Consider the following 44,906-nt stretch of genomic DNA (forward strand, 5'->3'; position numbering starts at 1 on the left):
CTGCAGGGGGGACCCTGTGGGAGAGTAGGACGCCGCCGAACTCCTTTTGATAGTTAAGCCCCGTGCCCTTGTGGCACGGGGCTTTTCTGCGTTCCCGAGCCGTTCCTGCCGGAGCCGTTCCTGGGCGAAAGTGTTTGCGCGGGGGTGGACGGCAGGTCAGGATCAGGGCATGGACTACGTGATACGCCCGGTGCGTGCCGATGAGTGGCAGTCGACGAAGGAGATCAGGCTGGCCGCGTTGCAGGATCCGGTTGCGCCTGTTGCGTTCCTCGAGACGTACGAGGAGGGCTTGGAACGGAGCGACGACTTCTACCGGGAGCGGGCGGCGGGTGCGTCGGAGGACGGCGACGGCCGGGTCCGGCAGTTCATCGCCGAGGCACCCGCCGGGGGCTGGGCCGGCACGGTGACGGTACTGGTCGAGCGCCCGGACGACGAGGTGCGCTTCGGTGAGGCGGCCACGGTGAACCAGGCCCATGTGGTCGGGGTGTTCGTCCGGCCCGAGGCGCGTGGGGGCGGCGTGGCCGAGGCGCTGTTCCGGGCCGCAACCGAGTGGGCGTGGTCGCTGGGCGAGCCGCGCATCGAGCGCGTACGGCTGTACGTGCACGAGAACAACCCTCGGGCGGCCGCTTTCTATCGCCGGATCGGGTTCACGCCCACTGGGAAGACCGCCCCGGTGCCGGGCGATCCGTCGGCAGTCGAGGTGGAGTACGCGGTGCCGCGGCCGTAAAGGACCGAAGGGCCGAGCGAGCCCGAGGCCGAACCCGGCCCGAACCGGTCGGGAGTGCTCTCAGAGAGTGGTCTTGGCGAGTGCTCTCAGGGACTGCTCTCAGGGAGTGCTCGGTGTGCGGAGCTGCTGCGTCCAGCGGGCGCGGCCCTGTTCGGGGGAGCGGAGCAGGGCGACCGTGGGCAGGCCCTGCTCCTGGCCGGCTGCCAGTAGTTCCGGCAGACGGGGGAGCGGCGCCACGGCTGCGACGTCGTCCAGAACAAGGGTCATTGGTGGGTCGAGCCGACCGCCGGATGACCGTGCGGCCATGCGGCGGCCGTGCTCGACCACGTCTGAGGCGAGCGCCGTGAGCAGCGGCATCGCTCCGGGGCCGGACCGGGGGTTCTCGATGGGTTCACCAACCACATAAAGCGTTCCCCCCTCGTTCGCAAAAGAATCCAGCGCGAGCGCATCGGCCCGGTTGGGGGTGCAGGCGTCACGGATGTGGACCGAGGCCAGCGCACCGAAGGCCCGAACGGTCAGTTCCTGTGCCATCTCACGGCTTTCGGGGTGGGCGGTGAGCGCGGACTCCAGCAGTCCTGCGAGTCCGGACGCGGCCTTGGGGTGGGTGCGGAGCAGCCGAACCGGTTCGTGGGCGCTGCCGCCCAGGGCCCAGCGGTGGACCTGGCGGAAGGGGCGGCCGTCGACTGCGGCGGCGTGCAGCCAGCACTGCAGGAGGGTTTCGGCGGTGTCGGCCGTCGCCGCGTCGATACGGGCCTGCGGCCGGACCGGGGCGAGGAGGGCGGCGGAGCGGGCAGCCGCCAGGTCGGGCTGTTCGCAGCCCGCGGTGGGCGACCAGTGGAGCCGTGCCGGGGTGTCGCAGAGGTGGCCGGGGTCGTAGACGAGCACGGGGCCGAGCTTGGCGCGGGCGTCCTTGGTCTCGGACCAGACACTGGGGTCGGAGGTGACGACGAGCACCGGCCCCTCGGCCTCACGGATGGCCTGGACGACGGTGGGCCTGCGGGAGGCGGCGGTGCCGTAGACGACGAGCGGGGTACGGGGGGAGGGGAGGACGGCCGGGGCCTGGACGCCGGTGAAGTCCGTGATCGGGGACAACGGCTCGGTTACCTGCTCCACAGCGGTGGCGGGCTCCTGCGGGGCTGCGCGGACCGAGGGGGGCGGGGGGCTCGGTGTGACCGCCGCCGGTGGGGTGGGTGCCGGTGCCGGTGCCCGTGCCGGTGCCGGTCCTGGTGCGGGGGACGGGGACGAGGACGGGGCCTCGTGTACGTACTCCTGCCGTTCCGGTTCGGCCGGTCGCTCCAGCCGCTCCAGCCGTTCGGCGTGCTGGCGGGTCCGTACCCCTCGCCAGCGGGCGACCACGCCCATCACGAAGATCGTCAGTACCACCAGCACCATCAGCTCGCCGATGAACAGACCCCAGAACAGTCCGTACCCGGAGAGCTCTCCCGCCGGTGTCGTCGGCCAGGCGGCCGGCAGGTCGTGCGGGGCTTCCACGAGGCGGCGCATGGCGAGCGGGGTCTCCGCGAGGGTGACGCCGTCCGGCCAGCCTCCGTGCGCGAGGAGTCCGGACAGGCCGGTGGCCGTCCACGCCAGCAGCGTCAGCCCGAGCAGGAAGGCCAGGAGGCCGATCAGGAGCCCGTCGGGGATGCCGCCGGTGCCTTCCCCGTTGCCACCGCGCCGTGCCGTGCCGCGCCCTGCCATGTCATGCCACCGTTGACTCGGACGACTCGTTGAGCCGCTGCTGGTTCTCGATTCGTGCCGCGCGTTGCTCCGCCTCCAGCTCGGCGGCGCGTACGTCCTCCGGGAGCAGGTCGGTCGCGGAGGACTCGGTCATGGCGCGGTCGGTGAAGACGAGGGGGCGTTCGGCCTCGGTGATCAGGTGTTTGACGACCTGGACGTTGCCGTTGACGTCCCAGACGGCGATGCCCGGGGTGAGCGTGGGAATGATCTCGACCGCCCATCGGGGCAGCCCGAGCACCCGGCCGGTGGCTCTCGCCTCGTCGGCCTTCTGCGCGTAGATCGTGCGGGTGGAGGCCATCTTGAGGATTGCCGCCGCTTCCCGGGCGGCGGCTCCGTCCACTACGTCGCTGAGGTGGTGGACGACGGCGACGAAGGACAGCCCGAGCCGGCGTCCGAACTTCAGCAGACGCTGGAAGAGCTGCGCCACGAACGGGGAGTTGATGATGTGCCAGGCCTCTTCCACCAGGAAGATGCGCTTCTTCCGGTCGGGCCTGATCCAGGTGTGTTCCAGCCAGACGCCGACGATCGCCATCAGGATCGGCATGGCGATCGAGTTGCGGTCGATGTGCGAGAGGTCGAAGACGATCAGTGGGGCGTCCAGGTCGATGTCGGCGGAGGTCGGTCCGTCGAACATGCCGCGCAGGTCGCCGTCGACGAGCCGGTCCAGGACGAGAGCGACGTCCAGTCCCCAGGCCCGTACGTCGTCTATGTCGACGTTCATCGCCGCGGCGGACTCGGGCTCCGGGTGGCGCAGCTGGTCGACGATGTCCATCAGGACGGGCTGGCGGTCGGTCGTCGTCTCGTTCACGAAGGCGTGCGCGACCTTGAGCGCGAAGCCGGACCGCTCGTCCAGGCCGTGGCCCATGGCGACTTCGATGATGGTGCGGAGCAGCGCGAGCTGTCCGGTGGTGGTGATGGCGGGGTCGAGCGGGTTGAGCCGGATGCCGCCGTTGAGCGCGGAGGTGGGGTCGAGGCGGATGGGGGTCAGGCCCAGTTCCTGGGCGATGAGGTTCCATTCGCCGACGCCGTCCTCGCCCTGGGCGTCCAGGACGACGACCTGGCGGTCCCGGAAGCGGAGCTGGCGCAGCACGTACGTCTTCTCCAGCGCGGACTTGCCGTTCCCGGACTCGCCGAGCACCAGCCAGTGCGGGGCGGGGAGCTGTTGCCCGTACAGCTGGAAGGGGTCGTAGATGTAGCCCTTGCCGGAGTACACCTCGCGGCCGATGATCACGCCGGAGTCGCCGAGGCCGGGGGCGGCGGTGGGCAGGTAGACCGCCTGCGCCTGTCCGGTCGAGGTGCGGACGGGCAGCCGGGTCGTCTCCACCTTCCCGAAGAGGAAGGCGGTGAAGGCGTCCGACAACGCGGACAGCGGATCTCGCATGGCGTGACCGACCTCCCTTTCGTCTCTCTCGGTTCTCTCGGTCGTGTGCGGCTAGCGGCGGATGCCGGTGGCGAACGGCAGGGTGTTCACGAACGCGCGGTGGTGCTCGCGGTCGCACCACTCCAGCTTCAGATACGACTTGCCGGCGGAGGCCCGGATCGTCCGCTTGTCACGGGCGAGGGACTCGGGCGAACGCGACGACACGGTGATGTACCCCACGAGGTTCACCCCGGCCGCGCCGCTCGCGAGATCTTCACCCCGCTGGTCGAGCCGGCCGTGGGCGGCGATGTCGCGGGGGTCGACGGTGCGGTTCATCTTGGCCTGGCGGCTGGCCTCGGCCTCGTCGTTGGTCTTCTCGGTGAGCATCCGCTCGATGGCGATCTCGGTGGGCTCCAGGTCCATGCAGACCGCGACCGTACGGATCACATCGGGTGTGTGGACGAGGAGCGGGGCGAGGAAGTTGACGCCGACGGGCGTCATCGGCCACTCCTTCACCCAGGCCGTGGAGTGGCACCAGGGGGCGCGGGTGGAGGACTCGCGGGTCTTGGCCTGGAGGAACGTCGGCTCGACCGCGTCCAGTTCGGCCGGCCAGGCGTTGCGCTTCGTCATGGCCTGGATGTGGTCGATGGGGTGGTCCGGGTCGTACATCGAGTGGACGAGGGAGGCCAGGCGGCTCTGGCCGAGCGGCTGGCGCACCCGGATGTCGGCCTCGGCGAGGCGGGCGCAGATGTCGGTGAGCTCGCGTGCCATGACGACCGCGAGTCCGGCGTCCCGGTCGAGCTTGCGGCCGCCGTGGGGGCGGGCCGCGCGGGCCATGGCGTTGGCCTCGGCGGCGAGCTCGCGGTCGAACTCCATGCAGGCGACGAGGTAGGCGCGGTGCTGCTCGCTGGAGGTGGAGACCATCGACTGGAGCTGGTCGTAGGACTCCTGGAGCCAGCCGGGGGCGGCCCTGTCGCCGCGCTGGGCGACGTCCTTGGCGTGTGCGTCGGGGTCGGCAGGCAGGGTGCGGGCCAGCATCTGGATGCGGGTCACGAAGCCGTCGCCGTTGGCGACGTGCTTGAGGAGTGTGCCGAAGCGGTCGACGAGTGCTTCCTGGTCCTCGCTGTCGCGCAGACCGACGCCGGGGCCCTCGATCTCGATCGCGGCGGTGACGGTGCGGCGGTCGGCGTGCAGGAGTACGGCGATCTCGTCCGGCCCGAAGGGTGCGGCCAGCCAGCTGATCCGGCCGATTCCGGGCGGTGGCCCGATCTCGACCTCGCGCCCGTCGGTGCTGATGCCCGCTTCCATGGCGCCGGACTGGTAGGTCGCACCGCGGCGCAGGGAGCGTTTGTAGCTGCGGTTGATCTCGAACCACTTGTAGAAGGTCCGGTGCTTGTACGGGACGTAGACGATGGCCAGGGCGAGCAGCGGGAAGCCGGTGAGCAGCACGATCCGCATGGACAGGACGGGCACGAGCAGGCCGCTCATCATGCCGAGGAAGGCCCCGCCGATGATCAGGGCGATCTCGCCGGTCTCGCGGTTCTTGCCGACCATCGCGTTGGGCCGGGCCCGGCCGATGAGATACGTACGGCGGGGCGCGATCGGATGGGACTGGGTGCTCAACGCCCGCCACCTCCTGTGCTGTTGTTACCGGAACTTCCTGATCCGCGTCGTGTGCCGCGGCTGCTGTGCGGGGTACCGGAGGTGGGACCCGATCCGCTGCGGGGCGGAGGTGCGGCGGAGGGGACAGATCCGCCGCCGACCCCGCTCCCGGAGTTGCGGGAGCTGTGGGCGGCGACACCGCCGCTGACCGGATTGGCGGGGCGTCCGCCACCGCTGTTGTTGCCGCCGCCGTCCTGGCCGCCGCCGCGGCTGCTGTGGGTCTTGATGCCTTGGGAGACGAGAGCGGCGGGCGAGCTGATCATCGCGGCGGCCTGGGAGCCGTCGGTGGCCTGCTTGCGGTTGGTGCGGGCGCCCTGGATCTCGTCGCCGAAGCCGGGAACGAAGCGGTAGATCATGCCGGAGGCGAAGATCGCCAACAGGATGATGGACAGGCCGGACACCACGGCGGAGAAGGCGTCGGGTCCGTCGTCCGAGGAGAGCGCGCCGGCCAGTCCGAGCACGACGACGATGACCGGCTTCACCATGATCACCGCGATCATGATGCCCGCCCAGCGTCGTACGTGTCCCCACATGTTCTTGTCGACGAGACCGGCGTACACGGCGGTTCCGAGCAGGGCGCCCACGTAGAGCAGGGCGGCCCGGATCACGAGTTCCAGCCAGAGGATTCCTGCGGCGAGGATGGACACGAGCGAGACGACGATCAGCATGATCGGTCCGCCGCCGATGTCGGAGTCCTTCTTGAGGGCCTCGGCGAACGACCCGAAGAACACGTCGGTCTGCCCGCCGGACGACGAGGCGATGACCTCGGTGACGCCGTCGGTCGCGGAGACGATCGTGTACAGGATCAGGGGCGTGAACGCGGAGGCGAGGACCGTCAGCCACAGGAACCCGATGGCCTCGGAGATCGCGGTGGTGAGCGGCACCCCGCGGATGGCCCGCTTGGCGACGGCGAGCAGCCACAGGACGAGCGTGAGCACGGTGGAGGCGGCGAAGACGATCGCGTACTGCTGGAGGAAGCGGGTGTTCGTGAAGTCGACGTTCGCGGTGCTCTTGACGGCGTCGCTGAGCTTGCCGACGATCCACGCGGCGGCGTCGGCACAACCGCGGCCGAGGGAGGTCAGGGGGTCCAGGGCGGGGTCGGTGCTGTTGGGGGCCTTGGAGGTGGGGGAGGCGTCGCCTTCGCAGTAGTCCTTGGCGAGCCCGACGATGAGATCACATGCCTCATTGCCCTTCTTACTGGGCGATGGCGATGGCGACGGAGAAGGCGCCGCTGCGGCTTGCGAAGCCAGCAGGATCACGGTGGCCGGAAGGATGCTGAGGATCGACAGGGAGCGGCCGCCCCGCCGGCGGTTATCGGGCATAAGTGAAGCCTCCATATCCCTCTACCGCGCCGGCGATCTCATCGGCCGTCGATGCCCGGTTGTCGCCGCCGACAGGGGTGGGCCCCTCTGCCTGACTCGACGACTCGATCTTCCAGTCTTTTCCGACCCACTTGAGCTTCTCGGAGATCGTGACCCATGTCTCGGTCACCGGCTTCGTGGACCCTTGTCCGGCCATGCCGACAAGACCTGTGCACCAGACCTCGACAGTGGCGCGGTCACCACTGTGCTCGACAACCTTCGTGCCCACGGGGACCGTCCGAGAGACGAAGGTCAGACCGTTGGGAGTGCTGCCGTCATCGTTCAGGCCGACGCTCTTGAGGAACTCCGGGGAGTAGGCCTTGTCCAGGTCGGAGACGAGACCGTCGACGATTGCCGGATCATGGGTGGCTTGGACGATGGCCTGACGAGAGGCGGAGTTGAACATGTCGGCCGAGCCGAGCGCCACCGCGAAGTTGGACGCCGCGCTCTGCGCCCCCTGCTCGTCATGCGCGTACCCCGAGGGAATCGAACCGTTCTTCCCCGTCACCGGCTTCGTCCCCGTGGCCGCCGTCGGCGCCGCGCCGGCCTTCTTGCCGTTGCTGCCCGACGCACCGTCGCCGCCACCGTCGCCGCCGCCCATGTTCGCGAAGGCGATCGCTCCCAGCAGCAGCACGATCACGCCGACGACCGTGAAGAGCGAGCGGGACTTGCGGGGTGGGCGGCGGGGGCCGTAGCCGTCGCCGCCTTGGCCGTCGGGGAGGCGGGTGCGGGTCTGGCGCGTACCGCCGAGGGTGCTGTAGCCGTCGTTCGAACGCCCGGAGTCGTTGCCGTAGCCGTCCTCGTCGCCGAGACTCATGCCGCGTACGCCCCCTCAACCGTTGCCTGAACCGCGTAGTACGACGGTAGCCGTGCTGGTTTCCGCGCGGGCGCGGTGTGGTGACTCGACATCAGGGAGACGCAACCTCAGCCGGTGGGCACGACGGACGGATGGGGGTGGGGCGGCCGGAGCTGCCCCTGGCGGGCTGACGGCCGGTTAGACGGCCATCCCGTAGACGATGGTGAACAGGGTTCCGAGCGATCCGATGATGAACACACCGGTCAGTCCGGCCACGATGAGCCCCTTGCCCTGCTCCGCGCTGAAGGTGTCGCGCAGGGCCGTCGCGCCGATCCGCTGCTTCGCCGCTCCCCAGATCGCGATGCCGAGGCAGAGCAGGATGGCGATCGCCATCACCACCTCGATCATTACGCGGGCCTCGTTGCCCAAGGTCCCGAACGGCCCCCAGTTCGGGGCGATTCCGCCGATGATGGTGGTGATGTCGCCCTTTTCAGCTGCCAGGATCATGTAAGTCACCGCCCCTGTTGGGTAGTTCAGTGCCCGTACCGCACGGCACGAGTCACCCTCTATCTTCGCTGATGAAACTGCCTTCGTACGACGACTTGACGGCTCTCTTTACCCGGATCTCGCACATTTGACCGGTCTGACCACCCTGACCTGCGGATCGAATCGGTGTGTGAGCGAATTACGTATCGTTACTCTGTGTATCACGGAGGGTGACGCCGGGCAATGATTGCCATCACGCCACCCTGGCCTGGACCGGCATCGAGGGGTCGAACCGCACCCATCAGGGCATATGTGGCGAGGTGGGGAGCGCATCGTTCACAGGAGCGAGCGGCGGGGGTTCAGCGGGCGGGGCGGGGTCGTCCAGCTCGACGGCGGCCGAAAATCGCACCAGGAGCCGTCGAAGGGAAACGTTCCGGCCTCGGCGAGCCGTGCCACCGTGTCGCCCTCGGTCCGGATGGCGACCGCTTCTTCGGCGGTCCAGTAGGCGGGGTGGCCGGTCTTCTCGGCGAAGGACTGCTCGTCCTTCCACTGCCAGGTGCGGTCCGGTGCCACGTTGAGGTCGAGTTCGTGGTCGGTGATGTCGATGTCGTCGCCGTAGTGGACCCGCCGCTCCAGATTGACGTACCAGCCGCGGAAGTTCCGTCTGCGTCCGAAGAGCCAGAGGACGGAGTGCGCGGCGCCGGCCGGCTGGTAGAAGAGGGCGCTGCCCATCGGCCACCGGTCGGCGACCAGGGGGTAGCCCTCGGCGGGGCGCTCGTGCGGGGCGATGTCCCGCAGATGGGTGGCGCCGCGCGGGAGGGCGGTCCGCCACATCGGCGTGCCGGTCTCCATCCACACCAGCTGGCCTGCGGCCGTGCGTTCGACCAGGCGTACGGGTACGGAGGCGCTCAGGTGGCCGCCTATGAAGAAGTTCCAGTGCAGAATCCGCCCCGGCTTGTCCCTCGCGCCTTCACCCATGCCGTCGTTCATGCCGATGATCATGCCCGCGGCGGGGCCCCGGGACACGTGGCCCGCACATCTGCCGCCCAGCATCTGCCGCCCAGCATCTGCCGCCCAGCATCTGCCACCCAGCCCCGGTGACCCCGGCGGTGGTCCTGTGGACGGTGGGGCGGCGGCAGGGCTCGGAGGTGGGGCGGTTCGGGTGTCGCCGACCATGCGGAGGAGCGGTTCGGGTGTTGCCGGTCCTGCGGTGGAGGGCTTCGGGTGTTGCCGGTCCTGCGGTGGAGGGCTTCGGGTGTCGCCGGTCCTGCGGTGGAGCGGGTCGTGTGCTGCCGCTCCTGCGTGGAACATCGGCCGTGCCGGCGCACACTTCCGGCCACCTTCGGCGGTTCCGCGCCGCGCTTTTCCGTGGTCAGCCCCTGGTGCGAGGGGTGACCTCGGCCGTGACGCGCGGGCGATCCCGCGCGGAGCCTTGCGTGTTGAGTGATTCCGTCTAATGGTGATGGTTCTTGTTGTCTTCCGTTCGGAGTCGCTTCATGAGCGCATACCGTCCGAGCCGCCGTTCCGTCCTTTCGACCGGCGCAGCCCTCGCGGGCTGGGCCGTCTTCGCCGCGCAGAGACAGGCTTTCGCCGCGGACGAACCCGCCCCCGAGTGGGACGGGCAGCCGCGGGTGTTCCAGGTCGGCAGGGAGGCGGCGCGGGCCCGGCTCGTGCCGTACGCGAGCGGCTCCGACGCGCTGCGCGGGAACATCGAGAAGTCGCCGTACTTCCGTTCCCTGAACGGGACCTGGCGCTTCAAGTGGTCCAGGAACCCGGACGCCCGGCCGGTCGGCTTCGAGGCGCCCGACTACGACGACGGCGGCTGGGACAACATCCCCGTACCGTCGAACTGGGAGATCGAGGGCTACCCCGAGCCCATCTATCTCAACATCCGCTACCCGTGGGTCGGCTACGAGGACCCCGAGCCGCCGGCCGTTCCGCACGACTTCAACCCGGTGGGCTCCTACCGGCGGACCTTCACCGTGCCGCGCGACTGGTCGGGCCGGCGCACCCTGATCTCCTTCCAGGGCGTGAAGTCGGCGTTCTTCCTCTGGGTCAACGGCAAGCGGGTCGGCTACAGCGAGGACAGCTACACGCCCGCCGAGTTCGACATCACCGACCATGTGCGGCCGGGCGACAACACCCTGGCAGTCGAGGTCTACCGCTGGTCCGACGGTAGTTGGCTGGAGGACCAGGACATGATCGATCTGTCCGGGATCTTCCGTGACGTCTACCTGTACGCGATCGCGCCGGTCCATGTGCAGGACCTGTTCGTACGGACCACGCTGGACGACGCGTACCGCGACGCGGTCCTCACGGTCACCGCGACCGTACGCAACCGGGGCTCCGCCGACGCGGGCAGGCACCGGATCGAGGCGGTGCTGTACGACGGCCGGGGGCGACGGGTCGGCCGTCCCCTCACCGCAGACGTGGACCGGCAGGGCTCGGGGGACGCCGAGGTGACGTTGAAGGCGGACGTCTCGGCGCCCGCGCTCTGGTCGGCCGAGGATCCGAACCTGTACACCCTGGTCGTCACGCTCACCGACGGCTCCGGGCGGACGGTCGACGTCCAGCGGGTCCGTACCGGGTTCCGTGAAGTCGAGTACGGCCCCGGGAAGTTCACCGTGAACGGCAAGTCCGTGATGTTCCGCGGAACCAACCGTCACGAGTCCGACCCCGACCACGGCCAGGCGGTCCGTGAGCCGCGGATGGTCCAGGACATCCGGCTGATGAAGCAGCACAACATCAACGCCGTACGCACCTCGCACTACCCGAACAACCCGCGCTGGCTCGAGCTGTGCGACGAGTACGGCCTCTACGTCGTCGACGAGACCAACCTGGAGACCCACGGCGTCCGCGACACCGTGCCGGCCTCCCTGCCCGAGTGGACCGACGCCTGTGTCGACCGGCTGCGGTCGATGGTCGAGCGCGACAAGAACCACCCGAGCATCGTCGTCTGGTCGCTGGGCAACGAGGCCGGCGGCGGGTCGAACTTCCAGGCCATGGCCGACTGGGTGCACGACCGAGACGCCTCCCGGCCCGTGCACTACGAGGGCATGAACGAGGTCGCCGACCTGCACAGCGAGATGTACACCAAGCCGGCGGACGTGGAGGCGTACGGAAAGTCCGGCAAGGACACGCCCTTCATGCTCTGCGAGTACGCGCACGCCATGGGCAACAGCAGCGGCAACCTCAAGGAGTACTGGGACATCTTCGACCGCTACCCGAACCTGCACGGCGCGTTCGTGTGGGACTGGGTGGACCAGGCCATCCGGCTCCCGGTTCCGGGCGACCCGAAGCACACCTACCTGTCGTACGGCGGCGACTGGAAGGACGGCTATCCGACCGACGGGATCTTCAGCTGCGACGGCCTGGTCGCCGCGGACCGTACGCCGCACCCCGGTCTGCTGGAGGTCAAGAAGGTCTACCAGCCCGTCGCGGTCGCCGCCGCGGACCTCGCGGGCGGGACGGTGACCGTACGGAACAAGCACCTGTTCAGCGGCCTGGACGCGTACGAGCTGCGCTGGGACGTGAGCTGTGACGGCAGGAGCGTGCAGCACGGCAGGCTCGCATCGCCGGATGTGGCGCCCGGCGACGAAGGCACCGTGCGCATCCCGTTCCGTGAGCCGCAGACGCCCGAGCCGGGTGCCGAGTACTGGCTGAACGTGTCCTTCGTACTGAAGAAGGAGACCAGTTGGGCGGAGGCCGGGCACACCGTGGCCGCCGAACAGCTCGCGCTCGACTGGCACACCCCTGCCCCCGCCGACCCGGCCCCGGACACCCTGCCCGCCCTCACTCTCGACGAGACCGACGCGCGGGTGCAGATCAGCGGACGCGACGTCGAAGTGGTCCTGGACAAGTCCACCGGAACGCTGGCGTCGTACCGGGTCAAGGGGCGGCTGCTGCTGGCCGGTGGTCCGGTGCCGAACTTCTGGCGCGGGCCCACCGACAACGACACCGGCCGCGATGCCCAGAATGCCCTGCGGACCTGGCGGGACGCCGGGGCCGACCGTGAGGTCACCTCCGTCAGGACCGGTCAGCCGTCGCCCGGAGTGGTCACCGTCGAGGTGGACTGCACCCTGCCCACCGCCCCGGCCGCCTCCACCTGGACCACGGTGTTCACCGTGCGCGGCGACGGCGAGATCCGGATCCGGCACACCCTGGAAGCGGCGGACGGGCTCCCCGATCTGCCTCTGGTGGGTGCCCTGCTGACGGTGCCGGAGGGCTTCGAGCAGATCGACTGGTACGGGCGCGGCCCGCAGGAGAACTACTGGGATCGGCGCTCCGGCGCGTTCGTGGGCCGTTACCGCTCTACGGTCGACGATCAGGTCGCGGCGTACGCCCGCCCCCAGCAGACCGGCAACATGACCGACGTACGCAGCCTCTCGGTGACGGACCGCTCGGGCACCGGACTGCTGGTGCGGGCCGACCCGGACGAGGGCGAACCCATGCTGGAGACGAGCGTCCTGCACTTCTCGCCGTTCGACCTGGAGGGGCCGAAGCACCCCTACGAGCTGAAGCGACGCGACGAGACGATCCTGGGTGTCAACCACCGGCAGACGGGCGTCGGCGGCAACGACTCCTGGGGCGCCCCGCCCCTCGCGGAGTACCTGCTGCACGCGGGACGCACGTACACGTACGCGTACCGGCTGCGGGGCGCGTAACGGCGGGGGAGGGCCGGGCCGCCCGGTACAGCCGCGTCGTGCCGTGCGGTGCCGCGATCGTGTCGTGCTGCCTTGGGCTACGTCGGGGCGGTACCGGGCGTACCGGGCTTCAGGCCTGTGCATGAGGTCCGCGTCCCACTCGGCAGTCGGGTGGGACGCGGACCGGCGCGGGGGGTGTCGCGTCCGACGCCCACCCGGCGGTCGGCATGGTCTTCGCGCGCGGCGGTCGGCGTGCTTCACGTCCCTCAGGACGTCCGGCGTCCCCACGCCCCTCAGGAGGCCCGGCGTACCCCATGCCCTGCAGGAGGCCCGGCCCCGGCGTCTCTCACGCCCCGCACAGCGCGTCCGGCGTGTCCCACATCACGCGTGACTTCCGTGCTCCGATCACCGTTAGATGTGATGTGCCCACACCTGACATCTCGGTCGCGGCAGCCGCCGCGCCGTCTTCGCCGCCCTCCTTTCTCCTGACGCCGCGCCAGGGCGAGGGCGTGCGAGGGCTTCTCGCCTACGTGGCTGCTCTCCCCCTCACCACCGCCGACGCACAGCTGCTCGCCGTCGTCGTGGCCATCCGGGCGGCGCGGAGCGGGGTCGGCAATCTCACCGGCACCGATCTGCGGTCACTGCGGCTGGAGGATCCGGAGGGGGCCATCGCGGAGCTGGTCGCCGCCGGGTGGCAGGTGCCCGGGGATCTGGTCGGCGGGGATCAGGACAAGCCGGTCGGGATCGTCGTGCCCGACCTCGCCCCGGGACCGGATCACGCGATGCCGCTGGGCAAGGGCACACGGTCGCGGGTGTCGGGATGGACCATGCGCACGAGGATGGCGAAGCCGGTGAAGAAGACCGGGCCTGCCGTCCGGCTCGCCGCGCTCTTCCTGGCCGCGCACAGTTCCTCGGAGCTCGTCGGGAGGATCCCCCCTCAGCTGCCCGGTGTCTGCCGTACCGCCCTGCCCGAGCTTCTCGGTAAGGGGTTCCTCGCCGAGCTGTCCGGCGAGGACTACCGGCTCGGCCCGGCGGTGTGCCACCTCGCCGGCAGGTTCCGTACCCCCGAGGAACTCGCTGACCTCGCGCGGCAGGAGGAGGAGCGCCGGGCCGCGCGCGAGGCGGCGGCGGCCGCCGAGCCGGAGGAGATCACCCCGGGCCGGTGGGCGGAGTGGAAGTCGGGCGTCAGTCCGGCGTTGCTGCGGCATGTGGAGGCGGTGGAGCGGTGCCCGTTGTGCCGGCTTCCGTTCGCGCAGGTCGCGAAGGCGTTCACGTCCTCGCCCTCGCCCGTCCCCGCCCCACGGTCGGCGTTCGACGCCCTCGACAAGTGGCGGGACGCGCATCCCGACTGCGGTCGTGAGGCCGCCGCGTTCACCGTGGCCTTCCGCGCGGAGCACGGGCACGGGCCCTCGTACGGGCAGTTGTGCAAGGGCCTGGGCTGGAAGAAGCTGTCGCGGACGCTGCGCGGGCTCGTCGTGGGGAGGGTGCTCGACGACGGATGGCTGACCGACACGTCGCCGGTGCCGTGGACCCTGCGCCCGGGGAAGGCCGCCCAGGCGAAGGGGATCGCCCTGCCGGGACAGACGGCGGTCCGAAGCAGTCGCTGAACGCGCTCTCTCTCGTGCTCTCCCGCGTTCCCGCGCTCTCGCTCTCTTTTGCGGGCCCGCGCCGCCCTTCACCGGCGTCAGCACTCTTCGTGGGCTCAGCGCCCTTCACGGGCGTCAGCGCTCGTCTCTGCCCTGCCCCTCTTCGCCGCCCCGTGCCCCTTCGCAGCCCGGCACCCTGGGTCAGAGTTCGAGTGGGGGGAGGCCGGCCAGACCGGTCTCCTTCATGATGCGGTCCGTCGTGTCGATCAGGCTGCTCGCGGCGCCGATCACTGACTCCGCCCCGCCCGGGAGCAGGTCGCGCGAGCGGTACCAGGCGCGGAGCTCCGCCTCCCCGTACTCGCTCACCTGTGGCTTCGTCGCGTGCCGGCGCAGCGTTTCACCGAGATCGACGTCCAGGTAGTAACAGTGGGTGCGACCGCGGTGGTCCTCGCACAGCCGCTGGAGCATCGGCCCGTAGTGGTCGGCGTACAGGATGCCTTCGAGGACCACGTGGTACCCGGCGTCGAGCGAGTACCTGGTGACGGTGTCGATCAGGCCGATGTTCGCGGCGCCGGGGCGGTCGCGCTCACGCAGGACGTTCCGCCGCAGGTTGTCCTGGCCGACGATCGCCAGGCCGCGACCGAATCGTTCCCGGACGGCGGCGGCGACGCTCGACTTGCCCGAGGCGGAATTGCCCCGCAGCAGGACGAGCCGGGTCACCCCTGATTGCGTCATGACACCACCATCATGACAGGTCAGAGGCCATCCGCGTAGGACGAACGGCACGGCCCACAAGCCTTGTTGGGCGTGCGCGCAGGCCTTCAGAATCTCCTCTGTGAATCATGCGCGGAAAGTGGATCAGGACGACATTCTGTGGGCGCAGAACACGCTGCTCGCTTCCGGGCGACGCACCCCGAGCGAGGAGGTCGACGCCTACCGGGTGCTTGCCCAGGTAGGCCCGGCCGCCTACCTGCCCCGACTGGTCGAGGCCCTGGGCCGGCTCTCCTACGACACCAGCAGGGGCACATGGCACCCGGCTTCGCTCGCGCTGTCCGAGGAGGCGGTGGCCGCAGCACGGAACATCGATCCGGCCGAACCCGCCCGCGACGACATCCTGTACGGGGCGCTGAACGCCTGCCAGCGGCAGTTGTACATGCTGGGCCGACGCGTCGAGGGCCTGGCCATGCGCGCCGAGATGCTCGCCGTCGGCCGTGCGCAGGCGAAGCTCTCCGGGGAGCCCGCGGTCAAGGGGCTGGAGATCTGGGCCGCCGGTCTCTCCGAGGAGGGCCGTTATGCCGAATCAGCCGAAGCCATGGACGAGTTCGTCGCGGCGGAACTGCCCGGCGGCCCCAGGGACGGATCGCTTGCCTGGCCCCTCCTCATGTGGATCGCTGCCCTGGCTGACGCCGGCCGGTCCGACGACGCACTCGCCGCGTTCGAGACGCTCGTCGGCATGGAGGCGGCCGAGGCCGCGAACGACCGTGTCCCCGTGTCATGCCACCTCTACTCCCTCATCGGATACGCACGGATGCTGGACACCTGTGGCCGGGCCGAAGAGGCCGCCGCCGTACGGCAGGAGGCGCTCGTCCTGCTGACGGAGCTGGCCGCCACGGGGGAGCGAACGTCCTGGAGGAACTATCAGGCGTCGTTCTGGGCGGTCCTGCTGTCGTTCCCCGGTGCCGAGGGCGAACGGCCTGCACCGGGTGTACCTGCGCCGGGTGTGCCGGCACCGGGTGTACCTGCACCGGATGTACCTGCGCCGGGTGAACCTAGACCGCCTTCAGGGGCGGAGCCGACGCAGTGGTCACCTGATGTCAGGCAACGCTACTTCGACAGCCGTACCGCTCTGCGCGGAGAGGTAGAGAACCTCGCGCGGTCGGCCGGGACCGCTGCGGACCCCGACGAGCACCTGCCAGAACTGGCCCGAATACAAAGGGTCCTGACCGTGCGCTCCGCCGTCTACTGGGCGAACTGCTCCCACCTGTTCCCGGAGAAGGTGCGCCCCCTGTTCGACGACGGGGTGACCCTGGCCCGCCGGCTGTCAGTACGGCACCCGGTGGAGGGGCATCGCCTCGTACTGGCGGGGGCCCTGATGGACCGGACGACGTTTCACGTCGCGGCCGGCGAGTTCGGCCGCGCGCTCGACGACTTCCGCGAAGCCCTGCTCCACTGCGTGGGCGAGGCCGCCCGCTGAGCGGCCCCGCCCCGCCGGGCCGCCCCGGCCGAGGCTGAGGCTGAGCGGTCTCATTTCCATCCGGTTTGGTCAAGGTCGGGAGAGGTAGGGACCGGCCGGGACGGGTCCCGACCCGGGCGGGTGCTCAGAGGGCCGGCTCCCGCGTGGCGCCGCGCGCGGATAGGGCGAGTTTCGCGGCGATGAGGAGCGCCGAGAGAATCCCGGTGACGAGCACGGGGGACGGTGCGAACGTGGCGGCGAGAATAGCGAGGACCGCCACCGGGTGCACGACGTCGGCCGCGTCGCCCCAGGCCCCGGCGCGGTGGTGCAGCAGCCACACGAGCGTGATGAAGACCGCGACCGGAACCGTGTACGCCGCGGCCGACGCATGGTCCGAGAGTTCGCCGTGCCCGGTGGTGTGGGCGACGTTGAGCGCGAGGCCGGCGCCGACGGCTGCTGCGGAGGCGAAGACGAAGTAGTGCCCGTAGCCCCAGAGCAGCGCGGCGCGGAGGGAAGTGAGCCGTTGGGGGGCGCTCTGTGCGAAGTACAGCCACCACAGGGCGAAGACGGTCAGGATGCCGCCGATGACGAGGGCTGCGAGGTCGCCCAGCGCCGCGTGGGTGTCGAGGGAGGCGCGGACGGCACCGGTCGCGGCGGTGATCGACTCGCCCAGCACGATGAGGGTGAACAGGCCGTACCGCTCGACGATGTGATGCGGGTGCCAGGTGGTGACGGCGGCCCGCTCCGCGAAGACCGGGACGGCGATCTCGGCGACGACCAGCACCGCGAACGTCGCGAGCCCGGTGTCGTCGGGCAGGGCGAGCCGTACCACCCAGCCGATCTGCACCACGAGGATTCCCACGGCGTAGCGCAGGCAGCTCCGTCGCCGCTCGGGATCGGAGCGGGCGGCGCGCAGCCACTGGGCGACCATGGCGAGCCGCATGATGACGTACCCCCAGGTGATGACCGTGAAGTCCTCGTTCTGAAGGGCCTCGGCCGCCCCGGCGGCAAGGACGAGTGCGCCGGTGATCTGCACGAGGGTGAGCAGCCGGTAGGGCACGTCGTCGGTGTCGTACGCGGAGGCGAACCACGTGAAGTTCATCCACGCCCACCAGATCGCGAAGAACACCATCGCGTAGCCGAGGACTCCGTGGCCGATGTGTCCCTCGTCGAGCTCGTGCTCGAACGCCGTCGCTGCCTGCGCGACAGCGGTGACGAAGCAGAGGTCGAAGAAGAGTTCGAGCATGGTCGCGGTGCGGTGCTTCTCGTCGGCGAGGCGGGCGACCATCGGCCGGTGAAGTGCGCTGCGGGAGGCGGGTGGTGAAGAGCTCATGGGCCCGCATTCTTCCTTCCGTGGCCCGCCGGGGTCCCTCTGAGCGGTGTGTTGCGCCTGGAGCTCTCTCAAGTTCGGTGAGGCGGGCCCGGTACGGCCGTGAGCGGCCGGCTGCGGTGGTGGTGGCGGCGGCCGGGAGAGGTACGGGTGCCGCCTGCCGGCAAGGGCGACTTCCCGGTCCACCGTTCGGGTGATCCCGAGGTCACGGCGCCGCGTTGCTGCGCCCGGGGAGCACGGGGCCGTCCCTTCCCGGGCGCCCTGACGTACGGCGTGTCGTGGGTGCCGGGTTTGGCACAGTGCCGCTCCACGATCAAGGAGCGGGGTGAGCGGTGTGGGGCGGCAGAGACTGAGCGACCTCGGTGACGGAACCGGCGGGGAGCAGCTCCGGCACAGTGACGGCGCGTGGCTGCGGGCCGCGGGCGGCGCCGAGGGGATGGGTGTGCATCTCGCCCCCGTGAGGGAGGAGCTGTCGACGGCACACGAGGGACTGCTCGCCGGTACGGTCGGGCTGAGCGCGCTCGCGGAGCTGGGAGCCGTACGGGAGTCGTGGGAGCGGCGGTTCGAGTGCGCGCGCCGGGAGTGCGGGTCGCTGGCCGGCAACCTGCGCTCCGTCGCCCGTGCCCAGGGTCAGACCAACGAGGGCGTGGAGTCCTCCTTCGCGCCTCTCGCAAGGCGCACGCATGGAGTTGAGCGATGACTCCGTCCCCCTCGGCCCTGACCTGGGCCCAATTACGGGACCTGCGCTGCGCCGAGCTGGAGGGCGCCGCCGACGGCTGGGGGAAGGCGAGCAACCGCGCGGACGTGGGCCGGGACCGGATCGAGAAGCAGCTGCTGAACGGCTTGCGGGAGGGCCAACAGGGCGAGTCGGCGGACGCGGCGGTGGGCAGGCTGCGACAGCTGGGCCGGAATCTGCAGTACGTGTACACGGAGTGCGGCCTGGTCCGTACGACGCTGAACAGCCTCGCCCACGAGATCAAGGCCCAGCAACGGGCGTTACGGGACGCGCTCGACGACGCCGAGGCACTGCGCTTCACCGTGCACCCGGACGGCTCGGTCACGTACCCCGCTGCCGGGGAGGGCCTGATCGACGGGAAGCCGCTGGCGGGCGGCACGGCGTCGGTGGGTGCGGCGCCGGGGCTGCTGCCCCCGTCGGGCCTGGTGGCCCCGAACCCGCATGCGGCGAAGGCGCAGGACATCGCGGACCGGGTGACGAGTGCGGTACGGACGGCCGCCGAGATCGACTGGCGGTTCGCCCGCATCCTGCGAGAGCTGAAGGCCGAGGAGGGCCTGAAGGTCCCTGACCGGACGTGGACGGACGCGGCGGGGGATGCGGCGGCGGTACGGGACGCGGCACGGGGCTACCTGAAGGCGTCCATCCCCCTCGACGCGAGCCCTGCGGCCCGCCGCGAGTGGTGGGCCGCCCTGACGGACGAACAGCGCGAGGAGTACCTCGCGGTGTACCCGGACATGATCGGCAACCTGGACGGCATCCCGTCCCTGGTACGCGACACGGCGAACCGCGACAACCTCCAACTCCTGATCGGCAAGCTTGAGGGCCGGGACGACGCGAAGTCGGAGACGCAGTTGGCGGGGCTGCGCGAGATCGATCGGCAGTTGCAGGCGGGTGGGCAGCCCCCGATGTTCTTGCTCGGCATCGGGGATGAGGGGAACGGGCGAGCGATCGTTTCGTACGGGAATCCGGATACGTCGCGCAATGTGTCGGCTTACGTGCCGGGGCTGAATACGTCGTTGGATGAGGATTTCGCTCGAAATGATCTCAAGCGGGCTCGGGATACTGCTATTGGCGCGAAAGAGATGGATCCAAATTCCTCTACTGCATCAATCGTGTGGCTTGGTTATGATGCGCCACAGGCGTCTGGTGACGACCCTATGAGGAGTCTCGATGTCATGGCTGATGTGAATGCTCGGGCTGGCGCTTCAGCCTATAACAAATTTATGGCGGGAATCTCGGCAACGAATCAACATGGTGATCCCCATGTGACTGCAATCGGGCACTCCTACGGTTCGTTGACCGTTGGCCTCGCCGCTCAGCAAAGAGGTGGGATTCCCGGAGCGGACGATGTTGTCTTGGTTGGAAGCCCTGGTACGGGGGCACACTCTGCCGAGGAGCTAGGTGTCGGAAGGGATCACGTATTCGTGGGCGCGGCTGAGAATGATCCCGTGACCAAGCTGCCTAACAGTCGAGAGGCGAGCGGACTAGGGAGTGGTGCGGCTGGTGGAGCGTCGGCCGGATTTGTGCTGGGTATGGGAGCAGGGCCTCTGGGCGCACTCATTGGCGGAGCCGCAGGCGGTATTGCTGGCGGGGCGGCTGGGTATGCGGCCCAGGACGCTCAGACCCAGGAGAGCGACGTATGGTTCGGTACCGATCCTGCGCATCGAGATTTCGGAGCCAACCGTTTTGCCGTAAGTGATGGGCCTGGGTTTCTGGATCGAGGCCATAGCCCGACTGAAGCACACTCGAACTATTTCGACCCAGCTAAGGACCAGAGATCTGCCGATAATATCGCGCGGATTGTCGCAGGGAGGTCGGGGGAGATTGAACGGGAGCGCCTTCGGTGAAAGCTCGAATTTACGCGGCATCGGTTGCTGTATTTCTGATTTCAGGATGCTCCTGGGTGCATGGTTCGCAAGATTCAGGAGATAGGGGAGGGCGCAGAAATATGAACATGCAGGAGGCGGCGGATCGGGCCGACGGTATCCTTGATGAGACGTTTAGGGGTATTCGTCCACCCGTTGAATGGGTTCATGGTGAGACGACGGAGGGGAGTTGTGACGTGTCTCGCAGACGCGCGGTCACTACAGTGATTTCCGAGAGACGTCGGGGAGGCTTCCTGGGGATCGTGGAACGCAGTTGGAAAGATGCCGGGTATCGCCAGATTGGGGTCAACGCAAATAAAGCGAGTCCGGCGACGTATTTTGAGACGCCGGACGGTTTTCGGGTGAGACTCCTCATCGGGGGTGGTGGGCAAGCCTTCTTCGAAGTGGCCACGCCGTGCGTCGAAAGGTCCCCAGTTTCGACGCCTGCTCAGCCGCCCGGTGGGGCAGAGCATGTGGGTGAACCAGTACCAGCCCCCAACGTCCACGACGACTTCTGGTCCGCCGGAGCGTCCTGACGGCCGGTCAGTGACCCCGATGACTCGTACACACCGTCGAAACCGCCCATGAACCCGTCCCCGATGGGGGATGGTTGAAGGGTGCGGAAATTCTGGATGGCAGGTGGGATCGGTGTCGGGGCCGCCATGTGCTTCGTGGCGCTGCTGGTCGTCGGTACGTACTCCGCCGCTGCCGGCCTCGGGGGTGGCGGGGGCGGGGCCGTTGGGCTGGCCAAGGGGGCCGTGCCGGCCAAGTACCAGCCGTTGGTGCAGAAGTGGGGCAACCTCTGTGAGGCCATCAACCCCGCGCTCCTGGCCGCTCAGCTCTACCAGGAGAGCGGGTGGAACCCGAGGGCCCAGAGTCCGGCCGCCGCGCAGGGTATTGCGCAGTTCATCCCCGGGACCTGGGCCGGGCACGGCATCGACGGGAACAACGACGGCAAGCGGGACGTCTGGGACCCGGCCGACGCGATTCCGTCCGCCGCGTCGTACGACTGTGAACTCGCCGGGTACGTGAAGAAGGTGCCGGGGGATCAGGCGGACAACATGCTCGCTGCCTACAACGCCGGTGCGTACCGGGTGATCAAGTCGGGCGGGGTCCCGCGCATCGCCGAGACGCAGAACTACGTCAAGATCATCCGCACTCTCGAGAAGAGTTTCGCCCAGCCCGTCGGGAGGGTGCAGCCCTCGCAGCAAGCGGCGGGGGCGATCTACTTCGCGCAGAAGAAGCTCGGCACCAAGTACCTGTGGGGCGGTAACGGCACAGCCGCCCAGGGCGGGCGGTTCGACTGTTCGGGGCTGACGCAGGCCGCGTACCGGACGGTGGGCATCGAGTTGCCGCGGGTGGCGAACGACCAGTACAACGCCGGTCCGCATCCCTCGCGTGAGGAGCTTCTCCCCGGTGACCTGGTGTTCTTCTCCGACGACCTGAACAACTCGCGGGCCATTCACCACGTCGGCCTGTACGTCGGCGGCGGGTACATGATCAACGCCCCGTACACCGGTGCCGTCATCAGGTTCGACAAGATCGACACGCCCGACTACTTCGGCGCCACGCGGGTCACGAAGGACGGTGCCGCGGCCCTTCCGACCGCGCAGCCGGCGGTCTGACCGGGGGACGGCGGTGGCCGGAACTCTCCGTGAAGCCTGGGCCCTGAGCTGCGACGATGAGTCACTCTTCGATAACGTCATGGTGATCATTCGGTGGAGAGTGGAACGTACGCACGGAACGCGTCGTTCTCTGGTGGGACCGGGGCCGCAGCCACTGACCGAGCGTCGCCCCACGTAGTGATCGAACCGACCACGGGGGTTCGTCAAAGCGGTGCACATGGGTGTGTACCGCAGGAGCAACAGCAGACAAGGCAAGGGGCCGCGGCAGATGGCTGGACTCGCACTGGATGGGTCGAACCCCGACGTCAGCCTGCTCTACGACATCAACGGGCTCGCCAAGTCCGCTCCCACCTGGTTCGACCGGGTCATGGAGTTCATCGGCGAGTACGGGATCATGCTCGGCATGGTCCTGGTGGTCCTGTGGTGCTGGTGGAGCGTCCGCCGGCGCGGCACGCCGGAGGATTCGGTGGCGGGTGTCTCCGGGCTCGTCTGGGCTCCGCTCGCCGCGGGCATCGCGCTGCTGATCAACATCCCGATCCGCGGATTCGTCGAACGGCCACGGCCGTTCAAGGATCACCAGGGGCTGGAAGTCCTGGTGGACGGGAAGAACGACTTCTCCTTCGTCAGCGACCACGCCACGATGGCGATGGCCCTCGGCGTCGGACTCTTCGTGGCGAACCGTAAGTTCGGCATCGCGGCGATCGCGCTCGCGTTGCTGGAGGGTTTCTGCCGGATCTACATGGGCGTTCACTACCCGACCGATGTGATCGGCGGCTTCGCCCTCGGTACGGCCGCCGCGCTGCTTCTCGCGCCGCTCGCGATGATGCTGCTGACACCCCTGGTGGGTGCCGTCTCACGGTCCCCCCGGCTGGGCCGGCTCGTGCGGTCGCGCCGACCGCTGTCGGCTGCAGCCGGGGACCGGGGCGACTCGCTCGGGATTCCCGAGCCGCGCCCCGGCTCGGGCGGCGGCTCGGAAGGCGAGAAGGGCCTCGCGGCGTAGGGGCCCGGCGCCCGGGGCTACGGCTCCTCGGCGCCGCCCCCCCCGGGGGCCTGGCCGTTCCGGCTTCTCGCCCCTCCAGCTTCTCTGGCCCCCGCCCCCGTGGCCCAGCTCTTCCAGCTTCCCCGGCCCCCGGCCCCTTCCAGAGCGACTCGGCCGGGGGCCCGGCCCCCGGCATCTTGGCCCCTTGGTCCCCCTCCGCCCCTCCGCCCCCCGCGATCGCTTTCAGAGCGCCTGCGGGAACGTGAAGAATCCCTCCGGGTCGTACTGCTTCTTCACGCCGTCGAGGCGGTCCGCCGCCGTGCCGTAGTAGGCGTTCCGCCAGTCCGTCAGCTTCGGGTCCGTGTAGTTCTGGTACGCGGCCCCGGATGCGTAACGGCGTAGCGCGGTATGGGTGTCTTTCAGCCAGTTCTGTTGTGCGCTGCCCGAGGTGCCGGGGCGCCAGGCGCCGATGTACTGGGCGAGCATCCTGGAGCGCCGGTGGACGAACGCCGTGGCCTGCGGGTCGACCCGGTTGATGGCTCCGCCGAGGGCGGTGAGCGCGATCGATCCGCCGCCGCCCCCTGCCGCGTCGAGCCGGGTGAAGGCCTGGGTCCGGTCGAGGAGTGCCTGGACGCCGGCCGGGGGCAGCGAGCGGTCGTAGAAGTCGGACGCGGCCGCGTACGTCTCGCGCTGGAGCGTCCCCTGCGAGCTGCGGCCGGGCGTGGTGCCGGGCAGATGGCACTGGGCGTCGGTGATGCCCGAGCAGCCCGCGTACACGAGCATCGCCTCCTGGTAGCTGCGGCGGCGCAGCGAGACCGAGGAGGCGGGGGCGCCGATCTTGTCGGCGAGGCGGTCGACGGCGTTCTGCAGATCGCCGTACGTGCCGAGGCTGAACGCCGAGACGGACACGGTCGGGTTGCCGCCGCCCGGCCCCGCCGCGATGTGCGCGGAGGACCAGATCTCGTCCGGCTGGTCCGGGCCCCACTCCTGCCAGGCCGTGATGACGGACCGGGCTCGCGACCACGGCCACGACATGTACGCGGAGACGGTCTGCGGGGCGGGACGGGTACGGAAGCGGAGTTCGGTGACGACACCGAAGTTGCCGTTTCCCGCGCCGCGCAGCGCCCAGAAGAGGTCGGTGTGATGTGTGGCGTCCGCGGTGACGGTCTTGCCGTCGGCGGTGACGATCCTCGCGGAGGTGAGGCTGTCGCAGGTCAGACCGTAAGCGCGCGAGGCGACGCCGTGGCCGCCGCCGAGTGTGAGCCCGGAGATGCCGACCGTGGGGCAGGAGCCGCCGGGGATCGTCAGACCGTGGGCGGCGAGGCCCTGGTAGACGTCCAGGAGCCGGGCCCCCGCGCCGATCGTGCCGTCCTTGTCCACGCGGGAGAGTGACGAGACGTCGATGACGAGCCTGCCGTCGCCGCTCGACCAGCCGGCGTAGGAGTGGCCTCCGCTGCGGATCGCCACGGGCGTGGAGCTGCGCCGGGCGTAGGCCAGGCACTCGCGAACGTCCGCTTCGTGCTTCACGTAGGCGACCGCGGCCGGCTTCTGGCCGTCGTAACGGGTGTTGTAGAGCTGACGGGCGGTCGGGTACGTCGCGTCGTCGGGGCGTACGACGGAGCCGTCGAGGCTCTTGGCCAGTGCGGACCAGTCCGCCGGGCCGGAGGGGGCGGTGCTCGACGGGGCCGCCGACGTACCGGAGGCCGTGGCCGAGCCGGGGGTGGACCCGCCGGTGGGCGCGCCGGTTCCGGTGTCGTCGCAGGCAGTGGCGGTGACTCCGGTGAGTACGGCTGCGGCGCCCGCGGTCAGGACGGTGCGCCGGTTCGGCAGGGTCATCGGGCCTCCGGGGTGGGGACGGATCCGCGTGTGGGGGGAAAAGGGGGGTGGGGGAGAGAGGAGGGGCGTGGGGGGAGGGCGGTGCGGGTGGTGGCGGTCGGTGCGTCAGGGGGCTGCTCTGTGGGCCTCGGCGTCGGCGCGGGCCCGGTCGCGGGATCTGCGGGCCGGACCGGACCAGCCGCAGGCGCAGCGGGCCGTGCAGAACGAGCCGCGCTCGACGGTGGTGGGTTCGTGGGCGGACCGGGCCGGTGGGACGGCCGGCGGAACCTCGGCGGTGTGTTGGTCATACACGCGTCCACGGTACTGGGCGGGGCTGTCCGGCGGTGAGGGGTGGGTGAGCGGCGTTACGGGGGACAGGGGCCGTCGTTATCCGGAACGGGTGGGGGGCTCGGGCAAAGCGGTACGGCGTTGGGGGTTGGCAGGCGATGGTGGTGCAGCAGCACAGATCCGGAGGCGGGGCGCGCGCTGTGTGCGCCCTCGCCGCGATGGGCGTGATGGCGGCTGCCGCCGGGTGCTCGGGTGGTGGTGGGGACCGGGCCGCGGCCGACGACCGGTCCGGTGCGGGGGCCGTCGAAGCGGTGCGGGGGGCGGCGGCGGTGCTCTCCGGGACGGGGCGGCCCGCGGGTGCTTCCCCCTCGGGTGAAGTGAAGGGCGCCGTGGCCGGGACCGCCGAGGTGAGTACGTCGATGGAGACGGCCGCGGGCGGTACGCGGGTGACGATCAGGGGCAAGGGGACGTACGACTTCCGCGCCCAGTCGGGCCGGCTCCGGGTCGTGCTGCCGCGGGACGCGGCGGGCGAGGAGGAGCACCTGCCCATCACGGAGCTGCTGGCGCCCGGCGCGCTCTACATGATGAACCGGGGCGCCGGCGTCCCCGAGGACAAATGGGTCAGGATCGACACGACGGCACTGGCGGACGGCAACCTGGTGACCGGCGGGGCGACCGATCCGATGGCCGCGGCCGAGCTGCTGCGCGGCGCGCGTGCGGTGACGTACGTGGGTGAGACCGATCTCGCCGGGGTGACGGTGCGCCACTACCGAGGCACCACCGACATCGGACGGGCCGCGCGCCAGGCCTCGGCCCACTCGCGGGGGGCGCTGACGGCGGCGGCGAAGGGCTTCCGCACGAACACCGTGCCGTTCGACGCGTACTTGGACGCGGACGGGCGGCTGCGCAAGGTGCGGCACCGGTTCAGCTTCGCCAACGAGGGGCCCCCGGTCGAGGTGGTGTCGACGACGCTGCTGTACGGGTTCGGGGTGCCGGTCTCCGTACCGATGCCTGCCGAACGCGATATCTACACCGGTGAGATCGATCAGGGGCGGCGGACGTGACCGCCGTGGACGGTCCGGGGCGCCGGGCCGGGCGCCTTCCTAGGCATCTGGCTGCGGCGAAATGGTCCGTCCGTGCCATGCGCGGTGTGTGGTGCGCTCCCTACCCTAGGAAGTCGGCGACGGCAGTGAGAGGTGAGTGACGTGGTGACGCTCAGCGCACGGACCGTATCGGACCATGTGGCACTCGCCGAGATCGAGCTGTGCGGGGAGCTCATGATCGCGGCGTCGGCGGCGATCGGTGAACGGCTCAGCCCGGACCGTATCGACGAGGTGCTCGACGTCAAGGTGGTCAGCGAGCGGGCCGCGGGTGCCGAGCGGGCCCCGATCACCGACCGGGCCGCAGCCGCAGAGCGCGTCACAGAACGCGTCACCGAGCACGTCACCGAACGTGCCACCGTTCCCCGGCAGGGAGATTACCGGGGGTGACGGGGGTGGGGTGACGGGGCCGGCTGGCAGGGGCCGCGACACCTTACGGCGCGTCAGCCGGTGAGACATCCGCCACGGTTTCGGTGTCGGCGCTGGTGCCGGGGCGGGAGCGGAGTCGGGTTCTTGGGTGCCGAACAGGTGCCGAACAGGCGCCGGTGGAGTGCCGACCGGGTGCGGATTCAGGTGCTGATCAGGTGCGCAGCAGGCGGGCGATGGCCTTCGTGGCCTCCTCGACCTTCGCGTCGATCTCCTCGCCGCCCTTGACCGCCGCGTCGGCGACGCAGTGCCGCAGGTGCTCCTCCAGCAGCTGGAGTGCGAACGACTGGAGCGCCTTCGTGGAAGCCGACACCTGGGTGAGTATGTCGATGCAGTAGACGTCCTCGTCGACCATGCGTTGCAGGCCACGGATCTGGCCCTCGATGCGCCGCAGGCGCTTGAGGTGCTCCGCCTTCTGGTGGTGGTAGCCGTGTATCCCCCGGTCGTGGTCGGTGACGATCGCGTCCGCGGGAGCCGTGGCCTCCGCCGGGGTCGCGACGTCCGCGATGTCCGGTGACCGGTCCGCCCCGGTGGCCTCGGTGGTGGTCATTGCTGCCTCCCGTTTTCCCTTTACCCTGCCGTTTATATACCCCTGGTGGGTATATCCTAACGAATTCAGCTGAAACGTGACCGGGGCCCCGTGCTGATCACTGTGCCTGATGCGCGACACTGAAGAATGCCGGTTAGCCGTGGCCGGATGATGCGCCTAGCATCAGCCTGACCGAATCCAAAGCATCCCGAGGACCCCACGTGCGCTTTCGTCTGACCCCCAGGGAGACGAGCTTCTACGACATGTTCTCCGCGTCTGCGGACAACATCGTCACGGGCTCGAAACTCCTGATGGAACTGCTCGGGGCGGATTCTGCCTCCCGAGTCGAGATCGCGGAGCGTATGCGGGCAGCGGAGCACGCGGGGGATGACGCCACCCACGCGATCTTCCACCAGCTGAACTCCTCCTTCATTACGCCGTTCGACCGCGAGGACATTTACAATCTGGCCTCGCAGCTCGACGACATCATGGACTTCATGGAGGAGGCCGTCGACCTGGTCGTGCTGTACCAGGTCGAAGAGCTCCCCAAGGGTGTCGAGCAGCAGGTCGAGGTTCTGGCGCGGGCGGCCGAACTGACCGCCGCGGCCATGCCGAACCTGCGGAGCATGGACAACCTCACCGAGTTCTGGATCGAGGTCAACCGCCTGGAGAACCAGGCCGACCAGATCCACCGCAAGCTGCTCGCCCAGCTCTTCAACGGCAAGTACGACGCCATAGAGGTGCTGAAGCTGAAGCAGATCGTGGATGTGCTGGAAGAGGCTGCCGACGCGTTCGAGCACGTCGCGAACACGGTGGAGACCATCGCGGTCAAGGAGTCCTGAACCACGTGGACACCTTTGTACTGATCGTGACCATTGGCGTCGCGCTCGGCTTCACGTACACGAACGGCTTCCACGACTCGGCGAACGCCATCGCCACTTCGGTCTCCACCCGGGCGCTGACCCCGCGTGCGGCACTCGCCATGGCGGCGGTGATGAACCTCGCGGGCGCGTTCCTCGGCAGCGGGGTCGCCAAGACCGTCAGTGAGGGTCTGATCGCGACGCCCGAGGGCAACAAGGGGATGGGAATCCTCTTCGCCGCGCTGGTCGGCGCGATCATCTGGAACCTCGTCACCTGGTACTTCGGGCTGCCGTCCTCGTCCTCCCACGCTCTGTTCGGCGGCATGGTCGGCGCGGCGCTCGCGGGCGGAACACTCGTCCACTGGGACGGGGTGCTCGACAAGGTCGTCATCCCGATGTTCATCTCGCCGGTGATCGGCCTGGTGGTCGGCTATCTGGTGATGGTCGCCATCATGTGGATGTTCCGGAAGTCCAACCCGCACAAGGCCAAGCGCGGATTCCGGATAGCGCAGACGGTCTCGGCCGCCGGCATGGCGCTCGGGCACGGTCTGCAGGACGCGCAGAAGACGATGGGCATCGTGGTGATGGCCCTGGTCATCGCCGATGTGGAGAGCCCGAACGACCCGATCCCGGTCTGGGTGAAGCTCGTCTGCGCGCTGATGCTGTCGCTGGGTACGTACGCCGGTGGCTGGCGCATCATGCGGACGCTCGGGCGGAAGATCATCGAGCTGGATCCCCCGCAGGGGTTCGCGGCGGAGACGACGGGGGCGTCGATCATGTTCGGCTCGGCGTTCCTGTTCCACGCGCCGATCTCGACGACGCATGTCATCACCTCGGCGATCATGGGCGTGGGGGCGACGAAGCGGGTGAACGCGGTGCGGTGGGGCGTCGCGAAGAACATCATTCTGGGGTGGTTCATCACCATGCCGGCCGCGGCGTTGGTTGCTGCGGGGAGCTACGGGGTCGTCGTCCTGCTGTTCGGGTGACGGTGGGGCCGGCGGGGGTGCGGGGCGGGTGCCGGGTGCGCCGGGTGTGTGCTTCGTCCTCAATCGCCGGACGGGCTTGATTTTGCCGCCCCGTGCGGGATGTGTCCGGCCTCGTACGAGATGCTCGTGCGCGGTGTGGTCGGTCGGTCCCCGGGCTTGATGCGGACGGCCTGGCGCTGGATTCGGGCGGTATCAGGGACTCAGGACGCGGGCGGTATCAGGGACTGATGTTGGGTCCGCCCCACTCTCTTTCGGAGAGCGGGGCGGACCCTTCGCCTTGTGGTGGCACCGCCATGCAGCACCCCAAGGCCGTCTGTGGGACCGGTCCGGCTCCCGGCTCGGCCGAAGTGGCCGGATCCGGGCTCCGGGCTCCGGGCTCCCGGCTCAGCCGAAGCGGCCGGAGATGTAGTCCTCCGTGGCCTGGACCGACGGGTTGGAGAAGATGCGTTCCGTCTCGTCTATCTCCACGAGCTTGCCGGGCATCCCGACCGCCGCGAGGTTGAAGAACGCCGTGCGGTCCGAGACCCGGGCCGCCTGCTGCATGTTGTGCGTCACGATGACGATCGTGAAGCGCTCCTTCAGCTCGCCGATCAGGTCCTCGATGGCGAGGGTCGAGATCGGGTCGAGGGCGGAGCACGGCTCGTCCATCAGCAGGACGTCCGGCTCGACCGCGATCGCGCGGGCGATGCACAGACGCTGCTGCTGACCGCCGGAGAGACCGGAGCCGGGCTTGTTCAGCCGGTCCTTGACCTCGTTCCAGAGGTTCGCGCCGCGCAGCGACTTCTCCACGATGTCGTTGAGCGCGCTCTTGCGGTACTTGCCGTTCAGCCGCAGGCCCGCCGCGACGTTGTCGAGGATCGACATGGTCGGGAACGGGTTCGGGCGCTGGAAGACCATGCCGACCGTGCGCCGCACGGTGACCGGGTCGACGCCGGAGCCGTACAGGTTCTCGTCGTCCAGCAGCACCTTGCCCTCGACGCGGCCGCCGGGGGTGACCTCGTGCATCCGGTTCAGGGTGCGCAGGAAGGTGGACTTGCCGCAGCCTGACGGGCCGATGAAGGCGGTCACGGAGCGGGGTTCCACGGTCATCGAGATGTCGTCGATCGCCTTGTGGCTGCCGTAGTAGGCCGACAGTCCGCTGATGTCTATGCGCTTGGCCATCTGAATCACTGCTGCTTTCCGCCGGACCTAGCGGCCGGTCTTCGGGGCCTTCCAGCGGGCGATGCCGCGGGCCACCAGATTGAGGATCATGACGAAGGCGATCAGGACCAGGGCGGCGGCCCAGGCGCGGTCGTACGACGCGGTCTCGCCGATCTTGTACTGCTCGTAGATGTAGAACGGCAGTGAGGACTGGGCGCCTTCGAAGGGGTTCGGGTTGATCAGCTGACTGCCGAAGACCAGCAGGATGATCGGTGCGGTCTCTCCGGCGATACGGGCGATGGCGAGCATGACGCCGGTGGCGATGCCGCCGATCGCGGTCGGCAGGACCACCTTCAGGATGGTGCGCCACTTCGGGATGCCGAGGGCGAGGGAGGCCTCGCGGAGCTCGTTCGGTACGAGCTTCAGCATCTCCTCGGTGGAGCGGACCACGACCGGGATCATCAGGATCGTCAGGGCCAGGGCGCCCATCAGGCCGGAGGGTTCGAGCCCCGCGATCAGCATGATCGAGAGGATGAACAGGCCGGCCACGATGGACGGGATGCCCGTCATCACGTCGACGAAGAAGGTGACGGCCCTGGCGAGCGAGCCCTTGCCGTACTCCACCAGGTAGACCGCGGTGAGCAGTCCGAGCGGGGCGGAGATCACCGTGGCGATGCCGACCTGCTCCAGCGTGCCGATCAGGGCGTGGTAGACACCGCCGCTGTCCTCGGAGCCGAGGACCCCGGCCATCGAGTGGGTCAGGAAGTAGATGTCCAGCCGTCCGGAGCCGCGGCTGACGGTCGTCCAGAGCAGCGAGGCCAGCGGGACGACGGCGATCAGGAAGCAGACCCACACGAGGCTGGTGGCGAGGCGGTCCTTGGCCTGCCGCCGGTTCTCCACGACGCTGGTCGCGACGTACGAGATCACCAGGAAGAGCAGTGCGGAGATCAGGCCCCACTGGACCCGGCTGTGCCAGCCGGCGGCCGCGCCGATGCCGACGCCGAGGGCGATCGACACGGCTGCGAAGCCGAGGGGGGCCAGGCGCGGGAGCGTCCGGCTGCTGAGGCTGTTGCCCGGTGCGGGCGGTACGGGCGTCGGGCGGTCCTGGACGCTGGTGGATGCGTGGCTCATGCGTTGGCCCCCGAGTACTCCTTGCGGCGGGCGATGATGAGCCGCGCGGCGCCGTTGACCAGCAGGGTGAGGACGAAGAGGACCAGGCCGGAGGCGATCAGGGCGTCCCGCCCGAACGCGTCGGCCTCGCCGAACTTCGCGGCGATGTTCTGGGCGAACGTCCCGCCGCCCGGGTTGAGCACGTGCAGCGAGATGAGGAAGTTCGGCGACAGGACCGTGGCGACGGCCATCGTCTCGCCGAGCGCGCGGCCCAGGCCCAGCATCGAGGCGGAGATGACGCCGGAGCGGCCGAAGGGCAGCACCGAGAGGCGGATGACCTCCCAGCGGGTGGCGCCGAGCGCGAGCGCGGCCTCCTCGTTCATCTTCGGGACCTGGAGGAAGACCTCGCGGCTGACGCTGGTCACGATCGGCAGGATCATGATCGCGAGGAGGATGCCCACGGTGAAGAGCGAGCGGGCGACGCCGACCTCGGTCTTCTCGAAGATGTAGGTCCAGCCGAAGAACTGGTCGAGCCAGAGGTTCAGGCCTTCGAGGTACGGCACGAGGACGAGAGCGCCCCAGATGCCGTAGACGATGCTGGGCACCGCGGCGAGCAGATCGACGACGTACGCGATCGGAGCCGCGAGTCTGCGCGGTGCGTAGTGCGAGATGAAGAGGGCGATGCCGACAGCGACCGGGACCGCGATGACCATCGCGATGATCGAGCTGACGACGGTCCCGAAGAGCAGGACCGCGATGCCGAAGACCGGCGGGCTGCCGGCCGGGTTCCAGTCGAAGGTGGTGAAGAAGTTGCCGTCGTCCTTCGAGATGGCGATGGCGGCGCGGTAGCTGAGGAACACGGCGATCGACGCCATGATCACGAGCAGCAGGATGCCCGAGCCCTGTGACAGGCCCAGGAATATCTTGTCGCCGAGGCGACCGGTCGATCCGGTGCGGGCGCGCCTGCCCGGCCGGACCGGTGGTGTCTCTGTCTGTGTCGTGGAAGCCATGGTCTTTCCGGTCTGTGTGGGGGAGCCGGGGCTCCCCTGGCGGCGGTGCACCGGATGGGGGTGGTGGGGGCCGGCCGGTCCGGAGGGGTGCACCGGACCGACCGCCTGTTGCGTGTGCGTCGTGCGGGGTTCGGGTTACGAGAGGGAGGCGACCGTCTCGCGGACCTTGGTGTTGATCGCCTCGGGGATCGGGGCGTAACCGGCCTCGGTGAGGAGCGCCTGGCCCTCCGCGGACGAGGTGTAGGTCAGGAAGGACTTGACGGTGCCGAGGGTGTCGGCCTTGTTGCCGGTGTCGCAGACGACCTCGTACGTCACCAGGACCAGCGGGTAGGCGCCCTCGGCCTTGGTGGTGTAGTCGAGGTCGAGCGCCAGGTCCTTGCCGGTGCCCTTGACCTTGGCGGCGGCGATGGCCTTGGAGGCGTTCTCCGAGGAGGCCTTGACCGGGGCGGCGCCGCCGGTGTTGATGTCGACCGTGGTGATCTTCTGCGAGGCGGCGTAGGAGAGCTCGAAGTAACCGATCGAGCCGTCGACGGCCTTCACCTGGGTGGCGACACCGGAGGAGCCGGACGCGGCCTGGCCACCGGGGGCCGGCCACTTCTTCTCGGCCTCGTACTTCCAGTCGCTCGGGGCGGTGGCGCCCAGGTACTTGCCGAGGTTCTGGGTGGTGCCGGAGTCCTCGGAGCGGTGGAAGGGCTGGATCGCCTTGTCCGGCAGCTTGGCGTCGGGGTTGAGCTTGGCGATCGCCTCGTCGTTCCACTTCTTGATCTTCGTGTCGAAGATCTTGGCGAGGGTGGGGGCGTCCAGCGTCAGGCTGTCGACACCGTCGAGGTGGAAGCCGACCGCGATCGGGCCGCCGACCATCGGGAGGTTGATGCCCTGGCCGGTCTTGCAGATCTTCTTCGAGTCGGCGACCTCCTCGGGCTTCAGCGCCGAGTCGGAGCCGGCGAAGCCGACGGTGCCCTGGTTGAAGGCGACGATGCCCTCGCCGGACGAGGAGGAGTTGTAGTTGATCTCCACGCCGGAGCAGGCGGCCATGTAGTCCTTGACCCACAGGTCCATGGCGTTCTTCTGGGCGCTGGAGCCGGAGGCGCGCAGCTGGCCCTTGGCACCGTCGCACTTGACGTTCGAGGCGGCCTTCGTGTTGGTGCCGCTCCCGCCCGTGTCGCCGCCGCTGTTGTTGTCCGAACCGCACGCCGTGAGGACCAGGGCGCCGGAGACGGCGAGGGCACCGAGCGCGGTGGCACGAAGCCGGTTCTTGCGCTGAAGCTTCACTTTCGGGTGTTCCTTCCAGGAGCCGCCGAGGTTGTTTTCGTTCTACGACGGCGTGCGAGGTGATGTGTGGTGCGGAAGTCTTGGCCGGTGCGGGGGCTTCCCGGGTGATGCGGTGGTTCGCCGCGCACCGTGTACTGCCGAAATTAGGCAGAACAGGTGACGTGGTTTGCGGGGGTGGGTGAACGGAGGGTGAACCGTGCGGGACGGCCTGGTTCCGGGGCGCGGGGGCCGGGGAGGGCCCGGGGCAGCGGGGGGCTCCGCCCCCGGACGGGCCGGAGCGGCAGGCCGGCGCAGCCCATGGATCGGCCGGGCCGCAGTCCGCAGCGGTGGCCGGTTCGCAGTCCGCAACGGTGTGGGGTGCGGGCCCGGTTACGCGTTCGGCAGGGTTTGGAGGGACTGGGCCCTGTCCAGCAGGGCGCGGTCCCGGGGGTGAGTCAGGCGGGTGCGGGCCGCCTCCGGGGGCAGCCACAGCACCTTGTCCACCTCCCGGTTCGGGACGAAGGTGCCCGCGGTGGCCTCGGCGGACCAGTACGTGACCTCCTTCGGGCGCCCGTTCGCCAGGTACCGGACCGTGGGCAGCGCGGCGCCCGGCACGCAGTGGTGGCCCGTCTCCTCCAGGACCTCGCGCAGAGCCGCGTCCCGCGGGGACTCGCCGCGTTTCAGCTTGCCCTTGGGAAACGACCAGTCGTCGTAACGCGGCCGGTGCACGAGGCAGAGTTCGACACCGCCGCCCCCGCCCGGACAGTGCGGCGGCCGACGCCAGAGCACGCACCCCGCCGCCCGAACCACCGTGCCGTTCATCGCGCGGTCACGGCCGCCGCGTACGGCCAGGTCTCCAGGAACACGGCGCGCGCCGCACCCACCTCGTGGCGCTGGTCGGCGTGGAGCACCCCCAGGGCGTACGCGGTGGCCGGTGCGATCCGCGGGGTGCGCGCGGCCGATGCCGCGGCCGATGCCGCCTCCGACGCGTCCCGGTGCAGGTCCAGGGCGTGCCCGGGGCCGGCCAGGACCGGATCGGGGGCGCCGCGTACCACTTCGTGGGCGTACCGGTGCAGCCGCAGCAGCAGCCGGGTCCGGTGCCAGGGTGCGTCCTGCGCCTCGTTGTACGGCTCGGCCGTCTCGTCCGAAGAGAGGGCCGCCACCGCGCCGAGCAGCCGCTGCTCCGCCCGGTCCGCGGGCTCGGTCAGCAGTTCGGCGGCGGGTGCGGCGGCGGCTCCGGCGGTCAGCGGGACCTCGGATGCGAGCAGCGCGACCGCGTCGGCCACCGCGTGGAAGCGGGAGGAGCCGAGTGCCTGGAGCGCGGCGGAGTGGGCGCGGGTCCGGGCCAGCGTCAGCTGACGTTCGAGCAGGGCACCGGCGCGTGCCGCGCCGACGCCCAGGCCGGCGCGTTCCTTCGCGGTGCTGCCCGCGGCGGCGGGGGCGGTGCCGGTGCGGGCAGCCGGCAGGGGCGTCCCGGACAGTCCGTGCAGCGCGTCGAGGAGCCGGTTCAGCCGGTCCGCGTACGCGTGCTCGCGGGCGAGCGTGCCGGACAGCCAGGCCAGTTCGGTGCGCAGCTGCTCGGCCCAGAGCGGGTCGAGAGCGGTCCGGAAGGTGTGCAGGGTGCCGCTGATCCGGCGGGAGGAGCGGCGGAGCGCGATGGCGGCCTGTTCGGCGGCCTGCGGTCCGGCGTCGGTGGGGGCACTGTTCTCGCGGTGCAGGCGCAGACTCCGCAGGAAGTCCGCTGCCTGCGTCCGGAGATACGGTGCGAGCACCGCCCCCGCGGTCACGTCCGTCTTGGTCTGGTGGTCAGGGCGTCGCACGCCTGCGCCTCCGGGCGTCAATGAGCATTTCCTGTACGTGCCTCAGTGGCCGGCCCTCCGCGTCCGTGGCCTGCCGGGTCCAGTTCCCGTCGGGGCCCAGGTGCCAGGAGGCGGTGGTGTCGGACATGCCGGTCTCCAGGAGCCGGCTGAGGGCGGCCCGGTGGGCGGGGTCGGTGACCCGGACCAGGGCCTCGATGCGGCGGTCGAGGTTGCGGTGCATCATGTCGGCGCTGCCGAACCAGACCTCGGGTTCGCCGCCGTTGCCGAACGAGAACACCCGGGAGTGTTCCAGGAAGCGGCCCAGTATCGAGCGGACCCGGACGTTCTCGGAGAGGCCGGTGACGCCTGGGCGTATCGCGCAGATGCCGCGGACCCAGATGTCGACCGGGACGCCCGCCTGCGCGGCCCGGTAGCAGGCGTCGATGATCGCTTCGTCGACCATCGAGTTGACCTTGATGCGTACGTAGGCGGGGCGGCCGGCCCGCTGGTGCACGATCTCCTTGTTGATCCGGGCGATGAGCCCGTCGCGCAGTGACTTCGGTGCGACCAGCAGGCGGCGGTAGGTCTCGCGGCGTGAGTAGCCGGAGAGCCGGTTGAAGAGGTCGGAGAGGTCCGCGCCGACCTGCGGGTCGGCGGTGAGCAGTCCGAGGTCCTCGTACAGCCGGGCGGTCTTGGGGTGGTAGTTGCCCGTGCCGACGTGCGAGTAGCGGCGCAGTGTGTCGCTCTCCTGGCGGACGACGAGCGAGAGCTTGCAGTGCGTCTTCAGGCCGACGAGCCCGTAGACGACGTGGCAGCCCGCCTCCTCCAGCTTGCGCGCCCACTTGATGTTGGCCTGTTCGTCGAAGCGGGCCTTGATCTCGACGAGTACGAGGACCTGCTTGCCGGACTCGGCGGCGTCGATGAGTGCGTCCACTATCGGGGAGTCGCCCGAGGTCCGGTACAGGGTCTGCTTGATGGCGAGGACGTCCGGGTCGCCCGCCGCCTGTTCCAGGAAGGCCTGGACGGAGGTGGAGAAGGAGTCGTACGGGTGGTGCAGCAGTACGTCGCGTTCGCGCAGGGCGGCGAAGATGTCGGGCGCGGAGGCGGACTCCACCTCGGCGAGATCGCGGTGGGTGCCGGCGATGAACTTGGGGAACTTCAGCTCGGGCCGGTCCAGTGAAGCTATGCCGAACAGTCCGGTGAGGTCGAGCGGTCCCGGCAGCGGGTAGACCTCCGCGTCGGACACCTTCAGCTCGCGGACCAGCAGGTCCAGCACGTACGGGTCGATGGACTCCTCGACCTCCAGGCGGACCGGCGGGCCGAAGCGGCGCCGCATGAGCTCCTTCTCCAGGGCCTGGAGGAGGTTCTCGGCGTCGTCCTCCTCGACCTCCAGGTCCTCGTTCCTGGTGACCCGGAACATGTGGTGCGCGAGCACCTCCATGCCGGGGAAGAGCTCCTCCAGGTGGGCGGCGATGACGTCCTCGATGGGGACGTAGCGCTGGGGGGAGGCCTCCAGGAAGCGGGTCAGCAGGGGCGGCACCTTGACCCGGGCGAAGTGGCGGTGGCCGCTGACCGGGTTGCGTACGACGACGGCGAGGTTGAGCGAGAGGCCGGAGATGTACGGGAAGGGGTGCGCCGGGTCGACGGCGAGGGGGGTCAGCACGGGGAAGACCCGCTGGCGGAAGAAGGTGAACAGGCGGGCCTGCTCCTTCTCGGTCAGCTCGGGCCAGCGGATCAGCTGGATGCCCTCGTCGGAGAGGGCGGGGGCGACGTCCTGCTGGTAGCAGGCGGCGTGCCGGGCCATGAGTTCGCGCGAGCGGGTCCAGATCAGGTCGAGGACCTCCCGGGGCTGGAGCCCGGACGCGGAACGGGTGGCGACGCCTGTCGCGATCCGGCGTTTCAGGCCCGCGACCCGGACCATGAAGAACTCGTCCAGGTTCGAGGCGAAGATGGCGAGGAAATTAGCCCGTTCGAGGAGGGGGGTCGAGGGGTCCTCGGCCAGTTCCAGAACGCGTTCGTTGAACGCGAGCCAGCTGCGTTCCCGGTCCAGGAACCTTCCCTGGGGCAGCTCGTCACCGTCGACGTCGGGCTCGTACGCGTCTGCGTCGGCGTCGATGTCGGGGTCCAGATCGGCCGCGGTGGACAGGGCGGCGTTGGTCGAGGCGGGGGTGGCGACGGCATGCGGCCGGTGTGCGGCGAGGGAGCCGACGGACGGCTGAGCGGCGGGCTGGACCGGGACCTCGGAGCTGGGCTGCTGGCTCATGGGCCCATTCTTCCGCGCGGAGTGCTCAGGAGGCGCGTCGGAGGCGGACGAGATCGCGGAGATTGCGTGGTCGGCGCGCTCTCCGCCGGGATTTCTCCCGTTGCGGGGGGTCGGCACGGCTGGCTGCATCCTGAGAGGGTCGCAAGGCCGTCTGAATGCCCGGTAACGGCGACATGACATGCAGGAAGCGGTGTGGCCGTGTCCGGGGGTCCGGAAACGGCCACACCGGTGCCGGATGCGCTCAGCCGTGCCGGTGGCGCAGCACCCGGAACGTGACGGCGGCCAAGGCCGCGGCCACGACGAGCAGGATGCCGGTCTCGACGAGCTGGAGCGGCCAGAAGTGCGAGCCGGGGTGGTAGTCGATGAAGAACCCGGTGGCGTGGTGATCCGCCACGCAGCGGGCCTCCTCCGGGCTGAGGTCCGGCCAGCAGGTCTCCATCGTCAGCCGGTGGCCGTCGGCGGTGATCCGGCCGATGTCGATCTGCCAGTAGTCTCCTTCGAGGCCGTTCATCTTGGTGCTGATCGCTGTCCGCAGGGGCCACAGCGCCACCAACTGGGTGGTCAGCACCACGATCGCCGCGGAGCAGGCCAGTACGGCGACGGACATCGCGGGCACCGTGCGGCGGATCAGGACCCCGGCGAGCGCGCCTACGGCGAGCCCGAGCAGGGCGCGGCCGACGGGTGCGGTGCCCATGGCGGAGAAGACCTCGGGCGACCACCAGTTGGACGTGTGGTCGAAGTCCTGGTGTGACCGGGCCCAGGCGAAGGTGGCGGACAGGACGGACACCGCGGCGACCAGCAGTACGGCCGGCACGGCGAGTTTGGCCAGCAGCCAGCGGGTCGGGGACACCGACTGTGTCCAGGAGACCTTGTACGAACCGTTCTCGAACTCCCTGGCGATCATCGGTCCCGCGACGAACGCGCCGACGAGCACGGGCAGGACCAGCAGGGCGAGTCCCGCGTACGAGAGCACCGTGCTGAACGCGGACATGGAGTTGCCGAATTCCTGGATCCGGTCGTCGCAGCGGGCGCCGCCGAGACCGGACGCCGTCGCTGAACAGGGGTCGGCCTCGAACGAGTCGGTGACGTGGACGGCCCACAGCGTGCAGCCGACCAGAACGGCGATCCCGCCAAGAGCGAGGACGCCCGCGGCCCACAGGGCCCGCCGGTGCTGCCGCAGAACGACGCGGGTACTGGCGAGCAGAGTGGGGCCGGGCCTGGCGGGGAGGGACGGTGCGGGTGCGGTCTTCGTGCTCATGCCGCGTTCACCGCCTCGCGGGTCCGGGCGTCCGCGCTCGGTGTGAGCAGTGCGGGTGCGTCGGGGGACCGCAGATGGGCCAGCAGCAGCTGTTCCAGGGACGGTTCGGATGTCTCCCAGGCCGAGTTGTCCACCGGGCCCTCCTTCCGGACGAGTGCGGTCAGCTGTCGTCCCGTGGTGCGGGACTCGACGACGGTGTGCGGGGCCAGGTCCCCCGCCGGGCCGGTGAGCAGGGCGTGTGCGGCGAGCAGGTCGTCCGTCTCGCCGCCGAGGCGGATCCGGCCGCCGTCCACGAGCAGGAGGTAGTCGCAGGCGCCCTCCAGCTCGGTGAGGATGTGGGAGGACATCACGATGGTGGTGGAGTGCTCGGCCGCCTCCACCATGAGGGCGCCCATCAGCTGGTGCCGGGCGAGCGGGTCGAGGTCGGCCATCGGCTCGTCCAGCAGCAGCAGTTCGGGTCGCTTGCCGAGGGCGAGAGCCAGTGCGAGCCGGGTGCGCTGGCCGCCGGACAGGGTCCGTACCTTCGCGTCGGTGGGGAGCGGCTCGGCGATGCGCTCGGCGGCTTCCCGGTCCCAGGTGTGCGGGTTGAGTTCGGCGCCCGCCCAGAGGGTCTCGGCGACCGTCAACTGCGGGTACAGCGGCTTGTCCTGGGCCACGAAGGCGATCCGGTGGCGGGCTTCGGCGGCCGGGGATCCCAGCACGCGCAGGGTCCCCTCGGCCGGTCGCAGGAATCCGGCGGCGAGGCCCAGCAGGGTGGACTTCCCGGCCCCGTTGGGGCCGACGAGCGCGCAGACGCGTCCGGCCGGCAGCCGGAAGGAGCAGTCGCGCAGTGCCCAGCCACCGCCCCGGCCACGGTATTTCATCCCGAGGCCGTCGACCTCGATCGCTGCACCTGTCATCAGTCCTGGTTCCCCTCGAATGTGCTGTCCAGTACGGCGGTGAAGAGCGCGCTCACGTCGTCTTTGTCGAGTCCGGCCGTGCGGGCGCGGCGGGCCCAGTCGGTGAGTTCGGCGCGCAGCGGGGCGTCGTCGGCGGCTGCCGCGCTGCCGAGCGTCCGCGTGACGAAGGTGCCGAGTCCGCGCCGGGCCTCGACGAGGCCCTCGCGCTCCAGTTCCCGATACGCCTTGAGCACGGTGTTCGGGTTGATGGCGGTGGCCTCGACGACCTCGCGTGCGGTGGGCAGCCGGTCGCCGGGCTCCAGCAGGTTCAGGCGCAGGGCCTGTTTGGTCTGCTGGACGATCTGGAGGTACGTGGCGACGCCGCTGCGCCGGTCGATGCGGAACTCGACTGCTGCGGATTCTGCCATGTTCACCCCTTTCACTAATTGAGTAGTGAAAGGGTGGCGCAAAAACGGGGCGGCGTCAAATGACGCCGCCCCGGAGGGTGTTGTGGCTGCTCAGGACTCCGTGCGGTACATCAGGTCCACCTCGTGGGTGGTGAACCCCATCCGCTCGTAGACCGCCACGGCCGCGGTGTTGTCCGCGTCGACGTAGAGCATCGCGGTGGGCAGCCCCTCGGCGGCGAGGTGGCGCAGCCCCGTCGCGGTGAGCGCCTTGCCCAGGCCGCCGCCCTGCGCGTCGGGCCGGATGCCGACGACGTACACCTCGCCGAGCTGCTCCTCGGCGTGCACCTTCGTCCAGTGGAAGCCGATGAGCTCGGTGTCGCCGCTGTCGTCGGCGGCGGCGCGCTCGGCCAGGAAGAAGCCCTTCGGGTCGAACCAGGGCTCGGCCTTGCGGTCGTCGAGGTCGCGCTGGGTCAGCGAGCCCTGCTCGGGGTGGTGGGCGAAGGCGGCGCGGTTCACGGCCAGCCAGGCGGCATCGTCCTGGCCGGGGACGAACGTACGCACGGTGACGCCCGGCGGCAGCACCGGTTCCGCGATGTTCAGCGGGCTCAGCGGGCGGCGCAGCTGGCGCAGTTCGCGGAAGAGCGAGAGGCCGAGGACCTGTGCGAGATGCCGCGCCGCGGACCGGCCGCCGTGCGCCCACACCCGCAGCCTCTTGCCGGTGGCGGCCAGCAGTGCCGCCCCGAGTGCCCGTCCGTGCCCGTGCCCGCGGTGCGAGGGGTGCACGACCAGCTCGGCGGCCGGCGCCTCCACGGGGTCGGTGTCCTCCAGCTGCGCGTACCCGACCAGCGAGCCCCCCGCGGTCAGCAGGAAATGCCGCACGCCTTCCCGGTGCCCGCCCCGCAACTGCAACCGCCCCTGTTCGGACACGGCCTGCCTGCCGTCGGATCCGGCGGCCTCGGCGAGGAGCTCGGAGACGGCTTCCGCCTGGTCCGGGGAGAGGGCGTTGAGCGTCTGGATCTCGCGTCCGGGGGCGGGGAGGGGTACGTCAGTCGTCATGCTTACGAGCGTACGTGGCCCTGGTGCGGGCGGCGGCGGGGTTCCTTGACCTTGCCCTTGTCCGTGGTGCGGGGTTCCGTCCTCAATCGCCGGACGGGCTTGGTTGTGCGGGTTGCCCGTGGGGTGCGCAACGTGCGTGGGTGGGGGTCCGGGGTCCCTCCGGGGCGTCTCCTCAAACGACGAACGTTCTGCGGGTACGTGATGAAACCCGGGTATCTGTTCGTCGTCCTGCAGGGGAGTCCCCGCAGGAAATGGCGTACGACCCGGCCCCCCTCTCGGACCCGGGTGAACACCCCATTTTTGAGGAGACGCCCCGGAGGGGCACCGCCCCCCACCCACCGCGCAAGGGCGCACCCCCGCGGGGAACCCAATCAAGCCCGTCCGGCGCTTGAGGACAAAAGGCCGGCACCCCGGAACCCCGCACCCGTATGGGTGAATGGCCCCTTTCCGATCGGGCGGCAACCAGTTCGTAACCCCAGACATCTGTCGCGCTACGCGCGTTGACCCTAGGCTGCGGCACGCAGCCTCCAGACTCGTCACCACTCCCACAACTCCCGCTGAACTCACAAGGGGACCGATGTCAGCGACACCGCAGAAGAACCGTGCGTCCCGGCGGGTGCTCGCCGCCGCGGCCGGTCTTGCCACCGTCGGAGCACTCGTCGCGGCCATGCCGGCCGGCGCGCATGAGCGCGGGCACGGCAAGGACCACGGCCATCACGCGCCGGCCCGGACCGTCGATGTGCAACTGCTGTCCTTCAACGACCTGCACGGCAACCTGGAGCCGCCGGCCGGCTCGGCCGGTACGGTCAACGAGACGCAGGCCGACGGCACGACGAAGGCCGTTCCGGCGGGGGGCGTCGAGTACCTCGCCTCCTCGCTGCGCACCGCGCGCAAGGGCCACCCGTACTCGATCACCGCGGCCGGTGGCGACATGGTGGGTGCGAGTCCGCTGCTGTCGGGGCTCTTCCACGACGAGCCGACCATCGAGGCGCTCAACAAGATCGACCTCGATGTGACGAGCGTGGGCAACCACGAGTTCGACGAGGGCGCAACCGAGCTGGCCCGCCTCCAGAACGGCGGCTGCCACCCGGTCGAGGGGTGCTACGAGCAGGGCAAGAAGTTCAAGGGCGCCGACTTCCCGTACCTGGCCGCCAACGTGACGGACGAGAAGACCGACAAGCCGATCCTCAAGCCGTACACGGTGTGGAAGAAGAACGGCGTCAAGATCGGCTTCATCGGGGTGACCCTGGAGGGCACGCCGAACATCGTCACGGCCAACGGCGTCAAGGGCCTGAAGTTCCACGACGAGATCGAGACGGTCAACAAGTACGCCAAGGAGCTGGACCGGCAGGGCGTGAAGTCCATCGTCGCCCTGATCCACGAGGGCGGCGAGCCCGCCTCGCAGTCGTACAACTACGACTGCGACAGTCCGGGCGCGGGTGACGGCATCTCCGGGCCGATCACCGACATCGCCAAGGGCATCTCCCCGAAGGTCGACGCGCTGGTGACGGGCCACACCCACCAGGCGTACGTGTGCACCATCCCGGACCCGGCGGGCAACCCGCGCCTGGTCACATCGGCCGCCTCGTTCGGCAAGCTGTACACGGACACGACGCTCACCTACGACCGTCGCACCAACGACATCGTGCGCACCGCGGTGAAGCTGCCGAAGGGCTCGAAGGGCGCCAAGCACTCCAAGCACCCCGCGCCCGCCAACCCGGTCTCGGCCAATCACATCGTGACCAGGGACCAGGCTCCGGCCACGGACATGACGGCCCTCATCGCGCGCTGGAACACCCTCGCGGCGCCGATCGCCAACCGGCCGCAGGGCTACATCACGGCCGATATCAACGGGCGTGGCTCCACGGACCCGGAGAAGCCGCTCGGGAACCTGATCGCGGACGCGCAGCTGGAGGGTCTGGCCCCGGCGGACAAGGGCGGAGCGGTCGTCGCCTTCATGAACCCGGGCGGTATCCGTGCCGACCTGGTGTACAAGGCGTCGGGCAGCGAGGGCGACGGGGTGGTCACGTACGGGGAGGCGTTCACCGTGCAGCCCTTCACCAACATGATGAACGTCGTCGACCTGACCGGTGAGCAGCTCGTCACCGCGCTCCAGCAGCAGGTCAGCGGAGCGAACGAGGCCAGCCCGAAGATCCTTCAGGTGTCCGAGGGCCTCACGTACACGCTGGACATGACGAAGTCGGGTGCCGACCGGGTGGTCACCGACACGGTTCTGCTGAACGGCGAGGCGATCGACCCCGCCAAGACGTACCGCGTCGCGATGAACGAGTTCCTGGCGGGCGGCGGTGACGGCTTCGCGGCGCTCGGCGAGGGCACCAACAAGCTGGTCGGCGCCTCCGACCTGGACCTGTTCAACGACTACCTGGCCGCGCACTCCACGGCCGCCGAGCCGCTGGCACCGCCGGCGACGGACCGGATCACGGTCGTCCAGTAACAACAGGACGTAGCGCACGGAGGATGCGCGGGCCGGGCGGAAACGCCCCGGCCCGCGCATCCTCCGTTTCACGCCACCTCACAGGCCCTGTTCCCTGCATGACGTGCACCGGTCATAATCCGGGGGCTGACCCCCACACGGCATCCGGAGGCGTCCCCGCATGAGCCCGTACACAGCCAACCGCCGGAGTTTCCTGGCCGGCGCACTGGCCGTCTCGGCCACCGCCATCCTGGGCGGGGCGCCCGCCCACGCCTCGGCCCGCCAGGCCCTGACCACGCAGGACTGGATGAGCGGCATCGCGGACACGACCGCGCTGCAACGCCTCACGATCCCCGGCTCGCACGACTCCGGCGCCCGTTACGGCGGGCCCTGGACCGAGTGCCAGAACACGACGATCGCCGAGCAGCTGAACAGCGGGCTGCGCTTCCTCGACGTGCGGTGCCGGATCACCGACGGCTCCTTCGCGATCCATCACGGGGCCTCGTACCAGAACCTGATGTTCGGCGATGTGCTCGTCGCCTGCTGGGACTTCCTGGCGGCCCACCCGAGCGAGACGGTGCTGATGCGGGTCAAGCAGGAGTACTCGGAGGAGAGCGACGCGGCGTTCCGGACCGTCTTCGACGACTACCTCGACGGCCGGGGCTGGCGGACGCTGTTCCACATCGATCCCGCGCTGCCCTCACTGGGTGAGGCCCGCGGCAAGGTGGTGCTGCTCGCCGACAACGGGGGTCTGCCCGGGGTGCGTTACGCCGACCCGGCGCTCTTCGACATCCAGGACGACTACATGGCCGAGCCGTTCGCCAAGTACCCGAAGATCGAGGACCAGTTCCGCAAGGCCGCCGCTCAGCCCGGAAAGCTCTTCATGAACTACGTGAGCACCGCGGCCCTGCTGCCGCCCCGCTCGAACGCGGACCGGCTGAACCCGCAGGTCCAGTCGTTCCTCGACGGTTCCGAGGCATCCGGCTGGACCGGGCTCGGCATCGTCCCCCTGGACTTCCCCGCGACGCGGGCGGGCCTGGTGGAGTCGCTGATCCGGCACAACCCGGCTTCCTGAGCGGCGGGTTCACGAGCGTCCACGGGACTTCACGGGAGTTCACGGGGGATTCGCGAGGGGAGGGGTGGGGGGGGCGGGCCGGCCCCCCCCCCCCCCCCCCCCCCCCCCCCCCGCGGCCGGGGCGGGGGCGGGGGCGGCGCCCCCCGCCCGCGGGT

General features: G+C 69.9%; 37 protein-coding genes. 14 read left to right on the top strand and 23 right to left on the bottom strand.

Annotated features, from left to right (window positions below):
• Positions 1-169 precede the first annotated feature (169 nt).
• The gene (locus ACFVJX_RS19145) at positions 170-727 is read left to right on the top strand and encodes a GNAT family N-acetyltransferase (RefSeq protein ID WP_384133525.1); all 558 of its coding nucleotides are present in this window, start codon (positions 170-172) and stop codon (positions 725-727) included.
• A gap of 99 nt (positions 728-826) precedes the next feature.
• Here ACFVJX_RS19145 and ACFVJX_RS19150 read toward each other — a convergent pair whose 3' ends face one another.
• From ACFVJX_RS19150 to ACFVJX_RS19180, 7 genes are all read right to left on the bottom strand, one after another.
• The gene (locus tag ACFVJX_RS19150) at positions 827-2,425 is read right to left on the bottom strand and encodes a type IV secretory system conjugative DNA transfer family protein (protein WP_384133529.1); all 1,599 of its coding nucleotides are present in this window, start codon (positions 2,423-2,425) and stop codon (positions 827-829) included.
• 1 nt (position 2,426) lies between these two features.
• Positions 2,427-3,845: an ATP-binding protein gene (locus ACFVJX_RS19155; protein ID WP_384133532.1), complete on the bottom strand. Its 1,419-nt coding sequence runs from the start codon at positions 3,843-3,845 to the stop codon at positions 2,427-2,429.
• Positions 3,846-3,896: 51 nt separating this feature from the next.
• On the bottom strand, positions 3,897-5,447 hold the full coding sequence (locus tag ACFVJX_RS19160; protein ID WP_384133536.1) for an SCO6880 family protein: 1,551 nt from the start codon (positions 5,445-5,447) through the stop codon (positions 3,897-3,899).
• Positions 5,444-6,808: a hypothetical protein gene (locus tag ACFVJX_RS19165; protein WP_384133539.1), complete on the bottom strand. Its 1,365-nt coding sequence runs from the start codon at positions 6,806-6,808 to the stop codon at positions 5,444-5,446. The genes ACFVJX_RS19160 and ACFVJX_RS19165 overlap by 4 nt, the downstream gene beginning before the upstream one ends.
• Entirely contained in the window at positions 6,798-7,664 is an 867-nt protein-coding gene (locus tag ACFVJX_RS19170; protein WP_384133542.1) for a hypothetical protein, read from the bottom strand. Before ACFVJX_RS19170 ends, ACFVJX_RS19165 begins: the two co-directional genes overlap by 11 nt.
• Before the next feature lie 177 nt (positions 7,665-7,841).
• On the bottom strand, positions 7,842-8,150 hold the full coding sequence (locus ACFVJX_RS19175) for a hypothetical protein (protein WP_024493027.1): 309 nt from the start codon (positions 8,148-8,150) through the stop codon (positions 7,842-7,844).
• 315 nt (positions 8,151-8,465) lie between these two features.
• Positions 8,466-9,119 carry a DUF402 domain-containing protein gene (locus ACFVJX_RS19180; protein ID WP_384133545.1) on the bottom strand — a complete coding sequence of 218 codons (654 nt, stop codon included), beginning with the start codon at positions 9,117-9,119 and terminating at the stop codon, positions 8,466-8,468.
• A gap of 506 nt (positions 9,120-9,625) precedes the next feature.
• Here ACFVJX_RS19180 and ACFVJX_RS19185 point away from each other — a divergent pair.
• Both ACFVJX_RS19185 and ACFVJX_RS19190 read left to right on the top strand, forming a co-directional pair.
• Positions 9,626-12,793: a glycoside hydrolase family 2 TIM barrel-domain containing protein gene (locus tag ACFVJX_RS19185; protein WP_384133547.1), complete on the top strand. Its 3,168-nt coding sequence runs from the start codon at positions 9,626-9,628 to the stop codon at positions 12,791-12,793.
• A gap of 401 nt (positions 12,794-13,194) precedes the next feature.
• The gene (locus ACFVJX_RS19190; protein WP_384133550.1) at positions 13,195-14,379 is read left to right on the top strand and encodes a hypothetical protein; all 1,185 of its coding nucleotides are present in this window, start codon (positions 13,195-13,197) and stop codon (positions 14,377-14,379) included.
• A 180-nt stretch (positions 14,380-14,559) separates the two neighbouring features.
• Here ACFVJX_RS19190 and ACFVJX_RS19195 read toward each other — a convergent pair whose 3' ends face one another.
• The gene (locus ACFVJX_RS19195) at positions 14,560-15,093 is read right to left on the bottom strand and encodes an AAA family ATPase (protein WP_384133553.1); all 534 of its coding nucleotides are present in this window, start codon (positions 15,091-15,093) and stop codon (positions 14,560-14,562) included.
• A gap of 118 nt (positions 15,094-15,211) precedes the next feature.
• Here ACFVJX_RS19195 and ACFVJX_RS19200 point away from each other — a divergent pair, with 118 nt between their 5' ends.
• The gene (locus ACFVJX_RS19200) at positions 15,212-16,552 is read left to right on the top strand and encodes a hypothetical protein (RefSeq protein WP_384133556.1); all 1,341 of its coding nucleotides are present in this window, start codon (positions 15,212-15,214) and stop codon (positions 16,550-16,552) included.
• Between the two features lie 124 nt (positions 16,553-16,676).
• Here ACFVJX_RS19200 and ACFVJX_RS19205 read toward each other — a convergent pair whose 3' ends face one another.
• Positions 16,677-17,864, bottom strand: coding sequence for a low temperature requirement protein A (locus ACFVJX_RS19205; RefSeq protein WP_384133558.1), 1,188 nt, complete (start codon positions 17,862-17,864; stop codon positions 16,677-16,679).
• A 331-nt stretch (positions 17,865-18,195) separates the two neighbouring features.
• On the opposite strand from ACFVJX_RS19205, the gene ACFVJX_RS19210 reads away from it, so the two are divergent.
• The 4 genes from ACFVJX_RS19210 (at position 18,196) to ACFVJX_RS19225 (ending at position 23,087) form a co-directional block, all read left to right on the top strand.
• Positions 18,196-18,561 (top strand): hypothetical protein, encoded by a 366-nt coding sequence (locus tag ACFVJX_RS19210; protein ID WP_384133561.1) that lies wholly within the window; start codon positions 18,196-18,198, stop codon positions 18,559-18,561.
• Positions 18,558-20,444 (top strand): alpha/beta hydrolase, encoded by a 1,887-nt coding sequence (locus ACFVJX_RS19215; RefSeq protein WP_384133564.1) that lies wholly within the window; start codon positions 18,558-18,560, stop codon positions 20,442-20,444. Before ACFVJX_RS19210 ends, ACFVJX_RS19215 begins: the two co-directional genes overlap by 4 nt.
• 650 nt (positions 20,445-21,094) lie before the next feature.
• The gene (locus ACFVJX_RS19220; RefSeq protein ID WP_384133566.1) at positions 21,095-22,087 is read left to right on the top strand and encodes an NlpC/P60 family protein; all 993 of its coding nucleotides are present in this window, start codon (positions 21,095-21,097) and stop codon (positions 22,085-22,087) included.
• 268 nt (positions 22,088-22,355) lie between these two features.
• Positions 22,356-23,087, top strand: coding sequence for a phosphatase PAP2 family protein (locus ACFVJX_RS19225; protein ID WP_384133569.1), 732 nt, complete (start codon positions 22,356-22,358; stop codon positions 23,085-23,087).
• Positions 23,088-23,309: 222 nt separating this feature from the next.
• Here ACFVJX_RS19225 and ACFVJX_RS19230 read toward each other — a convergent pair whose 3' ends face one another.
• On the bottom strand, positions 23,310-24,902 hold the full coding sequence (locus tag ACFVJX_RS19230) for an FAD-binding oxidoreductase (protein ID WP_384133572.1): 1,593 nt from the start codon (positions 24,900-24,902) through the stop codon (positions 23,310-23,312).
• Positions 24,903-25,007: 105 nt separating this feature from the next.
• Complete coding sequence (locus tag ACFVJX_RS19235; RefSeq protein ID WP_384133575.1) at positions 25,008-25,193, bottom strand: hypothetical protein; 186 nt, start codon at positions 25,191-25,193, stop codon at positions 25,008-25,010.
• Positions 25,194-25,327: 134 nt separating this feature from the next.
• On the opposite strand from ACFVJX_RS19235, the gene ACFVJX_RS19240 reads away from it, so the two are divergent.
• Together ACFVJX_RS19240 and ACFVJX_RS19245 are read left to right on the top strand one after the other, a co-directional pair.
• Positions 25,328-26,233, top strand: a complete 906-nt coding sequence (locus tag ACFVJX_RS19240) for a hypothetical protein (RefSeq protein WP_384133578.1) — start codon at positions 25,328-25,330, stop codon at positions 26,231-26,233.
• Positions 26,234-26,374: 141 nt separating this feature from the next.
• Positions 26,375-26,659, top strand: a complete 285-nt coding sequence (locus tag ACFVJX_RS19245; RefSeq protein WP_384133581.1) for a hypothetical protein — start codon at positions 26,375-26,377, stop codon at positions 26,657-26,659.
• A 190-nt stretch (positions 26,660-26,849) separates the two neighbouring features.
• Here the strand turns inward: ACFVJX_RS19245 and ACFVJX_RS19250 are convergent, their stop codons facing one another.
• Positions 26,850-27,245 carry a metal-sensitive transcriptional regulator gene (locus tag ACFVJX_RS19250; RefSeq protein ID WP_384133584.1) on the bottom strand — a complete coding sequence of 132 codons (396 nt, stop codon included), beginning with the start codon at positions 27,243-27,245 and terminating at the stop codon, positions 26,850-26,852.
• Positions 27,246-27,445: 200 nt separating this feature from the next.
• On the opposite strand from ACFVJX_RS19250, the gene ACFVJX_RS19255 reads away from it, so the two are divergent.
• Both ACFVJX_RS19255 and ACFVJX_RS19260 read left to right on the top strand, forming a co-directional pair.
• The gene (locus ACFVJX_RS19255; protein WP_384133587.1) at positions 27,446-28,066 is read left to right on the top strand and encodes a DUF47 domain-containing protein; all 621 of its coding nucleotides are present in this window, start codon (positions 27,446-27,448) and stop codon (positions 28,064-28,066) included.
• A gap of 5 nt (positions 28,067-28,071) precedes the next feature.
• Positions 28,072-29,070, top strand: coding sequence for an anion permease (locus tag ACFVJX_RS19260; protein ID WP_384133589.1), 999 nt, complete (start codon positions 28,072-28,074; stop codon positions 29,068-29,070).
• Positions 29,071-29,454: 384 nt separating this feature from the next.
• Here ACFVJX_RS19260 and pstB read toward each other — a convergent pair whose 3' ends face one another.
• The 11 genes from pstB to mshD all read right to left on the bottom strand — a co-directional run bounded on the left by pstB (position 29,455) and on the right by mshD (position 41,242).
• Entirely contained in the window at positions 29,455-30,231 is a 777-nt protein-coding gene (gene pstB, locus ACFVJX_RS19265) for a phosphate ABC transporter ATP-binding protein PstB (RefSeq protein WP_384133591.1), read from the bottom strand.
• A 27-nt stretch (positions 30,232-30,258) separates the two neighbouring features.
• On the bottom strand, positions 30,259-31,341 hold the full coding sequence (gene pstA / locus ACFVJX_RS19270) for a phosphate ABC transporter permease PstA (RefSeq protein ID WP_384133594.1): 1,083 nt from the start codon (positions 31,339-31,341) through the stop codon (positions 30,259-30,261).
• Positions 31,338-32,330: a phosphate ABC transporter permease subunit PstC gene (gene pstC, locus ACFVJX_RS19275; RefSeq protein ID WP_384133597.1), complete on the bottom strand. Its 993-nt coding sequence runs from the start codon at positions 32,328-32,330 to the stop codon at positions 31,338-31,340. Before pstC ends, pstA begins: the two co-directional genes overlap by 4 nt.
• A 135-nt stretch (positions 32,331-32,465) precedes the next feature.
• The gene (gene pstS, locus ACFVJX_RS19280) at positions 32,466-33,602 is read right to left on the bottom strand and encodes a phosphate ABC transporter substrate-binding protein PstS (protein WP_384133600.1); all 1,137 of its coding nucleotides are present in this window, start codon (positions 33,600-33,602) and stop codon (positions 32,466-32,468) included.
• Between the two features lie 369 nt (positions 33,603-33,971).
• A complete protein-coding gene (locus tag ACFVJX_RS19285; RefSeq protein WP_384133603.1) occupies positions 33,972-34,403 on the bottom strand; it encodes an NUDIX hydrolase in 432 nt (143 codons plus the stop codon).
• The gene (locus ACFVJX_RS19290; RefSeq protein WP_384133605.1) at positions 34,400-35,401 is read right to left on the bottom strand and encodes a CHAD domain-containing protein; all 1,002 of its coding nucleotides are present in this window, start codon (positions 35,399-35,401) and stop codon (positions 34,400-34,402) included. The genes ACFVJX_RS19285 and ACFVJX_RS19290 overlap by 4 nt, the downstream gene beginning before the upstream one ends.
• On the bottom strand, positions 35,388-37,643 hold the full coding sequence (locus ACFVJX_RS19295; RefSeq protein ID WP_384133608.1) for an RNA degradosome polyphosphate kinase: 2,256 nt from the start codon (positions 37,641-37,643) through the stop codon (positions 35,388-35,390). The genes ACFVJX_RS19290 and ACFVJX_RS19295 overlap by 14 nt, the downstream gene beginning before the upstream one ends.
• 241 nt (positions 37,644-37,884) lie before the next feature.
• The gene (locus ACFVJX_RS19300) at positions 37,885-38,901 is read right to left on the bottom strand and encodes a hypothetical protein (protein WP_384133611.1); all 1,017 of its coding nucleotides are present in this window, start codon (positions 38,899-38,901) and stop codon (positions 37,885-37,887) included.
• The gene (locus ACFVJX_RS19305; protein WP_384133614.1) at positions 38,898-39,800 is read right to left on the bottom strand and encodes an ABC transporter ATP-binding protein; all 903 of its coding nucleotides are present in this window, start codon (positions 39,798-39,800) and stop codon (positions 38,898-38,900) included. The genes ACFVJX_RS19300 and ACFVJX_RS19305 overlap by 4 nt, the downstream gene beginning before the upstream one ends.
• Complete coding sequence (locus tag ACFVJX_RS19310) at positions 39,800-40,207, bottom strand: GntR family transcriptional regulator (RefSeq protein WP_384133617.1); 408 nt, start codon at positions 40,205-40,207, stop codon at positions 39,800-39,802. The genes ACFVJX_RS19305 and ACFVJX_RS19310 overlap by 1 nt, the downstream gene beginning before the upstream one ends.
• Positions 40,208-40,297: 90 nt before the next feature.
• Positions 40,298-41,242 (bottom strand): mycothiol synthase, encoded by a 945-nt coding sequence (gene mshD, locus ACFVJX_RS19315; RefSeq protein WP_384133620.1) that lies wholly within the window; start codon positions 41,240-41,242, stop codon positions 40,298-40,300.
• A 577-nt stretch (positions 41,243-41,819) separates the two neighbouring features.
• Here mshD and ACFVJX_RS19320 point away from each other — a divergent pair.
• A complete protein-coding gene (locus ACFVJX_RS19320) occupies positions 41,820-43,697 on the top strand; it encodes a bifunctional metallophosphatase/5'-nucleotidase (RefSeq protein ID WP_384133623.1) in 1,878 nt (625 codons plus the stop codon).
• Between the two features lie 160 nt (positions 43,698-43,857).
• On the top strand, positions 43,858-44,751 hold the full coding sequence (locus tag ACFVJX_RS19325) for a phosphatidylinositol-specific phospholipase C (RefSeq protein WP_384133626.1): 894 nt from the start codon (positions 43,858-43,860) through the stop codon (positions 44,749-44,751).
• The last annotated feature ends 155 nt before the right edge of the window (positions 44,752-44,906 follow it).

Origin of the sequence: Streptomyces sp. NPDC127177 (genome assembly GCF_042672475.1) — a bacterium.
Classification (GTDB): domain Bacteria; phylum Actinomycetota; class Actinomycetes; order Streptomycetales; family Streptomycetaceae; genus Streptomyces.

Bases quoted from the DNA above. Each gene is read 5' to 3' on its own strand.
- ACFVJX_RS19180 (WP_384133545.1), bottom strand. From the start codon at position 9,119: ATGAACGACGGCATGGGTGAAGGCGCGAGGGACAAGCCGGGGCGGATT.
- ACFVJX_RS19205 (WP_384133558.1), bottom strand. From the start codon at position 17,864: ATGAGCTCTTCACCACCCGCCTCCCGCAGCGCACTTCACCGGCCGATG.
- ACFVJX_RS19150 (WP_384133529.1), bottom strand. From the start codon at position 2,425: ATGGCAGGGCGCGGCACGGCACGGCGCGGTGGCAACGGGGAAGGCACC.
- pstB (WP_384133591.1), bottom strand. From the start codon at position 30,231: ATGGCCAAGCGCATAGACATCAGCGGACTGTCGGCCTACTACGGCAGC.
- ACFVJX_RS19225 (WP_384133569.1), top strand. From the start codon at position 22,356: ATGGCTGGACTCGCACTGGATGGGTCGAACCCCGACGTCAGCCTGCTC.
- ACFVJX_RS19155 (WP_384133532.1), bottom strand. From the start codon at position 3,845: ATGCGAGATCCGCTGTCCGCGTTGTCGGACGCCTTCACCGCCTTCCTC.
- pstA (WP_384133594.1), bottom strand. From the start codon at position 31,341: ATGAGCCACGCATCCACCAGCGTCCAGGACCGCCCGACGCCCGTACCG.
- ACFVJX_RS19295 (WP_384133608.1), bottom strand. From the start codon at position 37,643: ATGAGCCAGCAGCCCAGCTCCGAGGTCCCGGTCCAGCCCGCCGCTCAG.
- ACFVJX_RS19230 (WP_384133572.1), bottom strand. From the start codon at position 24,902: ATGACCCTGCCGAACCGGCGCACCGTCCTGACCGCGGGCGCCGCAGCC.
- pstC (WP_384133597.1), bottom strand. From the start codon at position 32,330: ATGGCTTCCACGACACAGACAGAGACACCACCGGTCCGGCCGGGCAGG.
- ACFVJX_RS19220 (WP_384133566.1), top strand. From the start codon at position 21,095: ATGGCAGGTGGGATCGGTGTCGGGGCCGCCATGTGCTTCGTGGCGCTG.
- ACFVJX_RS19325 (WP_384133626.1), top strand. From the start codon at position 43,858: ATGAGCCCGTACACAGCCAACCGCCGGAGTTTCCTGGCCGGCGCACTG.
- ACFVJX_RS19300 (WP_384133611.1), bottom strand. From the start codon at position 38,901: ATGAGCACGAAGACCGCACCCGCACCGTCCCTCCCCGCCAGGCCCGGC.
- ACFVJX_RS19195 (WP_384133553.1), bottom strand. From the start codon at position 15,093: ATGACGCAATCAGGGGTGACCCGGCTCGTCCTGCTGCGGGGCAATTCC.
- ACFVJX_RS19215 (WP_384133564.1), top strand. From the start codon at position 18,558: ATGACTCCGTCCCCCTCGGCCCTGACCTGGGCCCAATTACGGGACCTG.
- ACFVJX_RS19170 (WP_384133542.1), bottom strand. From the start codon at position 7,664: ATGAGTCTCGGCGACGAGGACGGCTACGGCAACGACTCCGGGCGTTCG.
- ACFVJX_RS19310 (WP_384133617.1), bottom strand. From the start codon at position 40,207: ATGGCAGAATCCGCAGCAGTCGAGTTCCGCATCGACCGGCGCAGCGGC.
- ACFVJX_RS19250 (WP_384133584.1), bottom strand. From the start codon at position 27,245: ATGACCACCACCGAGGCCACCGGGGCGGACCGGTCACCGGACATCGCG.
- ACFVJX_RS19305 (WP_384133614.1), bottom strand. From the start codon at position 39,800: ATGACAGGTGCAGCGATCGAGGTCGACGGCCTCGGGATGAAATACCGT.
- mshD (WP_384133620.1), bottom strand. From the start codon at position 41,242: ATGACGACTGACGTACCCCTCCCCGCCCCCGGACGCGAGATCCAGACG.
- ACFVJX_RS19320 (WP_384133623.1), top strand. From the start codon at position 41,820: ATGTCAGCGACACCGCAGAAGAACCGTGCGTCCCGGCGGGTGCTCGCC.
- ACFVJX_RS19185 (WP_384133547.1), top strand. From the start codon at position 9,626: ATGAGCGCATACCGTCCGAGCCGCCGTTCCGTCCTTTCGACCGGCGCA.
- ACFVJX_RS19175 (WP_024493027.1), bottom strand. From the start codon at position 8,150: ATGATCCTGGCAGCTGAAAAGGGCGACATCACCACCATCATCGGCGGA.
- ACFVJX_RS19285 (WP_384133603.1), bottom strand. From the start codon at position 34,403: ATGAACGGCACGGTGGTTCGGGCGGCGGGGTGCGTGCTCTGGCGTCGG.
- ACFVJX_RS19145 (WP_384133525.1), top strand. From the start codon at position 170: ATGGACTACGTGATACGCCCGGTGCGTGCCGATGAGTGGCAGTCGACG.
- ACFVJX_RS19240 (WP_384133578.1), top strand. From the start codon at position 25,328: ATGGTGGTGCAGCAGCACAGATCCGGAGGCGGGGCGCGCGCTGTGTGC.
- ACFVJX_RS19165 (WP_384133539.1), bottom strand. From the start codon at position 6,808: ATGCCCGATAACCGCCGGCGGGGCGGCCGCTCCCTGTCGATCCTCAGC.